Source organism: Paraburkholderia lebeckiae, assembly GCF_014201005.1.
In the GTDB taxonomy this organism is placed as follows: Bacteria; Pseudomonadota; Gammaproteobacteria; order Burkholderiales; family Burkholderiaceae; genus Paraburkholderia; species Paraburkholderia tuberum.
The window spans coordinates 455,385-512,046 of sequence record NZ_JACHDK010000001.1 but is presented as its reverse complement, the minus strand read 5'-3'; the positions used below and the strand labels follow the sequence as shown (position 1 = coordinate 512,046).

General features: G+C 65.0%; 54 protein-coding genes (2 of these 54 only partly in view). 15 read left to right on the top strand and 39 right to left on the bottom strand.

The features are described 5' to 3' along the window. The 3 genes from gatB to HDG39_RS02325 form a co-directional block, all read left to right on the top strand. A protein-coding gene (gene gatB / locus HDG39_RS02335; RefSeq protein WP_184002902.1) for an Asp-tRNA(Asn)/Glu-tRNA(Gln) amidotransferase subunit GatB crosses the window boundary here: on the top strand, window positions 1-453 show its 3' portion. The gene continues 1,023 nt to the left of window position 1, outside the view; only the last 453 of its 1,476 coding nucleotides appear in the window; the start codon falls outside the window, past its left edge; the stop codon is at window positions 451-453. A gap of 142 nt (window positions 454-595) precedes the next feature. Beyond that, a complete protein-coding gene (locus HDG39_RS02330) occupies window positions 596-1,435 on the top strand; it encodes a PPK2 family polyphosphate kinase (protein WP_184002900.1) in 840 nt (279 codons plus the stop codon). 52 nt (window positions 1,436-1,487) lie between these two features. Continuing rightward, window positions 1,488-2,267, top strand: coding sequence for an exodeoxyribonuclease III (locus HDG39_RS02325; RefSeq protein ID WP_184002898.1), 780 nt, complete (start codon window positions 1,488-1,490; stop codon window positions 2,265-2,267). Window positions 2,268-2,326: 59 nt separating this feature from the next. On the opposite strand, the gene HDG39_RS34580 is transcribed toward HDG39_RS02325, so the two are convergent. The 7 genes from HDG39_RS34580 to argB all read right to left on the bottom strand — a co-directional run bounded on the left by HDG39_RS34580 (window position 2,327) and on the right by argB (window position 9,678). Further along, complete coding sequence (locus HDG39_RS34580; RefSeq protein ID WP_184002896.1) at window positions 2,327-3,640, bottom strand: M48 family metallopeptidase; 1,314 nt, start codon at window positions 3,638-3,640, stop codon at window positions 2,327-2,329. Continuing rightward, the gene (locus HDG39_RS02315) at window positions 3,622-5,016 is read right to left on the bottom strand and encodes an AmpG family muropeptide MFS transporter (RefSeq protein WP_018419093.1); all 1,395 of its coding nucleotides are present in this window, start codon (window positions 5,014-5,016) and stop codon (window positions 3,622-3,624) included. The genes HDG39_RS34580 and HDG39_RS02315 overlap by 19 nt, the downstream gene beginning before the upstream one ends. Before the next feature lie 14 nt (window positions 5,017-5,030). Beyond that, window positions 5,031-5,639, bottom strand: coding sequence for a methionine biosynthesis protein MetW (gene metW / locus HDG39_RS02310; RefSeq protein ID WP_018419094.1), 609 nt, complete (start codon window positions 5,637-5,639; stop codon window positions 5,031-5,033). Then, entirely contained in the window at window positions 5,636-6,781 is a 1,146-nt protein-coding gene (gene metX, locus HDG39_RS02305) for a homoserine O-succinyltransferase MetX (protein WP_184002894.1), read from the bottom strand. The genes metW and metX overlap by 4 nt, the downstream gene beginning before the upstream one ends. A gap of 321 nt (window positions 6,782-7,102) precedes the next feature. Further along, window positions 7,103-7,813 carry a nucleoid occlusion factor SlmA gene (gene slmA, locus HDG39_RS02300; RefSeq protein WP_184002892.1) on the bottom strand — a complete coding sequence of 237 codons (711 nt, stop codon included), beginning with the start codon at window positions 7,811-7,813 and terminating at the stop codon, window positions 7,103-7,105. A 41-nt stretch (window positions 7,814-7,854) separates the two neighbouring features. Continuing rightward, window positions 7,855-8,637 (bottom strand): pyrimidine 5'-nucleotidase, encoded by a 783-nt coding sequence (locus HDG39_RS02295; protein WP_184003221.1) that lies wholly within the window; start codon window positions 8,635-8,637, stop codon window positions 7,855-7,857. A gap of 141 nt (window positions 8,638-8,778) precedes the next feature. Beyond that, window positions 8,779-9,678, bottom strand: coding sequence for an acetylglutamate kinase (gene argB, locus HDG39_RS02290; protein WP_018419098.1), 900 nt, complete (start codon window positions 9,676-9,678; stop codon window positions 8,779-8,781). Window positions 9,679-9,941: 263 nt separating this feature from the next. Here argB and HDG39_RS02285 point away from each other — a divergent pair, with 263 nt between their 5' ends. Genes HDG39_RS02285 through HDG39_RS02270 form a run of 4 tightly spaced genes read left to right on the top strand, consistent with a single transcriptional unit; the run spans window position 9,942 to window position 12,412 of the window. Next, the gene (locus tag HDG39_RS02285) at window positions 9,942-10,166 is read left to right on the top strand and encodes a cysteine-rich CWC family protein (protein WP_090802208.1); all 225 of its coding nucleotides are present in this window, start codon (window positions 9,942-9,944) and stop codon (window positions 10,164-10,166) included. Next, window positions 10,153-10,575, top strand: coding sequence for a hypothetical protein (locus HDG39_RS02280; protein WP_184002890.1), 423 nt, complete (start codon window positions 10,153-10,155; stop codon window positions 10,573-10,575). The genes HDG39_RS02285 and HDG39_RS02280 overlap by 14 nt, the downstream gene beginning before the upstream one ends. After that, window positions 10,563-11,873, top strand: a complete 1,311-nt coding sequence (locus HDG39_RS02275) for an ATP-binding protein (RefSeq protein WP_184002888.1) — start codon at window positions 10,563-10,565, stop codon at window positions 11,871-11,873. Before HDG39_RS02280 ends, HDG39_RS02275 begins: the two co-directional genes overlap by 13 nt. Beyond that, window positions 11,870-12,412, top strand: coding sequence for a response regulator transcription factor (locus tag HDG39_RS02270; RefSeq protein WP_018419102.1), 543 nt, complete (start codon window positions 11,870-11,872; stop codon window positions 12,410-12,412). The genes HDG39_RS02275 and HDG39_RS02270 overlap by 4 nt, the downstream gene beginning before the upstream one ends. 132 nt (window positions 12,413-12,544) lie before the next feature. Here the strand turns inward: HDG39_RS02270 and hslU are convergent, their stop codons facing one another. The 9 genes from hslU to HDG39_RS02225 form a co-directional block, all read right to left on the bottom strand. Continuing rightward, entirely contained in the window at window positions 12,545-13,891 is a 1,347-nt protein-coding gene (gene hslU, locus HDG39_RS02265; protein ID WP_184002886.1) for an ATP-dependent protease ATPase subunit HslU, read from the bottom strand. A gap of 10 nt (window positions 13,892-13,901) precedes the next feature. Continuing rightward, a complete protein-coding gene (hslV, locus tag HDG39_RS02260) occupies window positions 13,902-14,438 on the bottom strand; it encodes an ATP-dependent protease subunit HslV (RefSeq protein ID WP_184002884.1) in 537 nt (178 codons plus the stop codon). Between the two features lie 339 nt (window positions 14,439-14,777). Beyond that, entirely contained in the window at window positions 14,778-15,197 is a 420-nt protein-coding gene (gene dksA, locus HDG39_RS02255; RefSeq protein ID WP_008923580.1) for an RNA polymerase-binding protein DksA, read from the bottom strand. 681 nt (window positions 15,198-15,878) lie between these two features. After that, entirely contained in the window at window positions 15,879-16,952 is a 1,074-nt protein-coding gene (locus tag HDG39_RS02250; protein WP_184002882.1) for a CobW family GTP-binding protein, read from the bottom strand. A 225-nt stretch (window positions 16,953-17,177) separates the two neighbouring features. Further along, on the bottom strand, window positions 17,178-18,380 hold the full coding sequence (locus tag HDG39_RS02245) for a class I SAM-dependent rRNA methyltransferase (RefSeq protein WP_184002880.1): 1,203 nt from the start codon (window positions 18,378-18,380) through the stop codon (window positions 17,178-17,180). Window positions 18,381-18,441: 61 nt separating this feature from the next. Then, on the bottom strand, window positions 18,442-19,365 hold the full coding sequence (xerC, locus tag HDG39_RS02240; protein WP_184002878.1) for a tyrosine recombinase XerC: 924 nt from the start codon (window positions 19,363-19,365) through the stop codon (window positions 18,442-18,444). A gap of 27 nt (window positions 19,366-19,392) precedes the next feature. Next, on the bottom strand, window positions 19,393-20,151 hold the full coding sequence (locus HDG39_RS02235; RefSeq protein ID WP_018419108.1) for a DUF484 family protein: 759 nt from the start codon (window positions 20,149-20,151) through the stop codon (window positions 19,393-19,395). Between the two features lie 57 nt (window positions 20,152-20,208). Then, window positions 20,209-21,144 carry a diaminopimelate epimerase gene (gene dapF / locus HDG39_RS02230; protein WP_184002876.1) on the bottom strand — a complete coding sequence of 312 codons (936 nt, stop codon included), beginning with the start codon at window positions 21,142-21,144 and terminating at the stop codon, window positions 20,209-20,211. Between the two features lie 173 nt (window positions 21,145-21,317). Beyond that, window positions 21,318-22,202: a lipid A biosynthesis lauroyl acyltransferase gene (locus tag HDG39_RS02225; protein WP_184002874.1), complete on the bottom strand. Its 885-nt coding sequence runs from the start codon at window positions 22,200-22,202 to the stop codon at window positions 21,318-21,320. A 284-nt stretch (window positions 22,203-22,486) separates the two neighbouring features. Between HDG39_RS02225 and metK the strand changes: the two genes are divergently transcribed. Next, entirely contained in the window at window positions 22,487-23,677 is a 1,191-nt protein-coding gene (metK, locus tag HDG39_RS02220; protein ID WP_018419111.1) for a methionine adenosyltransferase, read from the top strand. A gap of 230 nt (window positions 23,678-23,907) precedes the next feature. Here the strand turns inward: metK and HDG39_RS02215 are convergent, their stop codons facing one another. Further along, complete coding sequence (locus HDG39_RS02215; protein ID WP_184002872.1) at window positions 23,908-24,270, bottom strand: hypothetical protein; 363 nt, start codon at window positions 24,268-24,270, stop codon at window positions 23,908-23,910. A gap of 91 nt (window positions 24,271-24,361) precedes the next feature. On the opposite strand from HDG39_RS02215, the gene HDG39_RS02210 reads away from it, so the two are divergent. Beyond that, entirely contained in the window at window positions 24,362-24,520 is a 159-nt protein-coding gene (locus HDG39_RS02210) for a hypothetical protein (protein WP_184002870.1), read from the top strand. A gap of 320 nt (window positions 24,521-24,840) precedes the next feature. Continuing rightward, window positions 24,841-25,602 (top strand): phytanoyl-CoA dioxygenase family protein, encoded by a 762-nt coding sequence (locus HDG39_RS02205; protein ID WP_184002868.1) that lies wholly within the window; start codon window positions 24,841-24,843, stop codon window positions 25,600-25,602. Window positions 25,603-25,633: 31 nt separating this feature from the next. Here the strand turns inward: HDG39_RS02205 and HDG39_RS02200 are convergent, their stop codons facing one another. After that, window positions 25,634-25,840: a DUF3185 family protein gene (locus tag HDG39_RS02200; protein ID WP_018419114.1), complete on the bottom strand. Its 207-nt coding sequence runs from the start codon at window positions 25,838-25,840 to the stop codon at window positions 25,634-25,636. 232 nt (window positions 25,841-26,072) lie between these two features. Between HDG39_RS02200 and mgrA the strand changes: the two genes are divergently transcribed. After that, window positions 26,073-27,116 carry an L-glyceraldehyde 3-phosphate reductase gene (gene mgrA, locus HDG39_RS02195; RefSeq protein WP_184002866.1) on the top strand — a complete coding sequence of 348 codons (1,044 nt, stop codon included), beginning with the start codon at window positions 26,073-26,075 and terminating at the stop codon, window positions 27,114-27,116. Between the two features lie 100 nt (window positions 27,117-27,216). Here mgrA and HDG39_RS02190 read toward each other — a convergent pair whose 3' ends face one another. From HDG39_RS02190 to HDG39_RS02170, 5 genes are all read right to left on the bottom strand, one after another. Further along, window positions 27,217-27,399, bottom strand: coding sequence for a hypothetical protein (locus HDG39_RS02190; protein WP_184002864.1), 183 nt, complete (start codon window positions 27,397-27,399; stop codon window positions 27,217-27,219). Window positions 27,400-27,726: 327 nt separating this feature from the next. Continuing rightward, complete coding sequence (locus tag HDG39_RS02185; RefSeq protein WP_311664832.1) at window positions 27,727-28,917, bottom strand: MFS transporter; 1,191 nt, start codon at window positions 28,915-28,917, stop codon at window positions 27,727-27,729. Window positions 28,918-29,184: 267 nt separating this feature from the next. Further along, complete coding sequence (locus HDG39_RS02180) at window positions 29,185-30,759, bottom strand: efflux transporter outer membrane subunit (RefSeq protein ID WP_184002860.1); 1,575 nt, start codon at window positions 30,757-30,759, stop codon at window positions 29,185-29,187. 2 nt (window positions 30,760-30,761) lie between these two features. After that, complete coding sequence (locus HDG39_RS02175; RefSeq protein ID WP_184002858.1) at window positions 30,762-32,072, bottom strand: efflux RND transporter periplasmic adaptor subunit; 1,311 nt, start codon at window positions 32,070-32,072, stop codon at window positions 30,762-30,764. 103 nt (window positions 32,073-32,175) lie between these two features. After that, entirely contained in the window at window positions 32,176-35,358 is a 3,183-nt protein-coding gene (locus HDG39_RS02170; protein ID WP_184002856.1) for an efflux RND transporter permease subunit, read from the bottom strand. Window positions 35,359-35,378: 20 nt separating this feature from the next. Here HDG39_RS02170 and HDG39_RS02165 point away from each other — a divergent pair, with 20 nt between their 5' ends. The 3 genes from HDG39_RS02165 to HDG39_RS02155 all read left to right on the top strand — a co-directional run bounded on the left by HDG39_RS02165 (window position 35,379) and on the right by HDG39_RS02155 (window position 37,250). Next, window positions 35,379-35,543, top strand: a complete 165-nt coding sequence (locus HDG39_RS02165) for a hypothetical protein (protein WP_184002854.1) — start codon at window positions 35,379-35,381, stop codon at window positions 35,541-35,543. 238 nt (window positions 35,544-35,781) lie between these two features. Continuing rightward, window positions 35,782-35,994 carry a hypothetical protein gene (locus tag HDG39_RS02160; protein ID WP_018419122.1) on the top strand — a complete coding sequence of 71 codons (213 nt, stop codon included), beginning with the start codon at window positions 35,782-35,784 and terminating at the stop codon, window positions 35,992-35,994. 209 nt (window positions 35,995-36,203) lie between these two features. After that, the gene (locus tag HDG39_RS02155) at window positions 36,204-37,250 is read left to right on the top strand and encodes a serine/threonine protein kinase (RefSeq protein WP_409259143.1); all 1,047 of its coding nucleotides are present in this window, start codon (window positions 36,204-36,206) and stop codon (window positions 37,248-37,250) included. An 11-nt stretch (window positions 37,251-37,261) separates the two neighbouring features. Here the strand turns inward: HDG39_RS02155 and HDG39_RS02150 are convergent, their stop codons facing one another. The 12 genes from HDG39_RS02150 to HDG39_RS02095 form a co-directional block, all read right to left on the bottom strand. After that, complete coding sequence (locus tag HDG39_RS02150) at window positions 37,262-37,435, bottom strand: hypothetical protein (protein WP_184003241.1); 174 nt, start codon at window positions 37,433-37,435, stop codon at window positions 37,262-37,264. 34 nt (window positions 37,436-37,469) lie between these two features. Continuing rightward, window positions 37,470-38,492, bottom strand: a complete 1,023-nt coding sequence (locus tag HDG39_RS02145; protein WP_184002850.1) for an XdhC family protein — start codon at window positions 38,490-38,492, stop codon at window positions 37,470-37,472. Continuing rightward, window positions 38,465-39,073 carry an SRPBCC family protein gene (locus HDG39_RS02140; protein ID WP_184002848.1) on the bottom strand — a complete coding sequence of 203 codons (609 nt, stop codon included), beginning with the start codon at window positions 39,071-39,073 and terminating at the stop codon, window positions 38,465-38,467. The genes HDG39_RS02145 and HDG39_RS02140 overlap by 28 nt, the downstream gene beginning before the upstream one ends. Continuing rightward, window positions 39,064-40,329, bottom strand: coding sequence for a vWA domain-containing protein (locus tag HDG39_RS02135; protein WP_184002846.1), 1,266 nt, complete (start codon window positions 40,327-40,329; stop codon window positions 39,064-39,066). Before HDG39_RS02135 ends, HDG39_RS02140 begins: the two co-directional genes overlap by 10 nt. An 11-nt stretch (window positions 40,330-40,340) precedes the next feature. Then, window positions 40,341-41,222 carry an AAA family ATPase gene (locus HDG39_RS02130; RefSeq protein WP_090802637.1) on the bottom strand — a complete coding sequence of 294 codons (882 nt, stop codon included), beginning with the start codon at window positions 41,220-41,222 and terminating at the stop codon, window positions 40,341-40,343. 168 nt (window positions 41,223-41,390) lie between these two features. After that, window positions 41,391-42,188: an FAD binding domain-containing protein gene (locus HDG39_RS02125; protein ID WP_184002844.1), complete on the bottom strand. Its 798-nt coding sequence runs from the start codon at window positions 42,186-42,188 to the stop codon at window positions 41,391-41,393. 28 nt (window positions 42,189-42,216) lie between these two features. Beyond that, entirely contained in the window at window positions 42,217-44,598 is a 2,382-nt protein-coding gene (locus HDG39_RS02120) for a xanthine dehydrogenase family protein molybdopterin-binding subunit (RefSeq protein WP_184002842.1), read from the bottom strand. A 10-nt stretch (window positions 44,599-44,608) separates the two neighbouring features. Beyond that, window positions 44,609-45,130: a (2Fe-2S)-binding protein gene (locus HDG39_RS02115; RefSeq protein WP_018419132.1), complete on the bottom strand. Its 522-nt coding sequence runs from the start codon at window positions 45,128-45,130 to the stop codon at window positions 44,609-44,611. A 420-nt stretch (window positions 45,131-45,550) separates the two neighbouring features. Next, complete coding sequence (gene bcaP / locus HDG39_RS02110; protein ID WP_184002840.1) at window positions 45,551-46,942, bottom strand: branched-chain amino acid transporter BcaP; 1,392 nt, start codon at window positions 46,940-46,942, stop codon at window positions 45,551-45,553. A gap of 298 nt (window positions 46,943-47,240) precedes the next feature. Next, window positions 47,241-47,897, bottom strand: a complete 657-nt coding sequence (gene rqpR, locus HDG39_RS02105; RefSeq protein WP_184002838.1) for a response regulator transcription factor RqpR — start codon at window positions 47,895-47,897, stop codon at window positions 47,241-47,243. 10 nt (window positions 47,898-47,907) lie between these two features. Then, entirely contained in the window at window positions 47,908-48,795 is an 888-nt protein-coding gene (locus HDG39_RS02100; protein WP_184002836.1) for a sensor histidine kinase, read from the bottom strand. Between the two features lie 403 nt (window positions 48,796-49,198). Further along, window positions 49,199-49,969, bottom strand: a complete 771-nt coding sequence (locus HDG39_RS02095) for a ferredoxin--NADP reductase (protein ID WP_018419136.1) — start codon at window positions 49,967-49,969, stop codon at window positions 49,199-49,201. 587 nt (window positions 49,970-50,556) lie between these two features. On the opposite strand from HDG39_RS02095, the gene HDG39_RS02090 reads away from it, so the two are divergent. Continuing rightward, the gene (locus tag HDG39_RS02090) at window positions 50,557-51,711 is read left to right on the top strand and encodes an NHL repeat-containing protein (protein WP_221305600.1); all 1,155 of its coding nucleotides are present in this window, start codon (window positions 50,557-50,559) and stop codon (window positions 51,709-51,711) included. 187 nt (window positions 51,712-51,898) lie between these two features. Here HDG39_RS02090 and HDG39_RS02085 read toward each other — a convergent pair whose 3' ends face one another. The 4 genes from HDG39_RS02085 to HDG39_RS02070 form a co-directional block, all read right to left on the bottom strand. Further along, window positions 51,899-52,855, bottom strand: coding sequence for an ABC transporter permease (locus HDG39_RS02085; RefSeq protein WP_184002834.1), 957 nt, complete (start codon window positions 52,853-52,855; stop codon window positions 51,899-51,901). A gap of 63 nt (window positions 52,856-52,918) precedes the next feature. Continuing rightward, on the bottom strand, window positions 52,919-53,899 hold the full coding sequence (locus tag HDG39_RS02080; RefSeq protein ID WP_409259147.1) for an ABC transporter permease: 981 nt from the start codon (window positions 53,897-53,899) through the stop codon (window positions 52,919-52,921). A gap of 64 nt (window positions 53,900-53,963) precedes the next feature. Beyond that, window positions 53,964-55,529, bottom strand: coding sequence for a sugar ABC transporter ATP-binding protein (locus HDG39_RS02075; RefSeq protein WP_221305599.1), 1,566 nt, complete (start codon window positions 55,527-55,529; stop codon window positions 53,964-53,966). Window positions 55,530-55,867: 338 nt separating this feature from the next. Next, on the bottom strand, window positions 55,868-56,662 hold the 3' portion of the coding sequence (locus HDG39_RS02070) for an ABC transporter substrate-binding protein (protein WP_184002828.1). It continues 225 nt past the right edge of the window; only the last 795 of its 1,020 coding nucleotides appear in the window; its start codon lies off the right edge, out of view; its stop codon occupies window positions 55,868-55,870.

Genomic DNA, 56,662 nt, shown 5'->3' with positions numbered 1-56,662 from the left:
GTGGTCGCCAAGGTCGGTGTGGCCAACGCGAAGGTCGCGGCGAACTGGGTGATGGGTGAAGTGTCGTCGCAGCTCAACCGCGAAGGCCTCGACATTGCCGCGTGCCCGGTATCGGCCGCGCAGCTTGCGCTGGTTCTGCAGCGTATTGCCGACGGCACGATTTCGAACAAGATCGCGAAGGAAATCTTCCTCGCGATCTTGGAAGAGAAGGCCACCGACGAAGCCGCCGCCGATCGCATCATCGAGGCGAAAGGCTTGAAGCAGATTTCGGACACCGGCGCGCTCGAAACGATCATCGACGAAGTGCTCGCCGCGAACCAGAAGTCGGTCGACGAATATCGCGCCGGCAAGGAAAAGGCGTTCAACGCTCTGATCGGCCAGGCGATGAAAGCAAGCAAGGGTAAGGCCAACCCTGCTCAGGTCAATGAATTGCTCAGGAAGAAGTTGTCCTGAGTTGAAGTGCCGCGGCCGGGCGTAATCGCGCCCGTGTCACCACGGGCCGTTGCCGGATCGAAGCAGGGCAACGGCCCGTTTTATTTTGCGGACTCGCTTCAGCCGGTTAAGCGTAGGTAAGCGTAGACCTTGGAGTGTATGCATGACAAAGCAACCCGATCTCGACGATTTCCGCGTGCCGTACTTCGACGACGGCAAGAAAAAAAACCACTTCTCGCTCGACCACTTCGACCCGAAGGCGAAGCCGTTTTCGAGCGGCTCGAAAGACGCGGACCGCGCGCGTCTGTCGGAAGTCGGCCTGCTGCTCGACAACCTGCAGGAGCGGCTGCACGCGCAGCGCAAGCGCCGCGTTCTGCTAGTGCTGCAAGGCATGGACACGAGCGGCAAGGACGGCACGATCCGCGCGGTATTTCACGAAGTCGACCCGCTCGGCTTGCGCATCGTGCCGTTCAAGGCGCCGACGCCCGTCGAACTCGCGCACGACTTCCTGTGGCGCGTGCATTCGCAGGCACCCGCGGCCGGCGAGCTGACGATCTTCAACCGCAGTCACTACGAAGACCTGCTCGTGCCGACCGTGCTGGGCGCGCTCGACGCCGCGGCGTTCCAGCAGCGGTGCCGCCACATCCGTCAGTTCGAGGAGATGCTCGCCGACAGCGGCGCGACGATTCTCAAGTGCATGCTGCACATTTCAAGGGACGAGCAGCGTGTGCGTTTGCAGGAGCGCATCGACGATCCGCTGAAGCACTGGAAATTCGACGTGTCGGATCTCGATGCGCGCAAGCAGTGGGACGCGTATCAGTCGGCGTATCGCGAGACACTGGCCGCCACGTCGACCGAATACGCGCCGTGGTACGTGATTCCGGCCGACTCGAAGACGCATCGCAACCTGATGGTCGCCGAACTGCTGCTGCGCACGCTCGACGCGCTGAAGCTCGAATATCCGCCGGCCAAAGAATCGCTGAAGGGCATCAAGGTCGAGTGAACGCGGCCTTGCCCCTTGGCTTCAGAAACGAATCGAACAAAAGAGGAAAGACATGTTGCGTGTGATTACCGCCAACCTCAACGGCATCCGCTCGGCGGCGAAGAAGGGCTTTTTCGACTGGTTCGGCGAACAGGGCGCCGACGTGCTTTGCGTGCAGGAAATCAAATGCTCGCAGGATGACATGACGCCGGAGTTCATGGCGCCGCATGATTTCACCGGCTATTTCCAGCATGCGGTAAAAAAGGGTTATAGCGGCGCGGGCGTCTATACGCGTCATGAGCCGGACGAAGTGGTCATCGGCTTCGGCAGCGAGGAGTTCGACCCGGAAGGGCGCTATGTCGAGTTGCGTTTCGGCAAGCTGTCGGTGGTCTCGGTGTATGTGCCTTCGGGGTCGAGCGGCGACGAGCGCCAGCAGGCCAAGTTCCGTTTCATGGACGAGTTCATGCCGCATCTCGCCGAGCTGGCGAAGGAGCGCGAGGTGATCGTGTGCGGCGACGTGAACATCGTGCACAAGGAAATCGACATCAAGAACTGGAAGAGCAACCAGAAGAATTCGGGCTGCCTGCCCGAAGAGCGCGCATGGCTCGACAAACTGTTCGACGAAGTCGGTTATGTGGACGTGTTCCGCACGCTCGACCAGCGGCCCGAGCAGTACACGTGGTGGAGCAATCGCGGTCAGGCGTATGCGAAGAACGTCGGGTGGCGGATCGATTACCAGATCGCGACGCCGGGCATCGCAAGCAAGGCGAAGCGCACCGACGTGTTCCGCGATATCAAGTTCAGCGACCATGCGCCGCTGACCGTCGACTACGACCATCAGGTCGGAAAGTAAGCCCACCGGCCGCGGCGCGTGCAGCACCGTGGCCCGCCAGCAGTCGTAGAACCGAGGTATCAGTCGCGCGCCGGCTTGCGGGTCGGCCTGCCGATGCCTGAATAATCGGGCAACTCGTCGACGTTCTTGCCGATTGCCTTTGCGTACAGCGGCAGCATGTCCGGCAGCCGCTTGATGATGTCGTCGCGGCGCGCCGGTGTGTACGGGTGCACGTAGATGAAGCCCTGCTCGCGATTGCCGCGCGTCGCCTGCGCGAGCTTATCCCACAGCGTGACCGCCGCGCGCGGATCGAAGCCGGCGCGCGACGCGATATCGCTGCCAATCACGTCGGCTTCGGTTTCGTCGGTGCTCTCGTACTTCATTTCCAGCAGACGCGAACCGATGCCGAGCGGCGCCATGCCCAGATCGGCGAGGCCGAACAGTTGCGGAATCGTGCCGGACGAATCGAGCTGGCTCGCCTGCAACTGACCGAGCCGCATGCGCGCGTGCTCGCGCAACGCGTGCGCGATCTCATGGCCGATCAGCATGCCGACCTCGTTGTCGTTCAGGCGGACGCGATCGAGAATCCCGCTATAGACGACGATCTTGCCGCCCGGCAGGCAGTACATGCGAATGTCGTTCGAGCGCACCACCGCGACTTCCCACTTCCAGAGCTTGGCCCGCTCGTTCCATTTCAACGAGTACGGAATCATCCGGTCGATGATCGAGCGCACGCGCGTCACGCGCGCGTCCGTCTCGCCGTACAGGCGGTTCGCGTGGCTGGCGCCGTAGACGATCTGGCTGAACTCCTCGGCGGCCTGCGCCTCGAGCATCGACGACGGGATCAGGTTGCGGAATACTATGTAGCCGCCGTAGCGCAGTTGCGGGCTCACGTAGTAGGGCGGCGGTACGGCCGCGGGAGCCGATGCCGCGGCGGGGGCTTTGGCGGTGGCGGGCGGTTGCGCGGGCTGCGGCGCGGAGCCGGAGGTAGCGGAACCCGGAGCGCTACCGCTAGCGCTGGGCGTGCTCGGGGCACCGGCGTTGGCACCGGTGCTGTTATTCGCGCCAGGATTGGCACCGCCGGCGCTGTTGTTGCCGCTGTTGCCGGCTGCAGCCGAAGTCGCGTTTTCCGCGGCGCTGGTGCCGCTGGTCGCGGACCTGGCCGCAGGCATCGGGGCCGGGTTGGGCGTCGCACCGCTGGTGGTCGCGGCGGCGGCGGGCGGCGCGGGCGCTTGTGCGCCGCTCACCGGGCTCGCGCCAGTCGGCGTGCCGGCCGCATAGGCGCCCGCCGGCATCGCCAGCGCGACGCTTGCGCAACCGAGGACGCTTACGGTGCCTAGTACGGTGCGGCGCGCGCGGGTCGGAATCGGTACCTTCACGACCGGTCCCTCCACGGCGCGATACGCACCAGCAGCAGCATGCCGGGCACCGCGAGCGCGGTGCAGAGGATGAAGTAGTCGAACCAGCCCATCCGCGCGACCACATAGCCGCTCGCCGCCGACGCGAGCGTGCGCGGCACCGACGCGAGGCTCGTGAACAGCGCGAACTGCGTCGCGGTGTAGCGCGGATCGGTGGTGCTCGCGATATACGCGGTGAACGCGGCCATCGTGAGACCGGTGGCGAAGGTCTCGAAGCCGTACACGAGCGCGAGCGCGACTGAGCGTGGATCGAGCTGCACGCTCCAGTCGATGCCGACGAACGACAGCAGCTTCGTCGTCCCCTGGCTCAGTGCGACGGCAATGTCGTAAATCGCGGCAAGTCCGGGTGAGTCCGGGCCGAGATGCGCGAGCCACGCGAAGCCGAGCGTCGACACCATCTGCAGCAAACCGAAGATCCACAAGCCGCGGCCGATGCCGATCTTCATCAGCCAGATCCCGCCGACGATGCCGCCCGCGAGACTCGCGCCGAACGCCGTGGTCTTGGCGATTACGCCGATCTGCGTGCGCGAAAAACCGATGTCGAGGAAGAATGACGTGGACAGCGTGGTCGCCATCGTATCGCCGAGCTTGTAGAGAAAGATGAAGCCGAGCACGAAGAGTGCGCTGCGCCAGCCGTCGCGCTGAATGAATTCCCTGAACGGCTCGACGATCGCCTCGCGCAGATTCTTGGGCGGCTCGCCGTGCACCTCGGGCTCGCGCACCACCAACGTCATCAGAACGCCCGGCAGCATGAACGCGGCCGTCACGATGAACACGGTGCTCCACGGCAGATGATCGGACAAAATCAGCGCGAGCGAACCTGGCACGAGCGCCGCGATCTTGTACGCGTTCACGTGCACCGCGTTGCCGAGGCCCTGCTGCGTGTCGCTGAGCAATTCACGCCGGTACGCGTCGATCACGATGTCGGAGCTCGCGCCGAAGAACGCGACCAGAGCGGTCAGCGCGGCGACGGTCCAGATCGATTCGCGTGGCGACACGAAACCGAGCGTCGCCATCGCGCCGGCCACGAGCACTTGCGTGACGAGCATCCAGCCGCGCCGTCTGCCGGGCCGCCAGCCGGGCACGCGCGGTACGTAGCGGTCCATCAGCGGTGCCCAGACGAATTTCCAGGTGTACGGAAACTGGATCAGCGCGAAGAGGCCGATTTCCTTCAGATTGACGCCTTCCGAGCGCAGCCACGCCTGCACGAGGTAGACGAGCGTAAACAGCGGCAATCCCGACGTGAAGCCGAGAAAGACGCAAATCAGCATGCGCGTATTCAAAAACGCGCGCCAGCCGGGATGTTCTTCGTGAGCGGTAAGTGCGGGCGCCTCGTGCGGCGGGTTCGACATGTGGATAAGTGACGTTAGCTTTTCTTGACGCGATAGACCGCAAGACTACCACGCCAGTTCACGCCCCAACGCACCACCTGCCCGTCATGCAGCACGACGCTATCGAGAATCTCGATGCCGACTTCCGGCGCGAGCGCTTCGAAGTCCTTGATCGTCAGCACACGCACGTTCGGCGTGTTGTGCCATTGATAAGGCAGCGACTTCGACACGGGCATACGCCCCTGCAACACCGACAGCCGATGCGCCCAATAGCCGAAATTCGGAAACGACACGATGCATTGCTTGCCGACGCGCACCGTCTCGCGCAGGATCGCCGCGGTCTGATGAATCGTCTGCAGCGTCTGCGACAGCACCGCGAAATCGAAGCTGCCGTCTTCGAACAGGCGCAGGCCATCTTCGAGATTCTGCTGGATCACGTTGACGCCCTTCTGCGTCGCGGCGAGCACGCCCGCGTCGTTGATCTCGATGCCGTAGCCCTGCACGTCCAGTTCTTCATTCAGCAGCGACAGCAACGAGCCGTCCCCGCAGCCGAGATCGAGCACGGTCGCGCGCGGTTCGACCCAGCGGGCGATCGCGCGGAAGTCCGGGCGCGATGCCAGGTAATCAAGTGCTCGCTGGTTCATGCGTTGACCTCGTTTGCAATGCGTTCGTAGTAGGCGCGCAGCAGGTTGTGATAGCGCGCGTCGTCGAGCAGGAAGGCGTCGTGGCCGTGCGGCGCGTCGATCTCCGCGTAGGTGACCGTGCGCTTGTGGTCGAGCAGCGCCTTCACCAGTTCGCGCGAGCGAGCCGGCGCGAAACGCCAGTCGGTCGAGAAGCTCGCGATCAGATACTTCGCGGTGGTGTGCGCTAGCGCGGCGGTCAGATCGCCGTCGAAGGCCTTGGCCGGATCGAAGTAGTCGAGCGCGCGCGTGATCAGCAGGTAGGTGTTCGCGTCGAAGTAGTCGGCGAACTTGTCGCCCTGATAGCGTAGATACGATTCCACTTCGAATTCGACGTCGAAGTTGAAATTGTAGTCATCGAGCGCACCTTCCGCGCGACGCAGCGAGCGGCCGAATTTTTCGGCCATGTCGTCGTCCGACAAATACGTGATGTGGCCGATCATCCGCGCGACGCGCAGGCCGCGCTTCGGCTTCACGCCGTGCGCGTAGTAGTTGCCGCCGTGGAAGTCGGGGTCCGACAGGATCGCCGAGCGCGCGACCTCGTTGAACGCGATGTTCTGCGCGGACAGCTTCGGCGTCGACGCGATCACGATGCAATGCGCGACCCGCTCCGGATACATCATGCTCCACGCGAGCGCCTGCATGCCGCCGAGACTGCCGCCCATCACGGCGGCGAAGCGCTTGATGTCGAACGCGTCGGCGACGCGCGCCTGAGCGTTGACCCAGTCTTCGACGGTGACGACCGGAAAGGTCGCGCCATACGGCTTGCCGGTCGCGGGGTCGATGCTCATCGGCCCGGTCGAGCCGAAGCACGAGCCGAGGTTGTTCACGCCGATCACGAAAAACCTGTCGGTATCGAGCGGCTTGCCCGGGCCGACCATGTTGTCCCACCAACCGATGTCTTTCAGATTGTCGGCGTACACGCCCGCCACGTGATGCGATGCGTTCAGCGCGTGGCACACGAGCACCGCATTGCTGCGCGCGGCATTGAGCGTGCCGTAGGTCTCGACCATCAGGTCGTAGCCTGCGAGCGAGCTGCCGTTGCGCAATGGCAGCGGCTCGGTGAAATGCATTTTTTGGGGAGCGACGATGCCGATGGATTCCATTCATTCCGCCATTGAGTCAACAGGGCGGCTAAACGGCGTCGGCGAAGCACGAAGAGAAGGACGGTGTGCGCAGCTGACGACCTCTTTAGCCGCATTTATAGTGAACCGCGGGCCTGGGGCCAAGGGTTCGCGCGCCCGCAATCGAGTCAGCAAATCGGCGCGTGAATGGGTGTGAAACCGGGTGCAACGTGTTTCGGGATGCCTTGGCGCGGTCCGTTATGCATCGGAAGGCCGCGGCAACATCAGGCGCAAAGTATAGCGGAAAATTCCGCACGGCAGCGGCATGGGCGATGCCGCGCGAAGGGTGCGAGTCCTCGCGGACTACTGAAGAATCAGCAGCAGTTGCTCGTCCGCGTGTTCGGCGGGCGGCCGCGCGAAACCGCTGCGCACATAGCGATGCCAGCGGCCGATCACGTAGCTCACCACCAGGCTCGCGCGAATTGCGGGATCGTAGTCGGCAGGCAACGCGGTGGATTGCGGTGCGGTCTGCGGGCCGGCGTTGCCGGTGACGTCGTTATCCGCACGGGCAAGCGCTTCGGTCCGCGCGAGCCGCAAGCACTGCTTCAGTGATGCCTCGACCCGTTCGAGCATCTGGTTCACGCGCTCGGTGAGTCGCTCGTGCTCGCCGATCAGTGCCTCGCAGGTCAGCACGCGCGTCATGCCGGGATTTTTCGCGGGAAAGTTGAGCAGCATCAGCGCGATCGCGCGCGCCTGCAGCACGCCGTTGTTTTCGTGACCGGTGATCTGGTTGATGAGGCCGAACAGCGTCTGCTCGATGAACTCGATCAGCCCTTCGAACATCTGCGCCTTGCTGGCGAAATGGCGATACAGCGCGGCTTCCGACACACCGAGCCGGGCGGCGAGCGCGGCCGTGGTGACCTTTTCGCTCTTCGGCGCCTCGAGCATGCTGGCAAGCGTCTGCAGGATGTGCACGCGACGCTCGCCCGGCTTCGGACGCGGCGCGCGTGTGGCGGCCGGCGCCGCGGAGGAGGAGGCGGCTGAGGTTTCGTCAGGCTTGTCGATCGGCTGCATGGCTGTCGTCCTCCGGCTGATGTCGTTGGCGGCTTTCGTCCCTACTGTCCCGGCTTGCGTCCCTTCCATCGAACCGAGCGCGTGCCCAAGCGTAGCGATTTTAGCGAACGAATGCTGCGGTCGACATAATGCGGCCGGCCGGTGCCCGGCAGGCGCGTCGGTACACCGTCCGCGTGCGGCTTGCGCGGCAGGTGTCCGGTAATCCACACGGTGCGGATGCCGAGCCGTCGATAGTTTTTCAGGTGCGAACGCGTGTCCTCGACGAGGATCGCGTCTTTCAGCGACACGTGCGCGTCGCGCATCGCACGGCGCAGCATCGCGTGATCGGGCTTCGCGCGCCATTGGCGGCGATCGCGCATGTGCTCGATCGCGATCACGCGCTCGAATAGCCGCTCGATGCGCAACTCGGCGAGCACCGCGCGCGCGTAGGTTTCGGGCGCGTTGGTCAGCACGATCTTGCGGCCCGGCAGCGCCGCGATCAGACGCGCGACGCCGCGCTCGTGGCGGATCATCGAGCAGAGGTCAGGGAACGTGTGCACGACCTTCAGGAAGTCGTGCGCGTCGAGCGGATGGTGGCGCGTGAGACCGAGCAGTGCTGCACCGTAGCGCAGCGTGTAGCCGGTGCGCAGACGGTTGGCTTCGTCGATGTCGACTTGCAGCGCGTCGATGATGTACTGGGTCATGCCGCGATTGATCGCGGGGAAAATGGCATGTGACGCGCGGTGCAGCGTGTTGTCGAGATCGAACAGCCAGACGGGCTTGCCGCCCGCGAGGTCAGGACGGCGGCGCCGCGATGTGGAGGTGCGCTTGGTGGATTTCTTCAGCCGCTGACGGGCGTTTCATGCTGCGGATGCGCAGAGATTGCCGCATCAACGCTCGGGGCGCGCATGGACTGCCGGCCGCGAGGTGGGGCACAGGCGTCGCGCCGCTCGGACGCAACCCCTGTGCCGGGGATGCCGCAACGATCAATGCGAGCGGATCATCGTGCCGAACGGCTGTTCGGTCAGAATTTCGAGCAGCACCGAGTGCTCGATGCGGCCGTCGATGATGTGCACCGAGCGCACGCCGCTCTTCGCCGCATCGAGCGCGGAGGAGATCTTCGGCAGCATGCCGCCGGAGATCGTGCCGTCTTCGAACAGACCGTCGATTTCGCGCGCCGACAGGTCGGTCAGCAGATTGCCTTCCTTGTCCATCACGCCGGGGATGTTGGTCATCATCACGAGCTTTTCGGCGTTCAGCACGACCGCCAGCTTGCCCGCGACGAGATCCGCGTTGATGTTGTACGACAGGCCGTCTTCGCCGAACCCGATCGGCGAGATCACCGGAATGAACGCGTCGTCCTGCAACGCCTTCACGACCGCTGGGTTGATCGACTCGACTTCGCCGACCTGGCCGATGTCGACGTACTGGCCCGGCGTTTCGCGATCCGGCATCAGCATCTTGCGCGCGTGGATCAGGCCGCCATCCTTGCCGGTCAGGCCGACCGCGTGGCCGCCGAAGTGGTTGATCAGCATCACGATGTCCTGCTGCACCTCGCCCCCGAGCACCCATTCGACGACTTCCATCGTCTCTTCGTCGGTGACGCGCATGCCTTGGATGAACGTGCCCTGTTTGCCGATTTTCTTAAGCGCCTGGTCGATTTGCGGACCGCCGCCGTGCACGATGACCGGGTTGATGCCGACCAGCTTCAGCAGAATCACGTCGCGCGCGAAGCCCTGCTTCAGACGTTCTTCGGTCATGGCGTTGCCGCCGTATTTGATGACCACGGTCTTACCGTGATACTGACGGATGTAAGGCAGCGCCTCGGCCAGAATTTCGGCTTTCAGGGTGGGCGCAATCTGCGAGAGGTCGGGAAGCTCGGACATGGCGGCAGGCTCGGGCACGGAACAGTTAAAACAGCGCGAATTGTACAGGACTGGCGCGCTGCAACAGGGTTTTCGGCCGCGGCGCGAGCGACGGCGGTGCTGGCTTGGCGTACCGCACCATGACGGGCCGCGGGGCGGCGAACAGCAAGCGTAACGCACTTGCATGACGGCTGTGCATTGGCCGAACGGACGACTGCACCTGAGCGTGTCAGTCATGGCATCATGGCTTGATCAATGTCCCCGGCCCTGTGCGCCGACCTGCGATGAAATCGTCTTCCCCCCGCTCCGAACGCAGCGCACGCTGTCCGCGCTGCGGCAATGCTTTCGACTGCGGCATGCAGACCGAGCCGTCCAACTGCTGGTGCCGCGCGCTGCCGCCGCTACCGGTCGAGCGGTTAAAGCCAGGCGGCCGGTGTCTGTGCCCTGAGTGTCTTGCTGCGGAGATTGCGCAGGCGACACATGAGGCGAGTGAGCATGAGCGGCCGTGATGGTCGGTTTGCCCGGGGCCGATCAGAAACCGCCGACGCGCGGCGATGCTGCGCCACCAGCCCGCAGATCGCGCGCAATCTCTTCCAGCGCCGGCTCGCATTCGCCGAACCGCGGCTGCCGATCCAGGGCGATCGCGTCGGCGTGCCGGCTGGCCATCTGCAGCGTGTAGCCGGCACGGAATTGTGCGACGGCGTTTCCCGGGGCGAGTGGGGCAATAATGGCGGCGAGTTCGATCGCCTCCGCAGGGCGCTGCTGCGCGAGCAATGCGGCGATGAGCGCGTCGAGCGAGGCGTCGTCGAGCGGGTGCAGTTTGGCCGCGGCGGCGAAGCAACGGGCTTCATCTGCCGTGGCGCCACTGGCTCGGGCCGCGGCGGCGTAACGGGTAGACTAGGGTCATGCACCGTATAACCAACACCGGCCGCGTCAATCTCGGTCATCTGTTCTGGCTGCGCAGCCTCGCGATCATCGGTCAGCTGCTGACGATCGCGTTCGTGCAGATCTTCATCGGCGCCAATCTGCCGTTGCCCGCGATGCTGCTCGTGATCGGGCTCGAAGTGCTGTTCAACGCGCTCACGTGGTGGCGCGTGTCGCAGCAGCGTCCCGAGTCCAACCTCGAGCTGTTCGGGCAGATCTGGGTCGATCTCGGGGCGTTGTCGGCGCTGCTGTTCCTGTCCGGCGGCACCACCAACCCGTTCGTGTCGCTGTACCTGCCATCGCTTGCGATCGCGGCGGCCGTGCTGCCGTGGTATCTGATGGCATGGCTCGCGGCGTTCGCGGTCGCCTGCTACGCGATGCTCAGTTTCGATTCGGTGCCGCTCAATCTCGAGAATCCCGCCAACCTGTTCGACTACTACCGCTCGGGCATGTGGGTCAACTTCATGGTCAGCGTGGGGCTGATTGCGTGGTTCGTCGCGCGTATGTCGCGAGCGCTGCGGCTACGTGACGCAGCGCTTGGAGAAGCGCAGCAGCGCTTGCTCCACGACGAACGGGCGGTCGCGCTCGGCGTGCAGGCGGCCACCGTGGCACACGAAATCGGCACTCCTCTGTCTACAATCGCGATGTTGTCCGAAGAATTGCGCGACGCGGCGCGGACCGACGCAGGACTCGCCCCCTACCGCGCCGATCTCGAGCTGCTCGAGCAGCAGATGATGCTCTGCACATCTGCGCTCGCGCGGTTGCGCAGCCGCGCAACGACCACGACGAACCGCCAGCCGGTCGACGAATGGCTCGAATCATTTGCCGGGCAATGGCGCCTGCGCCATCCTCACGTGAAGTTCGAGCGGCTTGGCACGCCGCCCGCCGATATCAGTCTCAACGACACGGTGGCCGTCAGCCAGATACTGACGATCCTGCTCGACAACGCCGCGCGCGCGAGCCGCGATCACGTGACACTGTCCTGCGCGCTCGCGCCGCACGGCGACCAGATCGTGTTCGAAGTGTGCGACCACGGTCCGGGCATTCCGGCCGCGCTGCGAGGCTTGCTCGGCGCGATGCCGGTGGAGAGCACGCAGGGCGGTCACGGCGTCGGCCTGTATCTGGCGTTTTCGGCGGCGGCGCGTCTGAAGGGATCGATCGAGCTGACCGACGCCAACGGCGGACGCCCGCGCGGCACGCGTGCGGTGCTGCGACTGCCGCTCGCCGCGCGCAAGATTTCCGGAGCGAGCCCACATGGCGCCGCGCCATCCAACACGGAGAGACAGGCATGAGCGAAAAGAATTTTCTGGTGATCGACGACGACGAAGTGTTCTCCGGCATCCTCGCGCGCGGCTTGACGCGGCGCGGCTACACGGTGAGCGAAGCACACAACGCGGACGAGGCGATCCGGCTCGCGAATCAGCAGAAGTTCAGCGAGATCACCGTGGACCTGCACCTCGGCAACGACTCCGGCCTGACGCTCGTCGCGCCGTTACGCGATCTGCAGCCCGATGCGCGCATGCTCGTGCTGACCGGCTACGCGAGCATCGCCACCGCGGTGCAGGCGGTCAAGGACGGCGCCGACAACTATCTCGCAAAGCCCGCCAACGTCGAGACGATCCTGTCGGCGCTGCAAAGCGAGGCGAGCGCGTTGCAGGCTGAGGAAGCGATCGAGCATCCACAGCCGCTGTCGGTGGCGCGGCTCGAATGGGAGCATATCCAGCGTGTGCTCGCAGAACACAACGGCAATATCTCGGCGACCGCGCGCGCGTTGAACATGCATCGGCGCACGTTGCAGCGCAAGTTGGCGAAGCGGCCGGTGAAGCAGTAGGCGGCGATCGTCTGGCCGGCGCTGGCTGCTCGAGGCGCCGCCGCGTGAAGGGCAACACAAAACAAAACGGGCCGCCCATGCGAAGGCAGCCCGTTTTTCATGCATCAGCGCTTCACGCTGTCACTGCGCATGTCACAGCACGTAGCGCGACAGATCCTCGTCTTCGGCGACTTCGTTCAACGCGCGATCGACATACGCCGCGTCGATCTGCACTGCACGGCCCGAATGATTGCCGGCCGAGAACGACACTTCTTCGAGCAGTTTTTCAATCACCGTATATAGACGCCGCGCGCCGATGTTCTCGGTCTTCTCGTTGACCGAGTACGCGATCTCGGCGAGACGGCGGATGCCGTCGTCGGCGAATTCGAGGTGCACGTCTTCGGTCGCGAGCAGGGCCTGGTATTGCTTGACGAGGCTCGCGTCCGTCGACACGAGGATCGATTCGAAGTCGTTGACCGACAGCGAATCGAGCTCGACGCGAATCGGGAAGCGTCCCTGCAGCTCGGGAATCAGGTCGCTCGGCTTCGCGAGATGAAACGCGCCGCTCGCGATGAACAGGATGTGATCGGTCTTCACCATGCCGTACTTGGTGTTGATCGTCGTGCCTTCGACGAGCGGCAGCAGATCCCGCTGCACGCCCTGACGGGACACTTCACCGCCGCCCGCTTCGTTGCGCGATGTGATCTTGTCGATTTCGTCGAGGAACACGATGCCGTTCTGCTCGACGTTCTGCACCGCCTTGCTCTTCACCTCTTCGTCGTTCAGCATCTTGCCGGCTTCTTCGTCGGTGAGCACCTTCAGCGCTTCCTTGACCTTCATCTTGCGGCGCATCTTCTTGCCGCCGCCGATGTTGGCGAACATCGAGCGGATCTGCTCGGTCATGTCTTCCATGCCCGGCGGCCCCATGATGTCCATGCCGACCTGCGGCTGCTCGACGTCGAGCTCGATTTCCTTGTCGTCGAGCTGGCCTTCGCGCAGGCGCTTGCGGAACGTTTGACGCGTCGTGCCGCCTTCATCGGCGGTGTCGGTCGAGCTCGAGCTCGAGCCGAAGCCGACCGGCCGTGCGGTTGGCAGCAGGATGTCGAGGATGCGGTCTTCGGCCAGATCGCCGGCCTTGGTCCGCACTTTGCGCATTTCGGTTTCGCGGGTCTGCTTGACCGAAATTTCCATCAGGTCGCGCACGATGCTGTCGACGTCGCGGCCCACGTAGCCGACTTCGGTGAACTTGGTCGCTTCAATCTTGATGAACGGCGCGTCCGCGAGCTTCGCGAGACGCCGCGCGATTTCGGTCTTGCCGACGCCGGTCGGTCCGATCATCAGGATGTTCTTCGGCGTGATTTCCTGGCGCAGCGGTTCGTCGACCTGTTGACGGCGCCAGCGGTTGCGCAGCGCGACCGCCACGGCTTTCTTCGCGCGGCCTTGGCCGATGATGTGTTTGTCGAGTTCGGAGACGATCTCGGCGGGGGTCATGGTGCTCATCGATGGGTCCTTACTCGATCGTCTCAATGACGCGGTTATGGTTCGTGTAGATGCACATGTCGCCGGCGATTTCCAGCGACTTCTCCACGATGTCGCGCGGCGACAGCTCGGTGTTGTCGGCAAGCGCCTTCGCGGCCGCCTGCGCGTACGCACCGCCCGAGCCGATCGCACAGATGCCGCCTTCGGGGTCGAGCACGTCGCCGTTGCCGGTGATGACGAGCGTGGTGGTCGCGTCCGCGGCGATCAGCATCGCCTCGAGACGACGCAGCATGCGGTCGGTGCGCCAGTCTTTCGCGAGCTCCACGGCCGCCCGCGTCAGATTGCCCTGATGTTTTTCCAGCTTCGCCTCGAAGCGGTCGAGCAGCGAGAAGGCATCCGCCGTGCCGCCGGCGAAGCCGACTAGCACCTTGCCGTTGTAGATGCGCCGGACCTTCTTCGCGCCGCCTTTCATGACGATGTTGCCGAGCGTGACCTGGCCGTCGCCGCCGAGCGCCACCTTGTTGCCGCTGCGCACGGAAACGATCGTCGTGCCGTGAAATTGCTCCATATGCGTTCCTCTTTGCAAAACAGGTAGGACGCGGCAGCGCTGTGTGCTACCGCATGAATCCAGTCAGCGGACGGCGCGCCGGCTGGCGCGCTCATGAGCGCATGTCCGATCTATTTTAGGGCGCGCACGGTCATATCAAGATCCGCCGGAAGGCCTAGGACGAAAAACTGAGAATCCGCTCAGGGAGCCTGAGAAACGAGGCGGGAAGGGACGGCGGGGCGGGACGGATGGCGGAGCATGCGCGGATGTCGCGCAAAAAGAAAAGGCGCACGGTTCACCGTGCGCCTCTCGACGAAGCAGCGTTTTCAGGGCGCCAAGCCGAAGCCGCGCCGCAGACAATCAGTCGCCGAACAGCTTTTGGCGCAGTTCGCGGCGCTCCTGGGCTTCGAGCGACAGCGTGGCCGTGGGCCGCGCGAGCAGACGCGGAATGCCGATCGGCTCGCCAGTTTCCTCGCACCAGCCATAGTCGCCCGCCTCGATTCGCGCGATCGATTGCTGCACCTTCTTCAGCAGCTTGCGTTCGCGGTCGCGCGTGCGCAGTTCGAGCGCATGCTCTTCCTCGATCGTGGCGCGATCGGCCGGGTCCGGCACGATGACCGTTTCGCGCAGGTTCTCGGTCGTCTGGCCGGCATTGCGGAGAATGTCCGCCTGCAACTGTTCGAGCCTGTTCTTGAAGAAGGCGAGCTGATCCTCATTCATGTAATCCTTGTCGCTCATCTTCAGGATTTCGGCTTCGGTCAAGAGTCGTTTCGTCGTCATCTGGCTTACTTCTTCAATGTGAGGCAAAACTCATAGTGCCCGCACTTTCGTATTGCCCGCAAACGCGTCGCGCGGACGCGCAGCGCAGGGTGGCCACGAACGTTGGACTGTCGTGACGCCGAAGCGCCTGGCGCCCACACACCGGGCGTTGCTAGCTACGCCGCTGCGGGGCCGAACTCCTCTGGAAACCGATTCACACATGCTCCTGAGGCATCGCTCGCCGACGAGCGCGTGCCCTTTCAGGCCGTGCCCGCCGGCGTTTTCGGCGGGTCTCCGGACAAGATTTTCCGGCGCCGTTTCAGGCCCGTCGCGGGATACGCGCGACCGGGCAATTCGTTGTCATTCTCCAGTGGGCACGTATTGTAACTGAATCACAATTCGGCACCGCAACTGCTGAAAGCCGGCCTGCGGCGCAGCGATATCCCGAAAATATAACGCGCACAAAGCCAAAAAGCGATGGTCGTGCACGCTTTAATACAGCAGGGTTTTCACGCGTTTTTCATATGACCTGGATTCGAAAGTCCTCGGCGCCGCGGCGTCGCCGTTTCAACAGAGGATTCACGCCCGCGCAGTCGGCGGCGGGCGTCTCACCGCACTACAACTAGCACGGTGCATGCCGCGCTGCGCGCGGCGTGTCGTGGGCTGCTCCGAGGCTTGCTTGCGCGACGGCGCTGCGCCCGCTCAGGCGAGGCAGGCGTCGAGACCGTCGGTGATCAGGTCGCGCGGCAGTTCGATGCCGATGAACACCATCTTGTTGGTCTTCTTCTCGGCCGGTTGCCATTTCGCGGCGAGGTCGCTGCCCATCATTTGATGCACGCCCTGGAACACGACCTTGCGATCGACGCCCTTCATGTACAGCACGCCCTTGTAGCGCAGCAGGTGCTCGCCATAGATCTGCAGGATGCCGCCGAGGAAGTCTTCGAGCTTGTTCGGATCGAACGGACGATCGCTGCGGTACACGAACGACTTGATCTTGTCGTCGTGATGCGCATGGTGGTGATGTCCGTGATTATGGCCTTCGTGATCGCAATTGGCGTGATCGTGGTCATGGTCGCCTTGCGTGTGGCCGTGCTCGTCGTGCGCGTGGCTATGCGCGTGTTCGTCTTCACTCAGGAAGTCCGGATCGATTTCGAGCTTCGAGTTCAGGTTGAAGCCGCGCAGATCGAAAATTTCCTTGATGTCCGCCTCGCCGAAATTGACGACCTTGATCGCCGCCTTCGGGTTCATGTGCAGCAGACGGTGGCGCAGATCGCCCACGTGCCGCTCGTCGACGAGATCGGCCTTCGTGATGAACAGCCGGTCCGCGAAACCGACCTGGCGCTGCACCACTTCGTGCTGGTCGAGCTGATGGTTCGCATGCTTCGCGTCGACTAGCGTGATGATCGCGTCGAGCAGGAATTCGCTCGCGATCTGGTCGTCCATGAAGAAGGTTTGCGCGACCGGGCCCGGATTCGCGAGGCCGGTGGTTTCGATCACGACGCGGTCGAAGTCCACTTCGCCCGCCTGCTTCTTCGCGGCCAGATCGTTGAGCACGCGCGACAGGTCGCCGCGAATCGTGCAGCAGATGCAGCCGTTGCTCATCTGGATGATCTGCTCGCTCGTGTCCTGCACGAGGATCTCGTTGTCGATGTTCTCTTCGCCGAACTCGTTCTCGATGACGGCGATCTTCATGCCGTGCTTTTCGTTCAGGATGCGCTTGAGCAGGGTGGTTTTGCCGCTGCCGAGAAAGCCGGTCAGGATGGTGACTGGAATCATGTGGGTCGCCTGTAAGTCGTGAAACGGTGCGTGATCGGACGCTAGCGCGCAAGGCTAGCCAGATGCGTTAGGCGGGGCGCCGCAGCCGGATGGCGCGAGCCCTGTTCAGCCGGTTATTGAAACATATTTGCCAGTCGGGCGCAGGGGCGGCCGGCTGATGGCCGCCTGCGCTGAGCCTGGCCGCTGCCGCCGCCGACACGCGCAATCACCGGGAAATAAGGGCGATCAGGCGATTTGCAACAGCAGCCCCTTCAGATACTCGCCTTCGGGGAACGCAGTGAGCAGCGGATGATCGACGCCCGCGCCAAGGCGCTTCAGGATGCGTGCGTCGACGCGTGCGTCGGCGGCCGCGCCCGCCACGATCTTCTGGAACAGCTCGGGATCGATCGCGCCCGAGCATGAGAACGTGAACAGCAAACCGCCCGGGCGCAGCAGCTTCAGGCCCGTCAGATTGATGTCCTTGTACGCGCGCGCCGCGCGGTCCACGTGCTCGCGCGATGGCGCGAATTTCGGCGGATCGAGCACGATCAGGTCGAAGCGTTCGCCTTCGTCGTAGAGGCCCCGCAATGTCTTGAACGCGTCGGCGTCTAGCCAGTTCGCGCGGTCGGCGTCGAAGCCGTTGGCCGCCACGTTCTGCTGCGCGAGCGCGAGCGCTTCCCCCGACGAATCGACCGACACCACGCGCTTCGCGCCACCCTTGAGCGCCGCGAGCGAAAAGCCGCCGGTGTAGCAGAAGCAGTTCAGCACGTCGCGATCTTTCGCGAACTGCTGCACGAGCAGGCGGTTATCGCGCTGGTCGACATAGAAGCCGGTCTTGTGGCCGTTGCGCACGTCGACGTGATAGCGCACGCCGTTTTCGCTCGCGATCAGCTTCTCGGAAGGCGGCTCGCCGGCGAGCACGCCGGTGATCTGCTCGAGCCCTTCCTTCTGACGGATCGACACGTCCGAGCGCTCGTAGACGTTCGGGCAGCCGGTCGCGCCGACCAGCGCCGCGACGATCGCGTCCTTCCACGCTTCGACGCCGGCCGCCATGAACTGACAGACGATCTGGCTGCGCTGATCCGCGTCCTCGGCGACGTAGTAATCGACGATCAGGCCCGGCAGACCGTCCGCCTCGCCGAAGATCAGCCGCACCGCGCCGGTGTCGCGCACCATCGCCTGACGATGCGCGAACGCGCGCTGCACGCGGCGCTTGAAGAACGCGTGATCGATCGGCTCGGCTTCGTCGAAGCTCCAGACGCGCGCGCGGATCTGCGAATGCGGGCTGTAGGCGGCGCGGGCGAGAAAGCGGCCATCGTGCGCGCGCACGAGCACGGTCGCGCCGGGCGCGGGGCGGCCGTCGACGTGCTCGATCGCATTGGCATAAACCCACGGATGGCGGCGCAGCAGCGATTTTTCTTTCGACGGTTTGAGCGTAACGGTATTCATCAGGTGTAGGTAAAGTGCAAGCGAAGGCGGCGCGTCGTGGCGCGCGGCGTCAGTCGCGTGATCAGTTGCGTTTCTTTGCGCGAGGATGCGCGCTGTCGTAGACGTGGGCGAGGTGCTGGAAATCGAGGCCCGTATAAACCTGCGTCGCGGTGATGCTCGCGTGGCCGAGCAGCTCCTGCACGGCGCGCAGATCGCCGCTCGACTGCAGCACGTGCGTCGCGAACGAATGGCGCAGCACGTGCGGATGCACGTTGGCCGGAATGCCGGCGGCGAGCGCCGCGCGCTTCACGCGCTCGCGCACGACGTTCGGCGACAGCCGGTTGCCACGCGCCGACAGGAACAGCGGATGCGGATCGTGGCGGACCATCGGTTCGCGCACCGCGAGCCATGCGTTCAGCGCCACGGCCGCCTTGCTGCCCACCGGCACGACGCGACGCCGATTGCCTTTGCCGAGCACTTCGACTTCGCCGGAATCGAGTTTCAGCCAGCCGGCCGAGCGATAGCCGTCGACGTCGGCGAAACGCACGTCGAGGCCGACCAGTTCGGCGAGGCGCAGGCCCGACGAGTAGAACAGCTCGAGCATCGCGTGATCGCGCAGGCCTTCGGGCGAGTCGGCGGGCGGGCTGTCCATCAGGCGCGCGGTGTCGTCGACGGAAAGCGCCTTCGGCAGCGTTTTCGCCTGCTTCGGCGCGCGCACCGCGGCGACCGGATTGGCCGGCAACTCGACGTGGCCCGCGAGCCAGCGATAAAACGCACGCCATGCCGACAGCCGATGGCCGATCGACCGCGCGGTGAGACCGCCCGCATGTGCGCGAGCGACAGCGCCGCGGATGTCGACGGCGGTGAGGCTTTCGAGCGCTCGGCCTTTGGCGAGCTGCTTCAGTTCCGCGAGCTCATGCGTGTAGCCGCGCAGCGTGTGCGCCGACAGCCGCCGCTCGTGCTCGAGATGCGACAGGTAGGCGGCGATCGGGTCGGCGGCGGTCACGGTACGGGTGACGTTGCGTGGCGCGGCTCAGCGCGGCAGCAGCCGGCTCAGCGCGGCGCTCGCGAGCGCGCCGATCTGCGTGAGGAAATCGGTGGCCATGCCTTCGTGGAAGCGCCGCGGGTCGGATGAGCCCATCACGAGCAGGCCGAACGTCGGCGCGTCTTCGGCGCCTTCGGGGTCGCGCAGCGCGAGCAGCGCGATCGATTCGGTGCTCTGCGCCGTCCCGTTCGACGCGACGCCGAGGTCGTCGGTCGCGCTCGTTGTCGCGCTTGCCGCCGGGTTGGTCGTCCCGTTGGGCGCGACCGCAGCTTGCGCGAGCCATTGCGCGGCCTCGAAGCCGGTGTTTGCGCCGCAGTACGGCGTGCTCAGGCTGCCCGCGAAAATGCGCACTTCCTCGCTGACGTGGCGCGCGAAGTCCGCCTGCGCATACGGCTCGGCGACGTCCCACACGCGCAGTGCCGCTTGCGGCACGTCGAAGATGTCGCGCAGACCGCCGGCGATCGTGCGCGGCAGCGCGTAGGGATCGCGCTCGGCCATCACACGGATGGTCCAGCGGTTGAATTTCGACGCAATGCTGTCGTTCTCGTGACCGTAGCGCAGCAGTTCGGCAAGACGCCGCTCCAGATGCTTGTTCTTGTCGCGCAGCATCTCCATCTGCCGCTCCTGCAGTGACACCGCGGCTTTGCCGTGCGGGTTCGCGAGCCGGATCGTCGCGAGCGTTTCCGCGTGTTCGACGAAGAATTCGGGATTGGCGAGCAGGTATTCGGCGACTTCGCGTTCGTTCATGGTTTCGGCTAGAGGACTACGGGATGGCCGCCTCACGGCGGCGCGTCGGTCAATGAGTTAGACGGAGGGCGCCATGTCGGCCGGGCTGGACGGATTGTGCTGCGACGAGTCCAACGAGGCGCTCGACGCCTCTTCGGCCAACTCGATCTCCCCTTCGAAGACGGTGGCTGCGGGGCCGGCCATCAGCAGCGGCGCGCCTGGGTGCGCGCTGTCCCACGTGATGGTCAGATCGCCGCCGTGCGTATGTATGAGCACCGGCGAATCCAGCAGCCCGCGCCGGATGCCGGCCGCGACCGCCGCGCACGCGCCGGTGCCGCACGCGAGCGTTTCGCCCGCGCCGCGTTCGTAGACGCGCAGCCTGATCTCGTTGCGGTTGACGATCTGCATGAAGCCCGCGTTGACCCGCTGCGGGAAGCGCGTGTGCCGCTCGATGGCCGGACCTTCGACGAGCACCGGGAACACCTCGGCATCGTCGACGACCTGCACGGCGTGCGGATTGCCCATCGACACCACCGACATCCAGCGCGTCGTGCCGTTCACGTCGAGCGGCCAGAGCGTATCCGCGCCTTCGCGGCGGCCTTGCAGACCCTTGGTCGCGAACGGCACGAGTTCGGGATCGAACACGGGCGTGCCCATGTCGACGATCACTTCGCCGTTGTCCTGCATCGTCAGCGTGATCGTGCCTTTCTGGACCTGCACGCGCACGCTGCGTTGGTCGGTGAGACCGCGCTCGCGCACGAACTTGACGAAGCAGCGCGCGCCGTTGCCGCAGTGTTCGACCTCGCCGCCGTCGCAATTGAAGATGCGATATCTGAAATCAACGCCTTCGACGGTCGGCTTTTCGACCAGCAGCAACTGGTCGGCGCCGACGCCGAAATGGCGGTTCGCCAACGCGCGCACCTGCGCCGTGGTTAGATCAACCGGTTGGGTATAGCCGTCGAGTACGACGAAGTCGTTGCCCGCGCCGTGCATTTTGGTGAATTTGAGCTTCACGTTTTCCGTGTATCCGTTGCTGCGTAGGGCTTCGCGCGTACGGGCGGAGCCGAAAATCCCGGCCTCACCGGCTGTTGGGTGAATCACCCATTGGAGCCGTGCTCGGCCAATTGCAGATGATACACGTTGGCACATCGGAAACGGTACGGCAGGCAAGGAGCCCAGCCCCACCTTCAATACACCCCCGGCACCCCCGGCGGGCGTGTCTTGAACCGCTTGTGCACCCAGTAATACTGCTCGGGCATCAGCGGAATCTGCTCTTCGAGAAACTCGTTCATGCGTCGCGCATCAGCGTCATCGTCGCCGGTCGGATAGTCGTCCCAAGGCTTGAAGACCCTGAGCCGGTAGCCCTTGTAGTTCGGCAGCACCTCGCCGATGAACGGTACGACCTGCGCGTGCCCGACCTTCGCGAGACGGCCGACCGCGGTCAGCGTGCAGGTCGGCACGCCGAAGAACGGCACGAACGTCGAATTGCGCGCGCCGTAGTCCATGTCCGCGCCGAGCATCACCGGTTTGCGTTCGCGCAGCCAGCGCAGCACGACGCGCGCGCTGTCCGCGCGGCTCGCCATGTCCGCGCCGAAACGCGCGCGCGCTGCTTTCGCGACTTCCTCGAGCTGCTGATTCGACATCGGCTGATAGAGGGAGCCGCACTGGCGCTTCAGCGAGTAGTTCAGAAAAATCGAACCGGCCTCGATGCCGACAAAATGAAAGCCGAGAAACAATGTGGGCGGCAGGTTCGGGTCCGTCAGGTCGATCGCGCTGTCGAGCTGGATCAGCATTTCGAGCCTCTTCGCCGAGCCGAACCACTGCACGCTGCGCTCGAGATAGCTGCGGATGGCATGACGGAAGTGTTTTTGCGCGACGTCCCCCCGGCGCTCGTCGCTCCAGTCGGGGAAGCACAGCTTCAGATTCGTATGAACGATGCGCTTGCGACGGCTCGGGATCTGGTAGAGCAGCCAGCCGAGCCCGTCACCGAGACGGGCGACGAATCCATAAGGCAACAGCGCAAAGAGTTTGAGCAGCCCGATCGCGAGCTTCGCACCGTAGCGGCTCAGCATGCAGCCTCCAGGCGCGCGGCGCCGCAAGGGGCGAAATTGTGGAAAGCGGAAAAATAGACGTGATACCGCACTCGTTTCGACTCTGTGACATTCAAGGGAAGTCGCTATAATAAGTGCTTCGCCGAGTTAATAGACAACTTGCGGGGCGAAGCCGGCGGGTGCGGTCCATGGGTTCCATGGGTTTTGCGTCCATCGGTCAGGTAATCCGCTAAAGCGTCGCCGCTTCAGACTCCCGAAGTCGGCTACGTGGAACGCAACCGTAACCACTAACAGGAGTCTGCAACGTGGCAAATGACTATTTCTTCACTTCCGAATCCGTTTCCGAAGGCCATCCCGACAAAGTCGCGGACCAGATCTCGGACGCGATCCTCGACGCCATCCTCGCTCAAGACAAGTACTCGCGTGTCGCGGCCGAAACGCTGTGCAACACGGGTCTCGTCGTGCTGGCCGGTGAAATCACCACCACCGCGAACGTCGACTACATCCAGATCGCGCGCAACACGATCAAGCGCATCGGCTACGACAACACCGACTACGGCATCGACTACCGCGGCTGCGCGGTGCTCGTCGCCTACGACAAGCAGTCGCCGGACATCGCCCAGGGCGTGGACCGCGCGCACGACAACAACCTCGATCAAGGCGCGGGCGACCAGGGCCTGATGTTCGGTTACGCGTGCGAGGAAACGCCGGAACTGATGCCGCTGCCGATCCACCTGTCGCACCGCCTCGTCGAGCGTCAGGCGAATCTGCGCCGCGACGGCCGTCTGCCCTGGCTGCGTCCGGATGCCAAGTCGCAGGTCACCGTGCGCTACGTCGACGGCAAGCCGCATTCGATCGACACCGTCGTACTGTCCACCCAGCATTCGCCGGACATCGATCTCGACACGCTGCGCGAAGCGGTGATCGAGGAGGTGATCAAGCCGACGCTGCCGGCCGAGCTGATCAAGGGCGACATCAAGTTCCTCGTGAACCCGACCGGTCGTTTCGTGATCGGCGGTCCGCAGGGCGATTGCGGTCTGACGGGCCGCAAGATCATCGTCGATACGTACGGCGGCGCGGCGCCGCACGGCGGCGGCGCATTCTCGGGCAAGGATCCGTCGAAGGTGGACCGCTCGGCAGCGTACGCCGGCCGTTACGTCGCCAAGAACATCGTGGCCGCGGGCCTCGCGTCGCGCTGCCTGATCCAGGTGTCGTACGCGATCGGCGTCGCCCAGCCGACCTCGGTGATGGTCAACACGTTCGGCACCGGCCGCGTGTCGGATGCGACGATCACGGAACTCGTGCGTCAGCATTTCGACCTGCGTCCGAAGGGCATCATCCAGATGCTCGACCTGCTGCGCCCGGTCTACGAGAAGAGCGCGGCGTATGGTCACTTCGGCCGCGAAGAGCCGGAATTCACGTGGGAAGCCACCGACAAGGCGCTCGCACTCGCCGAAGCGGCAGGCACTGAGCCGGTCGCGGCGCTTGCCGAATAAGCGCGAGCCGATCGCCGCTTGAAAGCAAACAAACCCCGCCGGCGTGAGCCGGCGGGGTTTTCTTTGTCGATCGATGGAGTAGCGAAGCCGCCGCGCGAAGCACGTCGTCGAGGCGGCGCGCTCGAAGTCTTGCGGCGCTCGAAGTCAGGCCAGCGGTGAACGCCCACCCGGTCAGCAGATCAGCGGTCTAGCCACTCAACGCGCAACTGCAACTCACCGGCCCAGCAATCTCACCGGCTCGCAAACGCAAACGCGAACCACCCGCTGCTGCTCGTCGACAGGCGACGCGGTCGGCGGCTCGCAGGCGTGGGCACCGCCGGCGCGCGTTTCGCGACCGCGAGGCGCAACGGTGTCGGTTTGCGCAGCAGCGTGCGCAGCGACAGACGGCGCGTGCCGCTCTGCTGGCGTAGCGCCGAGAAGAACGTATGGAACCAGGTGCGAAAGCCGTCGACGGCCTTCGCGTCGCGCCACTGCTCGCCGAGCGCGCGGGTGCGCGCGGCATGATGGCGCAGCGCTCGCATCATATGGCGGCGCGCGGGACGCGCCGCTTTCAGCGCGGCGCGGGTAAGACGGGTGCTCAAAAGAGTATGCATGGCTTCACATTTAGGCAATGAACCGCACGTCGGCGCGTGCACCGGATGTGCACGGACAAACAGCACCATATGTGCCAATGACTGGGTTGCGATGAACGGCCTGAAAGCGGGAAATTCGGTGCGGGTCGTGGCGCGGGAGATCGCGACGCGAAACACGGCGCACAGCGCAGCGAAGGTACAACGCGGAGAAACCGACGGCACGGGCCCTGACGGCCTGCGCACAACAGAAAACTGCGTAAGCGACGATTGACATGCGAGCAGGCTACACGGGAATCGTGACGTCAGAAAGTCGGTTATTACCCGCGAGACTGGATTTCTTCGCGGATCGAATCGTCGCGGATGCCAGTTCGCAGTCACCCTTTACGGGCGATTTGCGTGCGCGTTTGCCCAGCGAATGTGCGGTGCGGGCGCGCCGCGCGCCTGAAACCGGTGCATTGGCGCGCCGCGAAAAGCGAAGGCGAGCGGCGCAAAAGATCAGCAGGACGCAGGGGCCTCTCGCGGTGAACCAACGCATCCCGATCGCGCCCGTTTTACAATCGAACATCAGTTAGTCGACGGTAACGGAACGCCATGTCACTCCATTCGAAGAAAGAGCAGATTCAAACGTTGCGGGAGCAGGGTTTTGTCGTCGTGCCAGGACTCGTGTCGCCCGAGCGTTGCGACGAGTTGAAGCGGATCGCGCAGCGGCAGCTGCAGGAAGTGGCGGCGCCGATCGAATTCGAAGCTGATTTGCAGTATCCGGGCGCGCCGTCATCGAAGGATGCTCCGGGCGGACATACGGTGCGGCGCCTGCTCGACGCGTACGGTCGTCACCCCGCGTTCGCGCAATGGGCGACCGCGTCCGAAATCCGTGGCTGGATGGAGCTGTATTTTGGCGAGGAGCCGCGTCTGTCGCGCGCGCATCACAACTGCATGATGACCAAGCACCCCGCGTACGGCAGCCTGACCGGCTGGCATCGCGACGTGCGCTACTGGTCGTTCGAGCGCGACGATCTGGTGTCGGTGTGGCTCGCTGTCGGCCCGGAAACCGTCGATAACGGCGCGCTGTGGTTCGTGCCGCAATCGCACGGCGCCGCGTTCACATCGGACCGTTTCGACGAAGCGAAGTTTTTCCGCGCGGATCTCGCCGAGAACGAGGCCGCGATCCGCAGGGCGGTGTCGCCCGAGCTGAAGACCGGCGACGTGGTGTTCTTTCACTGCAACACGCTGCACTCGGCCGGCAAGAATCTCAGCGATGAGGTGAAGTTCTCGCTCGTGTTCACCTATCACGGCGCAAGCAATGTTCCGCTGCCCGGCACGCGCTCGGCCGCGAAGCCCGAGATCGCGTTCTAGATTATCGTGGTCGCGGGCCTTGCGCCGACGTTCAGCGCTTGCGCCCCGACATCGCGATTCCCGTCAGCCCGGCGAGTGTCGCCACCACGCCCGCGACGATCAGCACGATCGCCTTGTTGCTCGGCGAGCCGGTAAAGAAGCGCGACACGTCGCTGCTCACCGAATTGAATGCCTGCCCGCCGAAATACAGCAGCACGATACCGCCGACAATCAGCGCGATCGAAATCGCTTTCGTCATCTGCACCTCCCATCAACCTGAACCGGCCAGAGTGTAGGTGAGGCGTGCGTGCTCGTCCATCGCGCATACTGGTTGCGCTGCAAGCGCCGCGTCGATTGGCTAACATAGCGGTCGGTCCGGCCGCACCGCGGCGACGCCACAACAACAAATTTTCCCAGCAGCACGCCTACCGCAACGCGCGAATCCTCACGCCCGCCATCCTCGGGCGATCTCATCGACAAGGACACTAGCAATGGCTTACGAAGCAGCTTCAGAACGCTATTCGGACATGCAATACCGCGTCTGCGGCAAGTCGGGTCTCAAACTGCCGGCGCTGTCGCTCGGCCTGTGGCACAACTTCGGCGACACCACGCCGATCTCGACGCAGCGTGACATCCTGCGCACGGCCTTCGACCTCGGCATCACGCACTTCGATCTGGCGAACAACTACGGCCCGCCGTACGGCAGCGCGGAAACCAATTTCGGCCGTCTGTTCACGGACGATTTCAAGCCGTATCGCGACGAGTTGCTGATTTCGTCGAAGGCCGGTTGGGATATGTGGCCCGGTCCGTACGGCCAGGGCGGCGGCTCGCGCAAATATGTGCTTGCGAGTCTCGATCAGAGCCTGAAGCGCATGGGCCTCGATTACGTCGACATCTTCTATTCGCATCGCTTCGACGCGCATACGCCGCTCGAGGAAACCGCGGGCGCGCTCGCTAGCGCGGTGCAGCAGGGCAAGGCGCTGTACATCGGCATCTCGTCGTACTCGTCGGCGAAGACGCGCGAAATGGCGAAGCTGCTCGGCGAATACAAGGTGCCGCTGCTGATCCATCAGCCGTCGTACAACATGCTGAACCGCTGGATCGAACACGACCTGCTCGATACGCTCGACGAAGTCGGCGCGGGCACGATCGCGTTCACGCCGCTCGCGCAGGGATTGTTGACCGGCAAGTATCTGAACGGCGTGCCGGCCGATGCGCGCGTCAACAAGCCGGGCGGCGGTTCGCTGAAAGACGAGCATCTGAGCCCGCAGAACATCGAGCACGTCCGGAAGCTCAACGACATCGCGCAGCGCCGTGGTCAAAGCCTCGCGCAGATGGCGCTCGCGTGGGCGTTGCGCGATCCACGCGTGACGTCGGTGCTGATCGGCGCCAGCCGCGCGGAGCAGGTGCGCGAGAACGTCGGCGCGCTGAAGAACCTCGCATTCTCGGCTGACGAACTCGCCGAAATCGATCGCTATGCGACCGAAGGCGGGATCAATCTGTGGGAAAAGCCGTCGACCGATCAGGCGATCTGATCGCGTGAGGAGCCGTCCGCGCAACAGGCGGACGGACACAAGGGCAAAACGAAGCCGCACGCTCAGCGTGCGGCTTTTCTGCAGGTATTTCGCCGCGCCGCTAAACGAGCGCCGGCAGACCCTCGACCAGCGCCACCGCGCACATCACACCGATCAGCGCGCCCAGCACACGCAGCCCGTTGTGTCGCAACTCGGTCTTGCAGGGCAGCGCGCCGACGAATAGCGCGCCCGCCAACGCCATCGGAATGACCAGGATGAAATCGGCGATCGTAAAGTAGGTCATCTTCGTCTCCTCCCATGCAGGATGGTTGATATGTCGTTCCAGCAGAGGCCGCGGCTTCGAAATCATGCAGCCCCATTGCACGAATCGAGTATAGGAGACCGATGGAGCGGCGCGACGGCGCAAGCTGGCGCGTCGGCGCTTATTCGTAAGCTGCTGAACCCAGGCGCGGCGCGGCCTGCGGCGATTGGCGCGGTGCAACAAAACGCGGCGGAAAATAGCAAACGTTCGCTTACGCAAGGCTTTCGTTTTGCCGCCGATCCATTTGGGTTGGCTGATTGCGGCCGGCTCGCGGTGCCTGCACCGCGCAACGCGACCGATGCGCCGGGGCTATTCGCGCCCGCGCAGGCGGCTCGCCGCGATCAAGCCGATCACGAGCAGCGCACCGACTAGCCCGACGACACCGTTCCAGCCATGACCGGCCCAAACATGGCCGCCATACGAACCGACCAGGCTCGAGCCGATGTAGTACGCGAGCAGATACAGCGCAGCGGCCTGGCCTTTCGCGTCTTTCGCCAGACGCCCGACCCAGCCGCTCGCGACCGAATGCCCGGCAAAGAACCCGAACGTCACGCAGGCGATCCCGGTCGCGATCGCCGCGAGCGGATGCAGCATCGTCAGCGCGAGGCCGAACACCATCAGCAGCAGGCTCCCGATCAGCACGCGCGCGCGGCCGAACGTGTCGGCCATGCGCCCGGACCATGGCGACGCGACCACGCCAACCAGATAGACGATGAAAATCGCGCCGATCTCCGTCTGATTCAACCGATACGGCGGCGCGAGCAGCCGGTAGCCGATGTAGTTGTACAGCGTGACGAAGCTGCCCATCAGCACGAAGCCGAGCAGGAACAGCAGCGGCAGACCCGGTCGCGTGAACTGTCGCAACAGCAGCGTGCGGTGATGCGCGAAGCCGAGCCCGCGGCGCGGCACGAAATGGCGCGACGGTGGCAGCAGCGCGCGGAACGCGAGCATCGACAGCAGGCCGAGCACGCCGATCGTGCCGATCGCGACGCGCCACGAAAACAGATCCGCGACCACGCCGGTGATGACCCGCCCGGCCATGCCGCCGATCGCCGTGCCGCCGACGTACAGGCCCATTGCGAGGCCGAGGCCGTCGGGATGCACTTCCTCGGCGAGATAAGCCATCGCGACGGCCGGCACGCCGCCGAGCGCGAGCCCTTCGAGCGTACGCAGCACGAGCAACTGGTGCCAGTGCGGCGCGACCGATACGCCAATCGTCAGCACCGAGGACACCGTCAGCGACAGCGTCATTAGCTTGTGCCGGCTCCGACCCTCGGAGACGAAACCGGCGACGAAGATCGCGAGCGCGAGCGCGGCAGTGGAGAGTGACAACGACAGACTGCTTTGCGCCGGCGTCACGTTGAACGCTTCGGAAAACGACGGCAGCAGCGGCTGCACGCAGTAGAGCAGTGAGAACGTCGCGTAGCCGGCGAACAGCAGCGCGAGGCTGGCACGCCAGTACGCGCGCGAGCCGCGTTCGAGATAAGGGATGTCCGACACGGTGGTGGTGCTTGCGCAAGCAGCTGAAGCTGCGCCGCGGGAGGGAACGGCAGATGCAGTCCGCTGGGATTGCGGCGGCAGGGTCACAACAAAACTCCTTGGGTCACACGGAAACGCGCAAAAGTGTTAAGGATACGCTGAAAACGCGTTTCAAGCCGGCGTCGCGGGCAACGCGGCGTGCTATCGGAGCGGCGGGCGCTAGACCGCGACGCCGCGGTGCGCCCGCAGCGCTCCATTCGCAGTACGTCGCGCGCCTATCTCCCGGCGCTAGCCGTGCGCCCCGGCTTCACTGCCCGGCGCCTGCGCCCGCGTCGCCCCCGAAGTCGCCGTCGACGGATGCACGAGCGCGTCGTCGCCCGGCAGTGCCGACGTATCCCAGCCGCCGCCGAGCGCCTTCACCAGCGCGACGCTCGCGGCCATCCGGCGGCGCGCGATCGCGACCGCGTTGCGCTCGTTGGTCAGCGCGGTCGTCTGCGCGACGACCACGTCGAGATAGGTGATCGCGCCGTTCCGGTAGCGGTCCGACACGACCGCGAGCGCGCGCCGCGCGGCCGCGACCGCGTCGTCCTGCGCAGCGGCTTCCTGTTCGAGCACGCGCAGCGCGGCGAGATTGTCCTCGACCTGGCCGAACGCGTTCAGCACCGTCTGCCGATATTGCGCGACGCTTTCGTCGTAATGCGCGCGCGCCTGCTCCTTGACCGCCGCGCGGCCGCCGAAGTCGAGCAGCGTGCCCGCGAGCGTCGGCCCGAGCGACCATAGCCGGCTCGGCGCGAGCAGCCACTGGCTGTAATTGGTCGCTTCGAGCCCGCCCGTCACGGCCAGCACGAGGTTCGGGAAAAACGCCGCGGTGGCCACGCCGATCTGCGCGTTCATCGCGGCGACGTGCCGCTCCGCCGCCGCGATATCGGGACGCCGTTCGAGTAAGCCGGACGGCACGCCGGTCGCCGCGACTACCGGCATCGCGACGAGCGGTGCGACCGGCAAAGTGAAAGTAGAAGGCGGCTGGCCGATCAGGATCGCTATCGCATGTTCGAGCTGCGCGCGCTGCACGCCGAGGTCGAGCGCCTGCGCCTGGGTCGTCTTCAGCTGTGCTTGTGCCTGCGCGACATCGGCGTCGGTCGCGATGCCACCGGCGTAGCGATGCTGCGTCAGTTCGAGCGCCTGCTGGTAGGCCTTGATCGTGTCGTCGAGCAGTTGACTCTCCTGATCGAGTCCGCGCAGCTCGAAATAATCGGTGGCGAGCTCGGCCTGCATCGACAGCAGCGCGGCGTCGACGTCGGCGGCGCTCGCCTGCGCGCCGGCCTTCGCGCCTTCGACGCTGCGCGACACGCGGCCCCACAGATCCGGCTCCCACGACGCGTCGGCCCGCACCAGATAGTCGTTCAGCGTGAGACCGGCGGTCGATTTATGCAGCACGTTCTCCGAGGTCCGCGTGCGCGAATACTGGGCGCCCGCGGTGAGCACCGGGAAGAATTGCGAGCGATATTGCGCGACGGTCGCGCGCGCCGCGCGAAAGCGCGCTTCGGCGGCCTGTACGTCCTGGTTCGCGCTCGCGACCTGCGGTTCGAGCGCATCGAGCGATGCGTCGCCGTAGATGCGCCACCACGCGCCGCGCGTGAGCGTGTCGGCCGGTTGCGCCGGCTTCCAGCCGGTGCCCTCGAGTTCGCGCCAGGTCGCGGGCGTGACGGCGGCGGGCTTCACGTAGTCGGGGCCGACGGTGCAGGCGCCGAGCGCGCCGGCGAGGCTCAGCGCAACTGCCGAGGCGCGAACGGAAACGCTCGCCGACCCAGCCGCGAACCAAGCCAATGACGCAACCACGCGCCGCCAAACCGACCTCTTCATGATCACGTCCTCGCGGCCGGCCGCGCGCCGCCTTGCGCCGCCGGCGAGCTGGCCGCCGCGCCGGTTGCACCCGCCGCCCCAGCCGCGCCCTCCGAAGCCGCACCGCTTTCCGCCTTGCGCGGCACGATCCGCACCGGCGCGCCATCGACGATCGAATCCTGCGGATTCAGAATCACCTGCTCGTTGCCCTGCAAACCCGACACGATCGCGACGCGCGTGCCGAAGTCCGTGCCGAGCGATACCGGCAGCAGCTTCACCTTGTGCTGCGGATCGACGGTCGCGACCTTGACGCCGTCGGGGCGGAACAGCAATGCGTTGCCCGGCAGCGTGAACGGCGCCGTGCCCGCGTCGAGCGCGAAATGCACCTGCGCGTACGCGCCCGGCAACAGCTCGCCGCTGCGATTGTCGACGTCGACTTCGACGAGCATCGTGCGCTGCTGCGGATCGACCGCGCCGGCGGTGCGCGCGACCGTGCCCGGGTAGTGCCGCGACGGCGTCTCGGTCAGCGTCAGAAACGCGCTCTGCTGCGCGTGAACCTGCTGCGCGTATGCCTGCGGCACGTTCACGTAGACGCGCAGGCGGTCCGCCTGGGCGACATGAAACAGCTCCTTCGCGGGACCACCCGAGCTGCCCGCGTCGATCAGCGCGCCGACGTCGACGTTGCGCGCGGTCACGGTGCCGTCGAACGGCGCATAGACCTTCTGGAACGACTGCGTCTTTTCGAGTCGCGCGACGTTGAAACGCGCGGCGTCGAGCGTGGCTTTTTTCGCGAGCATGTCGCCGACTTTTTCGTCGGTCTCCTGCTTCGACACCGACTTGCTGCTGAACATATCTGTCCAGCGATCAGCTGTGCTCTTCGCGAGCGCGTAATTCGCTTCGGCGTTCGCGAGGTCGGCGCGGGCGGCGCGCAACTGGTCGTCGACTTCGGGGGTGTCGATTTCCGCGAGCAGCTGGCCGCTCTTCACGCGGGCGCCGATGTCGGCGTACCACTTCTTCAGATAGCCGTTGGTGCGCGCATAGATCGGCGTATCGAGAAAGGCCTGCACATTGCCGGGCAACACGAGATCGAGCCCGGCCGACGACTTCTGCGGCTGCACGACTTCGACGCTCATCTGGCTCGCGTGCTCGGCATCGCGTTCGAGCGCCGCATGCGCATCGTGGCGCGACCAGATGCCTTGCGCGGCGAGCGCGAGCACGGCGACGGCGGCGGCGATCATGATCAGGCGCGCGCGTCGCGCTTTCGCGGGGTCATGCGCGGTGTGGCCACCGGAACCAGAGCCTGAACCTGAGCCGCCGGGACGTTGTGCATCCATCAAACTTCCCCTTCGAAATTGCATGGGCAGTCGATGCTGCCTCTTATGCCGTGGCATCGCACGGTGCGCGTGCCGGCTTGTACGGTCATCGCGTGCTGGACGTTCATGGGTTCTGCACCACATGTTCCGCGGCACGCTGATGCCGCGCCGCGAGCCGTCGATAGATCATCGAGAACACGACCGGTACGAAGATCAACGTGGCCAGCGTGCCGAGCGCGAGCCCGCCGATCACCGCGCGTCCGAGCGGCGCGTTCTGCTCGCCGCCTTCGCCGAGCCCGATCGCCAACGGCACCATGCCGATCACCATTGCGAGCGCGGTCATCAGCACCGGGCGCAAACGTGTGAAGCCCGCTTCGATCGCAGCGCGCGTCGCGTCGCCGTGCAGCAGCAACTGTTCGCGCGCGAAGCTGATCACCAGAATCGAGTTCGCGGTCGCGATGCCGATACACATGATCGCGCCGGTGAGGGCAGGAATCGACAGCGTGGTGTGTGTGAGGAACAGCATCCACACGATGCCCGCGAGCGCACCCGGCAGCGCCGTGATGATGATGAACGGATCGAGCCACGACTGGAAGTTGACGACGATCAGCAGATACACGAGCAGCACCGCGAACAGCAGACCGGCGAGCAGGCCCGAGAATGACGCGTTCATCGTTTGCACCTGGCCGCGCAGTTCGATCGTCGAGCTCTTCGGCAGCTCGGTTTTCGATGCGTCGATGATCTTGCGGATGTCGTCGGACACACCGCCGAGATCGCGGCCGTCGGCGGTGCCGTAGATGTCGATCGTGGTCTGCGCGTTGTAGTGCGTCAGCACCGCGTTGCCGGCTTCGCGGCGCATCGTCGCGAGCGAGCCGAGAATGTTGCTGCGGCCGTTGGCGTTGAGCGGAATATTCGCGAGCGATTGCAGCGAATCGATCGTGTATTGCGGCGCTTCCGTGATCACGTTGTAGCTGACGCCATTGCGCGGATTGAGCCAGAACGTCGGCGTGGTCTGTTGGCTGCCCGACAGCGTGATCAACAGATTGCTCGCGATATCGCGCTGCGAAAAACCCGCTTGCTGCGCGCGCGTGCGATCGACGTCGATGAAGATCCGCGGCAGATCGGCGGGCTGCTGGATGCGCGCATCGGCGAGACCCGGCACCGTGCGCAGACGGTGCAGCAGGTTCGCGGCGAACGCGCGATTGGCTGCAACCTCACGGCCGACGATCTGGATATCGATCGGCGACGGCATGCCGAAATTGAGCGTCTGACTGACGATATCGGCAGGCAGAAACGCGAACTGCACGCCGGGGAATTCGTCGCTGAGCGTGCGCCGCAATTTGCGCACATAGCCGGCACTCGGATGATGATCCGGGTTCAGCGTGATCAGGATGTCCGAGTCGGATGTGCCGATCGTGCCCGTGTTGCTGTACGAAAGGTTGATGCCCGACACCGGCAGACCGATGTTGTCGATGATCGAATGTAGTTCGCCGGCCGGAATCAGCTGACGGATGCGCGCATCGACACGATCGGTCAGCACCGCGGTTTCCTCGACGCGCATGCCGGTTTTCGCGCGCATGTGCAGCGCGATCGTGCCGGCATCGACGGCGGGGAAAAAGTCGCGGCCGATAAACGGCAGCAACAGCAACGAAGCGCAACAGCACGCGAGAAACAGCGTGACGAACAGTCCCGGTCGCGCGACACGCGCTTCGAGAAACACGCGGTAACGCTCGCGCAAACGCGAGAAACCGCGCTCGAACGCGTAGTGCATGCGCATGAACGGATTGCGCGTTTGCACCGGCGCGTGATGTAAATCCGCGGGCTTGTGGTGATAGCGCAGCAGATACTTCGCGAGCGTCGGCACGAGCGTACGCGAGAAGAAGTACGACGCGAGCATCGCGAACACCACCGCTTCGGCAAGCGGAATGAACAGATAGTGCGCGACACCGGTGAGCAGAAACATCGGCACGAACACGATACAGATCGACAGCGTCGACACCAGCGTCGGAATCGCGATCTGATGCGCGCCGTCGAGAATCGCCTGTTCTAGCGTCTTGCCCTGTTCGAGCTGATGGCTGATGTTTTCGATCGCGACGGTCGCATCGTCGACGAGAATCCCGACCGCGAGCGCGAGCCCGCCGAGCGTCATGATGTTGATCGTCTGACCGAGCGCGGACAACGCGATGATCGACGTGATCATCGACAACGGAATCGATACCGCGATGATCAGCGTCGCGCGCCAGTTGCCGAGGAACAGCAGAATCATCAGGCCCGTCAGGCACGCGGCGATCAGCGCTTCACGCAATACGCCCTGCACGGATGCACGCACGAACAGCGATTGGTCGGCGACGGGGTCGATATTCAGCGACGGCGGCACCAGATTGCGCAGCGTCGGCATCATCGTCTTGATGCGGTCGACGATATCGAGCGTGGACGCGTTGCCGCTTTTATTGATCGTCAGCAGTGCGGCGCGCTGGCCGTTCACGCGCACGATGTTGGTCTGTGGCTGGTAGCCGTCGCGCACGTGCGCGACGTCGCGGATATAGATGGTGCCGTTTGCCGTGGTGCGAATCGGAATGTTGTTGAGCCCCGCGAGGGAATCGGGGCTGCCGTTCATTTCCACCGAGTACTCGGTCGAGCCGATTTTCGCGGTACCCGAGGGCAGGATCAGATTTTGCGCGGAGACTGCGTTGACCACGTCGATTGGCGACAGATTGCGCTCCTGCAGCTTGCGCGAATCGATGTCGACCATGATCTGCCGCTGCTTGCCGCCATACGGCAGCGGCGCGGATGCGCCCGGAACGGTGGCGAGTTGCGTCTTCAGGAAGTTATTGCCGAAGTCGTAGAGTTCCTGCTCGGTCAGCGACGCGGACGACAACGCGAGCCGCAAGATCGGCACCGTCGACGCGTTGTAGCGCAGGATGAACGGCGGCGTGATGCCGGGCGGCAGCGAGCGCACTTGTGATTGCGACAGCGCGGTGACCTCGGCGAGCGCTTCGTCGATATTCGCGCCCGGCTGGAAAAAGATCTTGATGACGGTGATGCCGTTCAGCGATGTCGATTCCGTGTGTTCGATATCGTTGACCGCCACCGACAAGCCGCGCTCGTAGTTCAGCGCGATGCGCCGCTCCATTTCGTCGGCGGGCAGGCCGTTATACGACCAGATGACCGAGAGCACCGGAATATCGATGTTCGGAAAGATGTCGGTGGGCGTGCGCAGAATGGTCAACGGTCCGACGATCAGCAACAGCAGCGCCAGCACGACGAACGTATAGGGGCGCCGTAGCGCGAGACGAACGATCCACATGACTAGCGCAGACGGATGAAATGAGCGGCGACCGCGCCGCGCGGATCGCAAACGCAGGCGCGCACCTCGGCGCGAAGGCCGGTGCGAAGCTGCGCGGCGCCCGCAACTGGCAGATCGTTCTGGCCGTGCACGTTTTTGATGTCTCCCCCCGCAGGGTTTATGATGGTCTGCATTACGACGTCTGACGCCGAGATCATCGGCCGTGCGCAGCGTAATGGGAATAGGGCGAAACGACTGGTGAAAGCCTTCTATTCGCCTTCCCAAAGCCCCGCAAAGCGGGAACAATGACTCGAACCTTCACGCGCCATGCGCGCGACAGGACAGATTAAGTGCGCACGCAACGTCAAATGCGAAGCGGCGTTTTTATCATCACCTCGACCGGCGTGAAATCATAAAGCCGGCTAAGGGAAGCGGGGAATTATCATGGAAGTCGGTTCCATTGTCCGATCGGTACATATCGCCGTGCCGCAAGGCGCGCGCGGAATCGTCATGCGCATTCTTGGCGACATGGCGATGGTGGCGTGGTACGCCGGCGAGCCCGGCGCCTCGCAGCAACTCAATACCGAACCCTTTTTCCTCGAAGATCTGATCGATACCGGCGACCTGATACGTCCGGCCGGCGCGCAGACGCATTGAACGAGAGACTTACCGGTTGCTCATTGCCGTTGCGTGACACGCAGGTGCGGGCTGTAGTGATGCTGTAAGGTGAAACCGGCTCGCCAGTATCGCCGTGGGCCGATGCGCGCGTCGATTCACGGCGCGTCCCAGATCAGCCCGTATTTCTAGCGATGCCACGCACGCATTGTGAGTCGCCGCCCTCGTCTTTACCCGCGGCGCGGCGCACAATGCGGGGCATGAACGACACCATTCCCGACAATTCCTATCCCGAGGCCGGCGCCGATGGCGCCGTGCCATTCGCGCGGCTCACGCCGGAAACCGTGCTCGACGCGATCGACGGCGTGCTCGCTACGACCGGCGTGCGTACCGACGGCCGTCTGCTGCCGCTCAACAGCTACGAAAATCGCGTGTATCAGGTCGGCGTCGAAGACGGTCCGCCCGTGGTCGCGAAGTTCTATCGCCCCGAGCGCTGGAGCGACGCGGCGATTCTCGAAGAGCACGCGTTCGTCGCCGAACTCGCCGCGCGCGAGATCCCAGCCGTGCCCGCGCGCGTGCTCGATGGCCGGACGCTGCATAGCTTCGACGGCTTCCGCTTCTCGGTCTTCGAGCGACGCGGCGGTCGCGCGCCGGATCTCGACCGGCGCGACACGCTGGAATGGCTGGGGCGTTTCATCGGACGCATTCATGCGATCGGGCAGACCCAGGACTACGTAGAACGTCCCACGCTAAACATCGACACGTTCGGCTACGAGCCGCGCGACTTCCTGCTCGCGCACCGTTTCGTTCCCGACGATCTGCGCACCGCGTGGGAAACCGTCGTGAATCTCGCGCTCGAAGGCGTCGCGTGCGCGTTCGAGCGGGCTGGCGAGATTCGCGGGCTGCGTCTGCACGGCGACTGTCATCCGAGCAACGTGCTGTGGACCGACGCGGGCCCGCATTTCGTCGATTTCGACGACAGCCGCATGGGGCCCGCGATTCAGGATCTATGGCTGCTGCTGCCGGGCGAGCGTGCGGAGGCGTCGCGCGCGCTGACCGATCTGCTCGCCGGGTACGAGGATTTCTGCGAATTCGAGCCGCGCGAGCTGTATCTGATCGAAGCGCTGCGCACGTTGCGGCTGATTCACTATCAGGCATGGCTCGCGCGCCGCTGGAACGATCCGGCGTTTCCGGCCGCGTTTCCGTGGTTCAACACGCAGCGCTACTGGGAAGATCGCATCCTCGAGATGCGCGAGCAGATCGGCGCGATGCAGGAAGGGCCGTTGTGGCCGGTTTGACGTCCTGACGGTCAAGGCGCCTGCGACGCCACATTCGACGACTCCACCAACGTCGATCTGACGATCACCTCCGCGCGCACGTCCCGCCCAATCGCTTCGATCGCGGGACGCATGCGCGTGAAATCGTCGGGCGTGCAGACGTCGCTGTCGAAATGGGTGGCGCCGTCGCGCGCGCCTGTCGACATTGAGCAAAGCACCTAATTGCGTGATGTCGACGGGCTACACGCTGCAAGCGGCGCCACCCGACGCCGCAATCTCCCGCGCGGCCTTCGCGCCTTCGACCTGCAATAGAGTCGGCAGCGACACGCCATTTTTCGCCGCCGTCACCTCCGCCAGAATCGACACCGCGATCTCGGGGGGCGTCCTGCTGCCGATATAAATGCCGACAGGTCCATGCAAGCGGGCCAGTTCGGCTTCGTTCAGATCGAACTCCTTCAGCCGCTCGCGTCGCGCGTGATTGTTCCTGCGCGAGCCGAGCGCGCCGACATAAAACGCCGGCGTCTTCAATGCTTCCATCAGCGCGAGATCGTCGAGCTTCGGATCGTGCGTGAGCGCGATGACCGCGCAGCGCTCGTCGAGCTTCATGTCGATCACGGTATCGTCCGGCATCGTGCGTACGATCTTCGTGCCCGGCACGTCCCATTCCTCGGTGTATTCCTCGCGCGGATCGCAGACCGTCACCTGATAATCGAGCCCCACCGCGATATGACACAGGTAACGAGACAACTGCCCGGCGCCGATCACTAGCATCCGGTAGCGCGGGCCGTGGATCGTCAACAGACGCTCACCATCGAAATGCACGCCGTCGGTCGCCTGCGCGTTGTCGAGCCGAACCGCGCCCGTCGTCATGTCGAGTTCGCGCGCGACGAGCCGGCCATTTTCGACCGCGTGACACAGCTCGGCGATGCCGCTTTGCCGCGTCAACGGTTCGAGCACGAGCTGGATCGTGCCGCCGCACGGCAGGCCGAAGCGATGTGCTTCCTCGGCGGTGATGCCGTACTTCACCGCCTCCGGATGTGTCTGCTCGATGCCCCGTTGCCGCACGCGATCGATCAGATCGTCTTCGATGCAGCCGCCCGACACCGAGCCCACCACGAGGCCGTCGTCGCGCACCGCGAGCATCGCGCCCTCGGGACGCGGCGACGAGCCCCACGTCTTCACGACCGTCACCAGGAGCGCACGATGTCCGTCCGCCAGCCAGCGGGCGCTGGTTTTCAGAACTTCGAGATCCACGCTGTCCATGATTTCTTCCCTTTCTTTGCTTCGCCGCCGGACTCGCCGTCCGCAGCCTCGTTCGATTCCGTTTGCTCGGAGGCGGATGCGGCTTCGGCTTCGGTATCCACCGGGGCGTCGCCTTCCGCTGTTTCATGAGCGCTATTGTCTCCCGAGAGCTGGGTGCTCAAGCGCTTGAAAAACTCCCCCGCAATCTTGCGCGCCGCACCGTCGACGAGCCGCGAGCCGATCTGCGCGAGCTTGCCGCCGACCTGCGCATTGGCGGTGTAGGAGAGCTTCGTCGCGGCATCGCCGTCGGCTTCGAGCGTGACATGCGTGTTGCCCTTGGCAAAACCCGCGGCGCCGCCCTGACCTTCGAACACGATCGTGTAGGTGTTCGGCGCGTCGATATCGGTCAGTTGCATGCGCCCCTTGAAGCGCGCCTTGACCGGGCCGACCGCCGCGCTCAGCGTGACCAGGTACGCGTTTTCGCCGTCCGGGTCGATGCTTTCGCAGCCGGGAATGCAAGCGCGCAGAATCTCGGTGTCGTTCAACGCGTCCCAGGTTTGCTGCTGCGCGACCGGCAGCGTATGAGTTTCGCTCAATTCCATGACGTTGCTCCTGCGAGTGTCGTCGCGGCGACGGCGTGGCGAGGCGCGCGCGTCAGTTGCGCGAGATCGTGGCCGAACGCTGCGAGACTGTCTAGATTATGAACCGGACGATGCGCGTCGACATACGGCAGGATCGCCTGCACGCCGCGCGCCTTCGGAGTAAAGCCGCTGAACCGCAGCAGCGGATTGAGCCACACGATGCGATGCGCGAAGCGTGCGAGGCGCGCCATTTCGGTATCGAGCACGTCGATCGCTTCGTGATCGAGACCGTCGGTAACGAGCAGCACCGTCGCACGACCTGTGAGCACGCGGCGCGCCCAGCGTCGGTTGAACTCGGCGAGCGCCGCGCCGATGCGCGTGCCGCCCGACCAGTCGACCACCTGGTCGCTGAGCGTCGCGATCGCGACGTCCGGATCGCGTTCGCGCAATGCGCGCGTCGCGTTCGTGAGCCGCGTGCCGAACAGAAACACCTGCAGACGTTCGCGCGACTGCAACAACGCGTGGCAAAAGTAGAGCACCGCGCGCGAGTAGTTGCTCATCGAGCCGGAAATGTCGAGCAGCAGCACGAGCGGCGGTTTGCGCTCGACCCTCGCGCGATACTTCCACACGGTCCAGTCGCCACCGGCGCGCACCGCATGCCGCGCGCTCGCGCGCAAGTCCGCATGCGTGCCGTGCGATGCCGCCTTCAGGCGCCGCGTCGATTCGGTTGCGAGCGGCAGCCGCTGGCCGCGAATCAGATGACGCAGCGTGCGCCATTCGTCGGCGTTCAGCGTGTCGAAATCGCGATGACGCAGCCGCTCTTGCGCGCTGAACGTCAACTGCGCATGCAACTCGTGCTGCTCGGTTTCCCGCGGCGCATTCAGATGCGGCGACGGTGGCATGCGTACCGCGAGCGCATCGGCGAGACGGTTGTTGCGCTTCGGCGGTGGCAGCCCGTCGCGCACTTTCGGCAGCAGCAGCGCGCGCAGCCTGCCTTCCCAATCGGGGTCGCGCCAGAACAGATCGAACGCGGCATTGAAGAGTTCGCGTTCGTCGGGCGCGGTGACGAGCAGCGCCGCAAGCGCGGCGTGCACGTCGTCGCGGCGGCCGAGGTCGATCCACTGCAACGCGGCGAGTGCGTCGACTGCTTGTGCGGGCGACATCGGCAAGCCGGCGCCGCGCAGCACGCGCACGAAATGGACGACGTTGCGCGCGAGCGTGGGCGCAGTGTGCTGGTTCGTGTCGTCGAGCCTGCCCGAGCCGGTTCCGTTCGTCATGCCGCCGACCCTCACCCGGACAGACACTGCGCGATCTGCGCGGCATCCACGCGCGCGAGATCGTCCTGATACTTGAGCAGCACGCCGAGCGTGTTCTGCACCGATTGCGGATCGAGCTCCGTGACGGACAGCGCTTCGAGCGCGCGGCACCAGTCGATCGTCTCGGCGATGCCGGGCGCCTTGAACAGATCCATGCCGCGCAGCCGATGCACGAAGTCGACCGCGCGCCGCTGCAATTGCGCCGACGTTTGCGGCGCGCGCGCGGCGACGATCTCCAGTTCGCGATCGCGGTCCGGATAGCCGATCCATTGATACAGACAGCGGCGCTTCAACGCGTCGTGAACTTCGCGCGTGCGGTTCGACGTCATGATGACGAGCGGCGGCTGCGTCGCGCGCACGGTGCCGTATTCGGGAATCGATACCTGGAAATCCGAAAGCAGTTCGAGCAGGAATGCCTCGAACGGTTCGTCGGCGCGGTCGATTTCGTCGATCAGCAGCACGCGCCGCGCGCCGGGATGGTTTTCGTCGGGCATGAGCGCCTGCAAAAGCGGACGCTTCAGCAGGAATTCGCCGCGATACAGCGTGTCGTTGTCGGGCCGCTCGCCGCTCGCTTCGGCAAGCCGCAGCGCCATGATCTGGCGCGGGTAGTCCCATTCATAAAGCGCGCTCGCGGTGTCGAGGCCTTCATAGCATTGCAGCCGCAGCAACGTGGTGCCGAGCATGCCCGCCGCGGCTTTCGCGAGCTCGGTTTTGCCGACGCCCGGCTCGCCTTCGACGAACAACGGCCGCTCCATGCGCAGCGCGAGATACAGTGCGGTCGCGAGCTCACGGCTCGCGAAATAGCGTTGGGCGGCGAGTTGGGCGAGGGTGTCGTCGATCGAAGCCGGCTGCATGGTGGTCCTGAATCTGCGCGACAGGCCATGGCAAAGCGTGACGCGAGTGAAGAACGCAATGGCCGCGAGCCCGGCGTCGAACTGTCGCGCCGGCTCGCGAAGTGAATGAAGCCGGCTTGCGCGCGCCGTGGTGAAGGCGCGGCAGGCCGGGGCGCCTAGCGAGGATCGCTAGGCATTTGCCTTCGTGACCGCGCGCGCGGCGAGCACCGGAATCAGATGCGCGCGATACGCGGCGCTCGCGTGCATGTCGTCGTTCAGCTCGTCGGGCGACACGCTCACTGCACGTGCCGCCTCGGGCGTGAAGTTCGTCGACAGCGCGCTTTCGAGCTCGGGCACGCGAAACACGGACGACGCCGCGCCCGTCACCGCAACTCGCACGCCGCTCGCGACCTTCGCGACGAACACGCCGACTAGCGCGAAGTGCGAGGCCGGATTGCGGAATTTCTCGTATGCGGCACGCTCGGGCACCGGAAACTCGACGGCGACGATCAGCTCGTCGGGCGCGAGCGCGGTCTCGTACATGCCGACGAAGAAATCGGCCGAAGAGATGCGCCGCCGGTCCGTGACGATCGTCGCATCGAGGCCCATCGCCGCCGCCGGGTAGCACGCGGCCGGGTCGTTGTTCGCGAGCGAGCCGCCGATCGTGCCGAGCGCGCGCACCTGGCGATCGCCGATGTTCGCGGCCAGCTCCGCGAGCGCGGGCAACACGCGCCGCACGTCCGCGTGTTCGGCGACGTCCGCGTGACAGACGGCTGCGCCGATCGTCACCGTGCTGGCGTCGACGGTGATCGTCCTGAGCGCGGGAATGCGCGTCACGTCGATCAGTTGCGATGGCTGCGCGAGACGCAGGCGCATCGTCGGCAGAAGGCTCTGGCCGCCGGCGAGGAACTTCGCGTCGCTGTCGGCGGCGAGGGCTGCGGCGGCCGCTTGCGGATCCGTCGCGCGTTGATACTCGAATGAATACATGTCGAATGCTCCGCTCAGGATCGTTGGGTCAGGCTTGCTTCGCCGCTTGAATCGCGGACCACACGCGATGCGGCGTGGCCGGCATCTGCAGATTGGTCACGCCAAGCGGCGCGAGCGCGTCGATGATCGCGTTGATCACGGCCGGCGGCGAGCCGATCGCGCCCGCTTCGCCGCAGCCTTTGACGCCGAGCGGATTGTGCGTGCACGGCGTGCCCTTCGACGTTTCGACCGTGAAGTCGGGCAGGTCGGAGGCATGCGGCATCGCGTAGTCCATGTAAGAGCCGGACAGCAACTGGCCGCTGTCGTTGTCGTACACGCAGCGCTCGAGCATCGCTTGGCCGATGCCTTGCCCGAGCCCGCCATGCACCTGACCTTCGACGATCATCGGATTGATCACGTTGCCAAAATCGTCGACCGCGGTGAACTGCTGGATGCGGGAGACGCCGGTGTCCGGATCGACTTCGATCTCGCAGATATACGCGCCCGACGGATACGTGAAGTTGGTCGGATCGTAGAACGCGCTTTCTTCGAGCCCCGGTTCGAGCACGTCGAGCGGATAGTTGTGCGGCACGTACGCGGCGAGCGAGATTTCCGCGAACGCCTTGATGCGGTCGGTGCCCGCGACGCGGAACACACCGTTCTTGAACTCGATGTCTTCAGCCGACGCTTCGAGCAGATGCGCGGCGATCTTCTTCGCCTTTGCTTCGATCTTGTCGAGCGCCTTCGAGATGGCCGAGCCGCCGACCGCGATCGAACGCGAACCATACGTGCCCATGCCGAACGCGATGCGGCCGGTGTCGCCGTGCACGATCTCGACGCTTTCGAGCGGAATGCCGAGGCGATCCGCGACCACCTGCGCGAAGGTCGTCTCATGGCCCTGGCCGTGACTATGCGAGCCCGTGAACACGGTCACCGAACCGGTCGGGTGCACGCGAATCTGGCCGACTTCGAACAGGCCCGCGCGTGCGCCGAGCGCGCCCGCGATGTTCGACGGCGCGAGACCGCATGCCTCGATGTAGCACGAGTAGCCGAGGCCGCGGCGCTTGCCGTTCTTTTCGGATTCCTGCCGGCGTGCGGCGAAGCCCTCGACGTCCGCGAGCGTGAGCGCGCGCGACAGGATCGCGTTGTAGTCGCCGGTGTCGTAGGTGAGGCCGACCGGCGTCGCGTACGGGAATTGGGTGATGAAATTGCGGCGGCGGATTTCCGCGGGGTCGAGCTTCATCTCGCGCGCCGCGGCTTCGACCAGACGCTCGACGACGAACGTCGCTTCCGGCCGGCCCGCGCCGCGATACGCATCGACGGGAACGGTGTTGGTGAAGACGGCCTTCACTTCCGCGTAGATCGCGGGCGTCGCATATTGGCCGGCGAGCAGCGTCGCGTACAGGATCGTCGGCACGCTCGACGCGAACGTCGACAGATACGCGCCCATGTTCGCGATCGTATGCACGCGCATCGCGAGGAACTTGCCGTCGGCGTCCAGCGCAAGCTCGGCTTTGGTCACGTGATCGCGGCCGTGCGCGTCGGAAAGGAACGCCTCGGAGCGCTCGGCCGTCCATTTGACCGGCCGGCCGATCTTCTTCGACGCCCAGGTGAGCGCGACGTCTTCGGCGTACAGGAAGATCTTCGAGCCGAAGCCGCCGCCGACGTCCGGCGCGATCACGCGCAGCTTCGATTCCGGCAGCGACAGCACGAACGCGGCCATCAGCAGCCGCTCGACGTGCGGGTTCTGATTCGCGACGTACAGCGTGTAGCTGTCGTCCTGCGCCGAATAGTTCGCGTTGACCGCGCGCGGTTCGATCGCGTTCGGCACGAGGCGGTTGTTGACGATATCGAGCGTGGTCACGTGCGCGGCCTTCGCGAACGCGGCGTCGGTCGCGGCCTTGTCGCCGTGGCCCCAGTTGTAGCAGACGTTGTCGGGCACTTCGTCGTGCACGGCCGCTTGACCCGGGTCGGCCGCATGCGCGGTATCGACGACGGCCGGCAGTTCTTCGTAATCGACTTCGATCAGTTCGGCCGCATCTTTCGCCGCCTTGATCGATTCAGCGATCACGAGCGCGACCTGATCGCCCACGTGCCGTGCTTTCGTATGCGCGATCACAGGATGCGGTGGCTCGTTCATCGGCTTGCCATCGGTGCTGTGGATCAGCCAGCCGCACGGCAGTCCGCCGACGTTCTCGGCGGCGAGATCCGCGCCGGTGAAGATCGCGATCACGCCCGGCGACTGTTTGGCCGTGCTCGTGTCGATGCTTCTGATCTTCGCGTGCGCGTGCGGCGAGCGCAGGAACACCGCGTAGGTTTGCTGCGGCAGCACGATGTCGTCGGTGTACTGGCCTTTGCCGGTCAGGAAGCGATAGTCTTCCTTGCGTTCGACGGCGGCGCCAATCAGGCTCTGTGTATCGGGTGCGTTCATCGTCGGCTCCTCAAGCGGCGGTTGCGCCGGCGGCATTCGCGCCGGCAGATGCGCTCGATGCGGCGGACTTCATACCCGCGGCGCCCTCGAGCACGGCCTTGACGATGTTGTGATAGCCCGTACAGCGGCATAGGTTGCCGTCGAGCTGCTCGCGCACCTCGTCGCCCGTCAGATCGGGTTGACGCTGCACCAGCGACACCGCGTTCATCACCATGCCCGGTGTGCAGAAGCCGCATTGCAGACCGTGACAGTGTTTGAACGCGGCCTGCATCGGATGCAGCGCGCCGTTGTGCGCGAGCCCTTCGATGGTCGTGACCTCGGCGCCATCGGCTTGCGCGGCGAGGATGTTGCAGGACTTGATCGCGCGGCCGTTCAGATGCACGGTGCAGGCTCCGCATTGCGCCGTATCGCAGCCGACATGGGTGCCGGTCAGACGGAGTTGATCGCGCAGGAACTGGACAAGCAGGGTGCCAGGGTCAACTGAGGCGCTCACGGGCGCGCCATTGACCGTCAGACTGATGCTGATCGCCATGAAGCTGTCTCCTATATTGATCGGAGCGAGCGCTTCGGCGTATCGATCCCTGCCTCGGCGCAGACCACGATCCCATGCAAGATAGTTGCTGTGGGTGAGACCGGACCTGTGATTGTTATTGCCCCTGCTTTGCTTCGACTGCGTGCTGACTTCGATTCGCTAGGTCCGATGAGGGTGCTACGGGTTTTACAAATCTGCCGAAAAGTAAAGCACAAATCGCGCGGGCGCGCTATGAGGGGAAGTGTGTTCGGCGCGCGCACGAGCGCACGAAGAGAACACGGCGGCCACGGAATGGGACGCCGCAAAGACAAGCGCCCCGTCTGCGGAGCATGACGGGGCGCATCGATAGATCAGCGGAAAGCGAGGCCACGCTCGCGAGCATTCAGCTCATTGGCGTGGCTTCATCGAAACGGCGCCGCATTACTTTGCCAGTTTCGAATGACGGCGCGAGTAGCCGAAATAGATGACCATGCCGATCAGCAGCCAGATCACGAACGCGCCCCACGTGATGCCTTGCAGATTCAGCATCAGGAACAGGCACGATGCGACCGCGAGCACCGGCACGACCGGCACGCCAGGGCAACGGAATGCGCGCGGCAGCTCTGGGTGCGTCTTGCGCAGCACGAGCACCGCGATCGACACCATCGAGAACGCCGCGAGCGTGCCGATATTGATCAGCTCGGCCAACACATTGAGCGGCACCAGCGCGCCGATCAGGCCGAAGAAGATACCGACGAGCCACGTCGTGAAGAACGGCGTCGCGAAACGCGGATGCACTTTCGACAGCTTCGCGGGCAGCAGGCCGTCGCGCGACATCGCGAAGATCACCCGCGTCTGACCGTAGGCCATCACGAGAATCACGGTCAGCATGCCCAGCACGGCGCCGAGGTCGATGAAGCCCGCGACCCAGTTCTGCCCCGCGAGTTGCAGCGCGTACGACACCGGGTGCGAAATGCCGATGAACTTCCCGGACGGCACGATGCCGGTGACGACCGCGGCCACGGCCACATACAGCACCGCGCACACGCCGAGCGACGCGATGATGCCGATCGGGAGGTCGCGCTTCGGATTCTTCACTTCTTCGGCCGCCGACGACACCGAGTCGAAGCCGATGAACGCGAAGAACATCACCGCGGCCGCGCCGAACACGCCGCTCCAGCCGTGAGGCATGAACGGGTGCCAGTTGGCCGGCGTGACATGAAACACGCCGACGCCGATCACGAGCAGTACGACGACGACCTTGATCGCAACCATGATGTTGTTGATTCGCGCGGATTCGCGCACGCCGAGCGACAGCAGTGTGGTGATCGCCATCATCACGAGGAAGGCGGGCAGGTTGAACAGCGTTTCGTGTCCGGGGACGGCGCCGGGGGCCGCGCTCAGCGCCATCGGCAGCGACACGCCGAAGCCCGACAGCAGCGACTGCAGATAGCCGGACCAGCCGACCGACACCGCCGACGTCGCGAGCCCGTACTCGAGCATCAGGTCCCAGCCGATGATCCACGCGGCCAGCTCGCCGAGCGTCGCGTACGAGTACGTGTAGATCGAACCGGCGACCGGAATCGTCGATGCGAATTCAGCGTAGGCGAGCGCGGCGAAGCCGCAGGCGATCGCCGCGATCAGGAACGAGATCATCAGCGCGGGGCCGGCCTGTAAGGCGCCCGTGCCGGTCAGCACGAAGATGCCGGTGCCGATGATGGCGCCGACGCCGAGGAAAGTCAGGTCGAGCGCGCCCAGCGCCTTTTTCAGGCCGGCGGTCTGAGCGCTCGCCGCAAGCATGTGCTCGACGCTCTTTTTGCGAAACAGGGACATTGGCGTGGGTCTCCAGTGGTGCACGCGTGTTGCGCGCCGAATGTCGGGAAAACCCGCGATTCTAGCGGATGCGTGTCGCCGGGCTGGTCCGTGCGGCGTCTTCTGGGCCAAGGCGATGGGCGGAAACTCCCGCCAGGAGATCATTTCGAGATGGTCTTGCGGTGCTGGAAGCGGGGCGGCAGTGAAGCTATTTACTGAATAGTCAATCGATGAGGATGGAATCTTTCCGTTTGCGCCGGCGCCACGATCGGACGACCGCGGCGCAACACCGCGGGCACGGCTGGCGGCGTCTGCTGGGCTAGCCCGCCATTGCGGGATTCAGATCGACGAGGCGGTTGCTCATTACATAGAAGGTCAGCTCGGCGTTGTTGCGCAGCTTCATCTTGTCGAGCAGCCGCGTGCGGTACACGCTGACCGTCTTCACCGACAGCGACAGCGCGGCCGCGATATCGGTGAGACGTTTGCCTGACGCGAGCATGCACAGCGTCTGGTACTCCCGATCGGACAGCTTTTCGTGCGGCAACTGCTCGCCGTCGAACGACACGTAGTCGGCGAGCGCCTCGGCCATCGCGGGGCTCACGTACTTGCGGCCCGCCGCGACCTGCTGGATCGCGCCGATCATCTGCGCGGCATCGACCGTCTTCGACAGATAGCCGGATGCGCCGGCTTTCAGCGCGCGCACCGCGTACTGGTCCTCGCGGTACATCGAGAACATCAGCACCGCGACGCGCGGCGCCTTGCGCTTCAGGCGCTTGAGCACCTCGACGCCATTCATGTCGGGCAGCGAAATGTCGAGCAGCACGACGTCGAAGCTCTGGTGGACGACCAGGTCGAGCGCTTCGGAACCGGTTTGCGCTTCGGCGACCTCGCGCGCGACGCCGCGATCGAGCAGCAGATGGCGAACGCCCTGGCGAACCACCGCGTGATCTTCGACGATCAGAATGCGCAGGCTCATGGTCGCGGGCTCACGATTGCAGCGCGCGCCGGGCGGCGCGCGGCGTTGGGGCGGCCGCGAGCAGCGCGTGCCACGCGAAGCGGGCCTGGATCAGGGTGCCGCGCGGGGGGATGGCGCCGTTGTTGCCAGCGCCGCTGTCCTCGCCACGACCGACGCTCGTGCGCCTCGCGCTGATTCGCAGCGTGCCGTCGAACGCGGCGCAGCGCGCCTGCATGCCGGCGAGGCCGAAATGACCGCCCGTTTTTTTCTGGCCACCGCGTTCGCGCGCGCCGCGCGGCAGGCCGATGCCATCGTCGCTGACGAGGAGCCTCAGATGACGCGCACCGGTTTCGACGCGCAGCTCGGCGCAGGTCGCGCGCGCGTGCTTCGCGACGTTGTTCAGCGCTTCCTGCGCGACGCGGAACACGCCGAGCGCGGCATCGGCGGGCAGGCGCGCGAGCCGCGCGTCGACGCTGCAGGTGAAGGTGGTGCGCAAGCCGGTGCGCATGGAGAAGTCGCGGGCCCAGCACTCCAGCGCGCCGGCGAGGCCTGTTTCGAACGACGGCGCGTGCAGTTGCGCGATGGCGTCGCGATTTGCCGCCTGCACGGCGTCGAGCGAACGATTCGCGACCGCGAGCGCGGCCGCGCATTGCGGCGGCGCGTCGGCGGGCAGCCAGGTTTCGATGCCGGCGAGCGCGAAGCGCGTCGCAGTCAGCTCGGCGCCGACGCCGTCGTGCAGCTCGCGCGCGACATGACGGCGCACGCTTTCCTGCGCATCGACCAATTCGGCCGACAGCTCGCGTACCCGCGAACGCAGCCGCTCGATCTCGCGCGCGGCGAGCGATGGCATGTCGAAGCCATCACGCTGCGCGGACGAAGCCAGCGCAGCGTTGAACGGGACGGCGGTCGACGTATCCATGAATTTCCCTCTCAGGAAGCGGAGTGGACGGCGAAGCGGGCACGCGCAGACGGAATCAACGCCTGCGAATCACGAGGTTTCGCGTCGGACGAAACACGATGGCCCAACGTAACGAAATTTACATTCAGTAACAACTTGGGCTGACGACGATCGGTGCATGAATTCGTCTGATCTCGCGGCGCGATGATATCTCAAAAAGATTAAAAAAGCAGTCGCAGCAAGGCTTAGCGCGGAGTCTTCAGAGATCACATGATGTTTACCGCAGACTCGTGCTGTCAGAGGAATTCTGACAGCGAAGGTAATGCAACGGGCTCCGATTTGTAACGGAGCAACAAAAAAGGAGCCGGAGGCTCCTTTTTTGGAATTCGCGGCGCGCGGGCCGCGAAGAAGAATGCCGGCCGGCTTAGCCGACGAAGGCTTTTTCGACCACGTAATGGCCCGGCTCGTTGTTGCTTCCTTCCTTGAAGCCCGCGTCTTCGAGCAGCTTGCGCGTGTCGCGCAGCATGTGCGGGCTTCCGCACAGCATGACGCGGTCGTCCTCGAGCGAGAAACCCGGCACGCCGAGGTCGGCGAACAGCTTTTCGGTTTCGATCAGCTCGGTGATGCGGCCGCGGTTCTGGAACGCTTCGCGTGTGACGGTCGGGTAGTAGAGCAGCTTTTCCTGTACGAACTCGCCGAGGTGTTCATGCGCCGGCAGGTGCTCGGTGATGTATTCCTTGTACGCGAGTTCGTCGACGAAACGGCAGGTATGCGTGAGGACCACGCGCTCGTAGCGGTCGTAAATGTCCGGATCCTTGATGATCGACATGAACGGCGCGAGGCCCGTGCCGGTGGACAACAGCCACAGCGTCTTGCCCGGCAGCAGGTTGTCGGCCACCAGCGTGCCGACCGGCTTCTTGCCGATCAGCACTTCGTCGCCGACCTTCAGGTGCTGCAGACGCGATGTGAGCGGGCCGTCCTGCACCTTGATGCTGAGGAATTCGAGATGTTCTTCGTAGTTCGCGCTGGCGAGGCTGTATGCGCGCAGCAGCGGCTTGCCCTCGACCTGCAGGCCCACCATCGTGAACTGGCCGTTTTCGAATCGGAACGACGGATCGCGCGTGCAGGTGAAGCTGAAAAGCGTATCGGTCCAGTGATGGACGCTCAGGACGGTTTGTGAATTCAGGTTGCTCATGGCTTCTTGGATAGTGCGAAAACAAAGGCTGCCAGTCGTCTGAGCCGGCCGGCACGGCAAGGGGCGATGCTGCGCTGACCCGTGGTCGGGACTCCCGCGCAATCCGCCATTTTACCGTGCCCGCCGGGGCGGGGCCGCGGCGCGGCGGGCGGGCGTGGTAAAGCGGGTTGCCAACCGGGAAGCGGCGGCGCCGGCTTGCTGGCGCCGCGAAGTACGTTGGCGTGAGTGCGGCCGTGCTTCAGCGGGGTACGGCGATTCGGCGAACGCCGCGAAGGGCGGCTGCCATTGGCTGCCCGGCAGGCGCGAAAGCGACGCGCCGCAAGGGCGACATTTTCAGGATGATACCGAAAGGCGGCGTGCGCTGCAGCATTGACCCTGCTGATAAAACTGGCAAATGGGGCGGAACCCTGCCGGCGCCATCGAGCTCGACTCGCTTTCGACTATCGTTTGCGCGCCGCGACTTTTTGGGGAATACGCACGACGTTGCCTCGTTTACGCAGGACGCGAGTCGCGCTAAGCCAGGCAGTGCGGTGGCTGGGCGACTCGTCCTGGCGGCTGCGGCCGCCCATGCGAGTAGGAGGCGTCAAATGGAAGCTTCTCGTGCGATTTCTGCATTCGGTTCATACACTGGCTTCGACGGGTTGGCGATACAGGCACGCGCATCGCGCCGCGTGCGTCGCGCGGTGTGTCGAGCCGGTCTGCTGGTTTTAGCGTTGGGGACGGTCGGGGCCGAGGCGCAGGAGGCGATTTTGCCGCCGCAGTCGGTGACCTCATCGACCGTGCCGGCCAACGGCGACGTCAATCCGTACGGCATGGCGTTCGTGCCGGCCGGCGTGCCGTCCTGGAGCACGCTCAAAACCGGCGATGTGGTGGTGTCGAATTTCAATGCGAAGTCGAATCTGCAGGGAACCGGTACGACGATCGTCAAGCTCGTGTCCAATAGCGATCCGGTGACTTTCTTCCAGGGACACAATCTCGGTCTCACGACGGCGCTCGCCGTGCTGAGAAGCGGCTTCGTGCTGGTGGGCAATGTGCCGACCACGGATGGCAAGAACGTCGTCGCGCCGGGCTCGCTGCTCGTCATCAATCCTCAGGGCGGGCTCGTCAAGGAACTGAAAGATCCCAACCTGCTGGACGGCCCCTGGGATCTCACCGTGATCGACGGGGGGCGAGTCGTCCGGGTCTTCGTCTCGGATGTGTTGAACGGGAAGGTCGCGCGGATCGATCTTGCCGTCGGCGAGGATGGCGTTCAGATGCTGCCTAGCTCGACCATCATCGCGTCAGGCTATCTGCACCGCACCGACCCAGCGGCACTCGTGGTCGGCCCGACAGGCTTGGCTTACGACCCATCGCATGACGTGCTTTACGTCGCCTCGACCGGTGACAACGCGGTGTTCGCCATTTACGGCGCTGCGGGCGCGAAACACGATGGCGGCATCGGCCGGATGATCTATCAGGACAACAAGCACCTGCACGGTCCGCTTGCGCTGGCGCTCGCACCCAACGGGCATCTCGTGACCGCAAACGGCGACGCGGTCAACCCCGACCCGAAACGTCCCAGCGAAATCGTCGAGTTCACCGTCGACGGACAATTCGTCGCTCAAATGTCGGTCGACCCTGCGCCGGGCTCCGCGTTCGGCCTCGCATTCGGCCTCGATAGCAAGCGCCACTTGCAGTTCACCGCGGTAGACGACGCCACGAATACGGCGACCGTCTGGACGTTGCGCACCGACAGTCAATAAGGAAACCGGGGACGACGATCGGGGACGTCGTGACGCGTCGGGGACGCGTCACGGTCACACGGTTTCGCGGCGAGTCTGTCGGTACACAGATATGGGTCGGGGGCGGCGATTGTGGCAGCAAGCCTCGGCCAAGTAAGGAAATTCTGTCCGATGGAATTGATGACGCCAATTCGCGGGTGCCGCTTGCTCACACCGCCGGCACCCGCTTTTTTCCGCGCTGTTTCAACACGCGCGCCTGCAGCACGATCACGAGTAGCAGGAACACGCCGCGAATCACGGATTGCCAGTACGCGGACAGACTGATGAACCCGAGCCCGTTCTCGAAGTTCAGCAGATTGAACACGAGCCCGAGCAGCAGCACGCCGGCAATCGTCATCGCGACGGAACCCTCGCCGCCGGTCAGCAGCGTGCCGCCAAGCACGACCGCCGAAATCGCGAACAGCTCCCAACCGACGCCTTCGTTAGGCTGCCCAGCGCCGAACTGCGCGGCGAGAATCACGCCCGCCATGCCAGCGAGCAGCCCGCTGACCGCATAGGCCATTACCAGCGTGCGGTCGACGTTCAGCCCCATCAGCCGTGCGGCCTCTTCGCTGCCCCCGATCGCGAGCGAGTGCCGCCCGAAGCGCGTGCTGCGCAGCGCGAGCCAGCCGGCGACCGCGGCGACGAGCGCGACGAGTCCCGGAATCGGCAGCCCGAACAGGTCGCCCTGACCGAAGTTGCCGAAGTTCGAATCGGCCGCGATCGATACCGCGTCGTTCTTGCCGAGCAACAGCGCGACGCCGTGGGCGCCGAGGCTCGTCGCGAGTGTGACGATGAACGGCAGGATCTTGAGCCGCGTGATGATGACGCCGTTCAGCACACCGACCGCGAGCCCGGCCAAGCAACCCGCCAGCACCGCGACCCAGCCGCCGAAGACGCTCGTCAACGCGGCGACCACGCTCGCGAGCGCCGCGACCGTGCCGACCGACAGATCGATGCCGCCCGTGATGATCACGAAGGCCATGCCGATGGAGATCAGCGCGAACATCGAGTTGTAGCGCCAGAACGACGTGATGTTGTACGCCGAGCCGAAGTGGTCGTAGCGCGCGAGGCCAAAGACGACGAGCCCCGCGAGCGCGAGCAGGATGGGAAGATTCTTTTTCATCGCACCGAATCCGGAAAGGTTGCCCGCAGATCGTGAAAATGAGCGTGAGCGCAAGCGCCAGAATCAGCGCGAGCGCCGCTGCACGTAAACCGCCGCGACGATGATGCCGGCCTTCACGACGAGCGCGGCGGCATCGGGAATGCCGTGCGCGAGCAGCGTATAGCGCAGCAACTGGATGATCAGCGCGCCGATCAGCGTGCCGCCGATATACGCCTTGCCGCCCGTCAGCGCGGTGCCGCCGACCGCGACCGCCGCGATCGCATCGAGTTCGACGCCAAGCCCCACGACGTTCGCATCCGACGACGAATTCACCGAGATCGAGATCAGCCCCGCGAGGCCCGCGAGCGCCGCGCACAGCGTGTACGCGATCATCTTGACGGTAGCGGTCGGCACGCCGCACAGATACGCGGCTTTTTCGTTGCCGCCGGTGATCAGCAGATACTGGCCGAACAACGTCTTGCGCACGATCCACGCGAACGCGCCGACCAGCGCGAGCATCAGCAGCACCTGGAACGGCACGCCCGCGACCTTGCCGAGCGCGATCCACTGAAAGGCTGGCGTGTTGAACGCCTGCAGGCTGCCGTCGGTGACGACCTGCGCGATGCCGCGTCCGGCGATGAACAGCACGAGCGTCGCGACGATCGGCTGCACCGATAGTCGCGTGACGAGCAGGCCGTTGAACACGCCGCATGCGGCCGCCGCGAGTACCGGCAGCACGAACGCAAGCCCGATGCCGAGCGGCCCCGCTATGTTGAGGAACAGCATCGGCGCGAGCGCGCCCGAAATCGCCATCGACGCGCCCACCGACAGATCGATGCCGCCCGTCGCGACGACCAGCGTCATGCCGATGCCGACGATCACGATCGTCACGACCTGCGTCATGTTCACGTTGAACGTCTGCAACGACCAGAAGTGCGGCGTGAAGATGAGATTGAACAGCACCATCGCGAGCAGCACGATCACTTCGCGCTGCATCGCGAGATAGCGCCATTTGTGCACGGTGCTCCCGGACCGTGCGGGCGGGGTATCGGTCGAGTGCGTCATGGTGGTGTCGGCGCCCGTCGCAGCGGCGCCCGCCGCATCGCTGCGCAGCGAATTCGAATGCAGCTTAAGCGCCATGACGGTCGCCCTCCAACGCGTCTTCGATGTGTGCCGATTGCGCGGCTTGCGCGAGCGCCGATTGGCCCTCGCTGCCGTAGGCGATCGCGTCCATGATCGCGGTCTCGCTCATGTCGGCGCCGTTCAGTTCGGCGACCGTGCGGCCGTCGCGGATCACGACCGCGCGATCGGCGACCGCGGTCAACTCTTCGAGCTCGGACGCGGACAGCAGTACCGCGAGCCCCGCGTCACGCAACTCGCGCACGATCTTCGCGACGTCGGCTTTCGCGCCGACGTCGATGCCGCGCGTCGGCTCATCGAGCAGCAGCAGCGCTGGCTCGGCCGCGAGCCAGCGCGCGAGCAGCACTTTCTGCTGGTTGCCGCCCGATAGCTCGCGGATCGGCTGATCGGCCGAACGCAGCTTGATGCCGAGCGACGCGATGAAGCGATCGACGATCGCCTGCTGCTTCTTCACGTCGACGATGCCGTTTTTCGCGAGCGTGCGCAGACAGACAAGCGTCAGGTTGTCGCGCACCGACAGCTCGGGGACGATGCCTTCGCCCTTGCGGTCTTCGGTCAGGTACGCGAGGCCGCGCGCGATCGCGTCCTGCGGCGACTTCAGCGCGACTTTCTCGCCGCCGATCGACAGCGCGCCTTGTGCCAGCGGATCGGCGCCGAACATCAGCCGCATCGTTTCGGTGCGGCCCGAGCCGAGCAGGCCGGCCAGGCCGACCGCCTCGCCCGCGTGCACGTCGAGCGACACGCCGTTGACCTTCGGCGGCGCGCCGAGCTGCGTCGCGCCGATCACCTGCTCGCCGCGCCTGGCGAGATTCGCTTCGCGCGCGGCCGTGTCGTCTTGCACGACGGCGGCGAGCGAGCGGCCGAGCATCGTCGTGACGAGCTGCAGCTTGTCCATCTCGGCCATCGTGCTTTGCACGACCGTCTGGCCGTCGCGCATCACGGTCACGCGATCGCACAGCGCGTACAGCTCGTCGAGCCGGTGCGAGACGAAAATCACCGCGCGGCCGTCGTCGCGCAGCTTGCGCACGACGGTGAACAGCAGTTCGACTTCGCGCTCGTCGAGCGACGACGTCGATTCGTCCATGATCACCATCTTCGCGTCCGACGACACCGCGCGCGCAAGCGCCACCATTTGCTGGATCGCGGTCGAGTAACGACTGACCGGCTTTTTCACGTCGATCTGCAAACCGAACGAATCGAGCAGCGCGGCCGCGCGCTGCTGCACCGTGCGCCAGTCGATCAGACCGAAGCGGCGCGGCTCGCGGCCGAGAAAGATGTTTTCCGCTACCGAGCGGAACGGCACCAGGTTGATCTCCTGGTAGATCGTGCTGATGCCCGCTTCGCGCGCCTGCTTGGGCGTGCGGAAATCGACCTCGCGGCCTTCGAATCTCACGCTGCCCGAGCCGCGCCGATAGGCGCCGGTCAGGATTTTGATCAGTGTCGATTTGCCGGCGCCGTTCTGGCCGATCAGCGCGTGCACTTCGCCCGCGGTGGCGCTCAGATTCGCGCCGCGCAACGCGGGTACACCGCCGAAGCTGATGCCGATGTCCTGCATCTCGAGCAGCGGCGAACGGGTAAGGGGGGAGGGTGGCGTCTCTTTGCCAGATTCCGTCACGAGAGTTCTCCTGATGCGGATGCTGTCGATATTGCCGACTGCGCTGTTGCTGGCGACGCGGGGTCCGTCGCGCCAGCGCGCCCAGCCCATGCTACGCCCGCATAAAAGCGAAGCGACGGTCCGTCGGTCACGGGCGCGTCGCTTCGAAGCCTTCTCGCCACCCGCCCGACGAGGAGACATTCATGGAAGGCGGGCGACTTCCTGCTACAACGCCGAAGGGAGTCCCCGGGAAAATGATGCGCCCGGGGCGCTTCCCGATCGCTTCCCGATAATTGCGATCAGTAGCCGTACTGCATGTTCTGCTGCACGTTTTCCTTGTCGTAGAAGCGGTCCGACACCTTGATCCAGGTCGGGATCTTTTCACCCTTCGCATAGCGCTGCGCGACGTCGCAGGCGAGCGGGCCGAAGAACGGGCTCGATTGCACGCTCGCGCCGAGTTCGCCGGCCGCGATCGCGTCCATGCCGCCCTTGGTGCCGTCGATCGTGACGATCTGAATGTCCTTGCCCGGCTGCTTGCCGGCCGCCTTGATCGCGGCAATCGCGCCGAGCGCCATTTCGTCGTTGTGCGCGTATACGGCGGTCACGTCGGGATGCGCCTGCAACAGTGTTTCCATCACCTTGCGGCCGGTGTCGCGCGCAAAGTCGCCGCTTTGCGACGCGATGATCGTCATGCCGGGGTTCTTCGCGATGACTTCGTCGAAACCCTTCTTGCGATCGTTCGCGGCCGACGCACCCGTCGTGCCTTCGAGCTCGATGATCTTCGCCTTGCCGCCCGTCGCCTTGACGAGCCAGTCGGCGGCGCGGTGACCCTGATCGATGAAGTCCGAGCCGATGAACGTGATGTAGTCGCGGCCAGCCTTCGCCACCGACTGGTCGACGTCGCGGTCGACGAGGATCACCGGAATGCCGGCCTTCTTCGCCTGCAGCACGACCGGCGCGAGCGGCTTCTCTTCACGCGGCGGGAACACCAGCAGATCGACGTGCTGGGCGATCATGCTTTGAATGTCGGAGACCTGTTTGGAGTTGGAGCCGTTGGCGTCGGTCATCACGATCTGCCAGCCGCATTTCGCGGC

Excerpts from the sequence above, each read along its gene's own strand:
- HDG39_RS02330 (WP_184002900.1), top strand. The coding sequence starts at position 596 with ATGACAAAGCAACCCGATCTCGACGATTTCCGCGTGCCGTACTTCGAC.
- HDG39_RS02325 (WP_184002898.1), top strand. The coding sequence starts at position 1,488 with ATGTTGCGTGTGATTACCGCCAACCTCAACGGCATCCGCTCGGCGGCG.
- HDG39_RS02315 (WP_018419093.1), bottom strand. The coding sequence starts at position 5,016 with ATGTCGAACCCGCCGCACGAGGCGCCCGCACTTACCGCTCACGAAGAA.
- metW (WP_018419094.1), bottom strand. The coding sequence starts at position 5,639 with ATGAACCAGCGAGCACTTGATTACCTGGCATCGCGCCCGGACTTCCGC.
- metX (WP_184002894.1), bottom strand. The coding sequence starts at position 6,781 with ATGGAATCCATCGGCATCGTCGCTCCCCAAAAAATGCATTTCACCGAG.
- slmA (WP_184002892.1), bottom strand. The coding sequence starts at position 7,813 with ATGCAGCCGATCGACAAGCCTGACGAAACCTCAGCCGCCTCCTCCTCC.
- argB (WP_018419098.1), bottom strand. The coding sequence starts at position 9,678 with ATGTCCGAGCTTCCCGACCTCTCGCAGATTGCGCCCACCCTGAAAGCC.
- HDG39_RS02285 (WP_090802208.1), top strand. The coding sequence starts at position 9,942 with ATGAAATCGTCTTCCCCCCGCTCCGAACGCAGCGCACGCTGTCCGCGC.
- HDG39_RS02280 (WP_184002890.1), top strand. The coding sequence starts at position 10,153 with ATGAGCGGCCGTGATGGTCGGTTTGCCCGGGGCCGATCAGAAACCGCC.
- HDG39_RS02275 (WP_184002888.1), top strand. The coding sequence starts at position 10,563 with ATGCACCGTATAACCAACACCGGCCGCGTCAATCTCGGTCATCTGTTC.
- HDG39_RS02270 (WP_018419102.1), top strand. The coding sequence starts at position 11,870 with ATGAGCGAAAAGAATTTTCTGGTGATCGACGACGACGAAGTGTTCTCC.
- hslU (WP_184002886.1), bottom strand. The coding sequence starts at position 13,891 with ATGAGCACCATGACCCCCGCCGAGATCGTCTCCGAACTCGACAAACAC.
- hslV (WP_184002884.1), bottom strand. The coding sequence starts at position 14,438 with ATGGAGCAATTTCACGGCACGACGATCGTTTCCGTGCGCAGCGGCAAC.
- dksA (WP_008923580.1), bottom strand. The coding sequence starts at position 15,197 with ATGACGACGAAACGACTCTTGACCGAAGCCGAAATCCTGAAGATGAGC.
- HDG39_RS02250 (WP_184002882.1), bottom strand. The coding sequence starts at position 16,952 with ATGATTCCAGTCACCATCCTGACCGGCTTTCTCGGCAGCGGCAAAACC.
- HDG39_RS02245 (WP_184002880.1), bottom strand. The coding sequence starts at position 18,380 with ATGAATACCGTTACGCTCAAACCGTCGAAAGAAAAATCGCTGCTGCGC.
- HDG39_RS02235 (WP_018419108.1), bottom strand. The coding sequence starts at position 20,151 with ATGAACGAACGCGAAGTCGCCGAATACCTGCTCGCCAATCCCGAATTC.
- HDG39_RS02225 (WP_184002874.1), bottom strand. The coding sequence starts at position 22,202 with ATGCTGAGCCGCTACGGTGCGAAGCTCGCGATCGGGCTGCTCAAACTC.
- HDG39_RS02215 (WP_184002872.1), bottom strand. The coding sequence starts at position 24,270 with ATGCATACTCTTTTGAGCACCCGTCTTACCCGCGCCGCGCTGAAAGCG.
- HDG39_RS02210 (WP_184002870.1), top strand. The coding sequence starts at position 24,362 with ATGAACGGCCTGAAAGCGGGAAATTCGGTGCGGGTCGTGGCGCGGGAG.
- HDG39_RS02205 (WP_184002868.1), top strand. The coding sequence starts at position 24,841 with ATGTCACTCCATTCGAAGAAAGAGCAGATTCAAACGTTGCGGGAGCAG.
- HDG39_RS02200 (WP_018419114.1), bottom strand. The coding sequence starts at position 25,840 with ATGACGAAAGCGATTTCGATCGCGCTGATTGTCGGCGGTATCGTGCTG.
- mgrA (WP_184002866.1), top strand. The coding sequence starts at position 26,073 with ATGGCTTACGAAGCAGCTTCAGAACGCTATTCGGACATGCAATACCGC.
- HDG39_RS02190 (WP_184002864.1), bottom strand. The coding sequence starts at position 27,399 with ATGACCTACTTTACGATCGCCGATTTCATCCTGGTCATTCCGATGGCG.
- HDG39_RS02180 (WP_184002860.1), bottom strand. The coding sequence starts at position 30,759 with ATGAAGAGGTCGGTTTGGCGGCGCGTGGTTGCGTCATTGGCTTGGTTC.
- HDG39_RS02175 (WP_184002858.1), bottom strand. The coding sequence starts at position 32,072 with ATGGATGCACAACGTCCCGGCGGCTCAGGTTCAGGCTCTGGTTCCGGT.
- HDG39_RS02170 (WP_184002856.1), bottom strand. The coding sequence starts at position 35,358 with ATGTGGATCGTTCGTCTCGCGCTACGGCGCCCCTATACGTTCGTCGTG.
- HDG39_RS02165 (WP_184002854.1), top strand. The coding sequence starts at position 35,379 with ATGAGCGGCGACCGCGCCGCGCGGATCGCAAACGCAGGCGCGCACCTC.
- HDG39_RS02160 (WP_018419122.1), top strand. The coding sequence starts at position 35,782 with ATGGAAGTCGGTTCCATTGTCCGATCGGTACATATCGCCGTGCCGCAA.
- HDG39_RS02155 (WP_409259143.1), top strand. The coding sequence starts at position 36,204 with ATGCGGGGCATGAACGACACCATTCCCGACAATTCCTATCCCGAGGCC.
- HDG39_RS02150 (WP_184003241.1), bottom strand. The coding sequence starts at position 37,435 with ATGTCGACAGGCGCGCGCGACGGCGCCACCCATTTCGACAGCGACGTC.
- HDG39_RS02145 (WP_184002850.1), bottom strand. The coding sequence starts at position 38,492 with ATGGACAGCGTGGATCTCGAAGTTCTGAAAACCAGCGCCCGCTGGCTG.
- HDG39_RS02140 (WP_184002848.1), bottom strand. The coding sequence starts at position 39,073 with ATGGAATTGAGCGAAACTCATACGCTGCCGGTCGCGCAGCAGCAAACC.
- HDG39_RS02135 (WP_184002846.1), bottom strand. The coding sequence starts at position 40,329 with ATGACGAACGGAACCGGCTCGGGCAGGCTCGACGACACGAACCAGCAC.
- HDG39_RS02130 (WP_090802637.1), bottom strand. The coding sequence starts at position 41,222 with ATGCAGCCGGCTTCGATCGACGACACCCTCGCCCAACTCGCCGCCCAA.
- HDG39_RS02125 (WP_184002844.1), bottom strand. The coding sequence starts at position 42,188 with ATGTATTCATTCGAGTATCAACGCGCGACGGATCCGCAAGCGGCCGCC.
- HDG39_RS02120 (WP_184002842.1), bottom strand. The coding sequence starts at position 44,598 with ATGAACGCACCCGATACACAGAGCCTGATTGGCGCCGCCGTCGAACGC.
- HDG39_RS02115 (WP_018419132.1), bottom strand. The coding sequence starts at position 45,130 with ATGGCGATCAGCATCAGTCTGACGGTCAATGGCGCGCCCGTGAGCGCC.
- bcaP (WP_184002840.1), bottom strand. The coding sequence starts at position 46,942 with ATGTCCCTGTTTCGCAAAAAGAGCGTCGAGCACATGCTTGCGGCGAGC.
- rqpR (WP_184002838.1), bottom strand. The coding sequence starts at position 47,897 with ATGAGCCTGCGCATTCTGATCGTCGAAGATCACGCGGTGGTTCGCCAG.
- HDG39_RS02100 (WP_184002836.1), bottom strand. The coding sequence starts at position 48,795 with ATGGATACGTCGACCGCCGTCCCGTTCAACGCTGCGCTGGCTTCGTCC.
- HDG39_RS02095 (WP_018419136.1), bottom strand. The coding sequence starts at position 49,969 with ATGAGCAACCTGAATTCACAAACCGTCCTGAGCGTCCATCACTGGACC.
- HDG39_RS02090 (WP_221305600.1), top strand. The coding sequence starts at position 50,557 with ATGGAAGCTTCTCGTGCGATTTCTGCATTCGGTTCATACACTGGCTTC.
- HDG39_RS02085 (WP_184002834.1), bottom strand. The coding sequence starts at position 52,855 with ATGAAAAAGAATCTTCCCATCCTGCTCGCGCTCGCGGGGCTCGTCGTC.
- HDG39_RS02080 (WP_409259147.1), bottom strand. The coding sequence starts at position 53,899 with ATGACGCACTCGACCGATACCCCGCCCGCACGGTCCGGGAGCACCGTG.
- HDG39_RS02075 (WP_221305599.1), bottom strand. The coding sequence starts at position 55,529 with ATGCAGGACATCGGCATCAGCTTCGGCGGTGTACCCGCGTTGCGCGGC.